General features: G+C 64.7%; 57 protein-coding genes (1 of these 57 running past the window's edge). 17 read left to right on the top strand and 40 right to left on the bottom strand.

Features of this window, described 5'->3' with window-relative positions; translation table 11 throughout:
- The 19 genes from fliF to motA form a co-directional block, all read right to left on the bottom strand.
- Positions 1–1,155 carry the 5' portion of a flagellar basal-body MS-ring/collar protein FliF gene (gene fliF, locus NLM27_RS00285; RefSeq protein WP_254141431.1) on the bottom strand. Its footprint begins 471 nt before the window's first position, so the window shows 1,155 of its 1,626 coding nt (coding positions 1–1,155); the start codon lies at positions 1,153–1,155; its stop codon lies off the left edge, out of view.
- A gap of 297 nt (positions 1,156–1,452) precedes the next feature.
- Positions 1,453–2,364 (bottom strand): flagellin, encoded by a 912-nt coding sequence (locus NLM27_RS00280; protein WP_254141430.1) that lies wholly within the window; start codon positions 2,362–2,364, stop codon positions 1,453–1,455.
- A gap of 270 nt (positions 2,365–2,634) precedes the next feature.
- Complete coding sequence (locus NLM27_RS00275) at positions 2,635–3,540, bottom strand: flagellin (RefSeq protein WP_254141429.1); 906 nt, start codon at positions 3,538–3,540, stop codon at positions 2,635–2,637.
- Positions 3,541–3,770: 230 nt separating this feature from the next.
- Positions 3,771–4,511: a flagellar type III secretion system pore protein FliP gene (gene fliP / locus NLM27_RS00270; protein ID WP_254141428.1), complete on the bottom strand. Its 741-nt coding sequence runs from the start codon at positions 4,509–4,511 to the stop codon at positions 3,771–3,773.
- Positions 4,508–4,951, bottom strand: coding sequence for a flagellar basal body-associated FliL family protein (locus NLM27_RS00265; RefSeq protein ID WP_254141427.1), 444 nt, complete (start codon positions 4,949–4,951; stop codon positions 4,508–4,510). The genes fliP and NLM27_RS00265 overlap by 4 nt, the downstream gene beginning before the upstream one ends.
- Positions 4,952–4,993: 42 nt before the next feature.
- Positions 4,994–5,689 (bottom strand): flagellar basal body L-ring protein FlgH, encoded by a 696-nt coding sequence (gene flgH, locus NLM27_RS00260; protein ID WP_254141426.1) that lies wholly within the window; start codon positions 5,687–5,689, stop codon positions 4,994–4,996.
- Positions 5,690–6,442 (bottom strand): MotE family protein, encoded by a 753-nt coding sequence (locus tag NLM27_RS00255; protein ID WP_254141425.1) that lies wholly within the window; start codon positions 6,440–6,442, stop codon positions 5,690–5,692.
- 67 nt (positions 6,443–6,509) lie between these two features.
- Positions 6,510–7,640: a flagellar basal body P-ring protein FlgI gene (gene flgI / locus NLM27_RS00250; RefSeq protein WP_254141424.1), complete on the bottom strand. Its 1,131-nt coding sequence runs from the start codon at positions 7,638–7,640 to the stop codon at positions 6,510–6,512.
- The gene (gene flgA, locus NLM27_RS00245; RefSeq protein WP_254141423.1) at positions 7,637–8,113 is read right to left on the bottom strand and encodes a flagellar basal body P-ring formation chaperone FlgA; all 477 of its coding nucleotides are present in this window, start codon (positions 8,111–8,113) and stop codon (positions 7,637–7,639) included. Before flgA ends, flgI begins: the two co-directional genes overlap by 4 nt.
- 13 nt (positions 8,114–8,126) lie before the next feature.
- Positions 8,127–8,915 carry a flagellar basal-body rod protein FlgG gene (gene flgG, locus NLM27_RS00240; RefSeq protein ID WP_254141422.1) on the bottom strand — a complete coding sequence of 263 codons (789 nt, stop codon included), beginning with the start codon at positions 8,913–8,915 and terminating at the stop codon, positions 8,127–8,129.
- Positions 8,916–8,933: 18 nt separating this feature from the next.
- Positions 8,934–9,263, bottom strand: coding sequence for a flagellar hook-basal body complex protein FliE (locus NLM27_RS00235; protein WP_254141421.1), 330 nt, complete (start codon positions 9,261–9,263; stop codon positions 8,934–8,936).
- Between the two features lie 2 nt (positions 9,264–9,265).
- Positions 9,266–9,682: a flagellar basal body rod protein FlgC gene (flgC, locus tag NLM27_RS00230; protein WP_060735083.1), complete on the bottom strand. Its 417-nt coding sequence runs from the start codon at positions 9,680–9,682 to the stop codon at positions 9,266–9,268.
- Between the two features lie 11 nt (positions 9,683–9,693).
- Positions 9,694–10,074 carry a flagellar basal body rod protein FlgB gene (flgB, locus tag NLM27_RS00225; RefSeq protein ID WP_254141420.1) on the bottom strand — a complete coding sequence of 127 codons (381 nt, stop codon included), beginning with the start codon at positions 10,072–10,074 and terminating at the stop codon, positions 9,694–9,696.
- An 85-nt stretch (positions 10,075–10,159) separates the two neighbouring features.
- Positions 10,160–11,245 carry a flagellar biosynthesis protein FlhB gene (gene flhB / locus NLM27_RS00220; protein WP_254141419.1) on the bottom strand — a complete coding sequence of 362 codons (1,086 nt, stop codon included), beginning with the start codon at positions 11,243–11,245 and terminating at the stop codon, positions 10,160–10,162.
- A 13-nt stretch (positions 11,246–11,258) separates the two neighbouring features.
- The gene (locus NLM27_RS00215; protein ID WP_254141418.1) at positions 11,259–12,299 is read right to left on the bottom strand and encodes a flagellar motor switch protein FliG; all 1,041 of its coding nucleotides are present in this window, start codon (positions 12,297–12,299) and stop codon (positions 11,259–11,261) included.
- A gap of 2 nt (positions 12,300–12,301) precedes the next feature.
- Positions 12,302–12,691: a flagellar motor switch protein FliN gene (gene fliN, locus NLM27_RS00210; protein WP_145635994.1), complete on the bottom strand. Its 390-nt coding sequence runs from the start codon at positions 12,689–12,691 to the stop codon at positions 12,302–12,304.
- Positions 12,692–12,768: 77 nt separating this feature from the next.
- Positions 12,769–13,083, bottom strand: a complete 315-nt coding sequence (locus tag NLM27_RS00205; RefSeq protein ID WP_254141417.1) for a hypothetical protein — start codon at positions 13,081–13,083, stop codon at positions 12,769–12,771.
- Entirely contained in the window at positions 13,064–14,005 is a 942-nt protein-coding gene (locus NLM27_RS00200; RefSeq protein ID WP_254141416.1) for a flagellar motor switch protein FliM, read from the bottom strand. Before NLM27_RS00200 ends, NLM27_RS00205 begins: the two co-directional genes overlap by 20 nt.
- On the bottom strand, positions 14,002–14,898 hold the full coding sequence (gene motA / locus NLM27_RS00195; RefSeq protein WP_254141415.1) for a flagellar motor stator protein MotA: 897 nt from the start codon (positions 14,896–14,898) through the stop codon (positions 14,002–14,004). Before motA ends, NLM27_RS00200 begins: the two co-directional genes overlap by 4 nt.
- A gap of 141 nt (positions 14,899–15,039) precedes the next feature.
- Here motA and NLM27_RS00190 point away from each other — a divergent pair, with 141 nt between their 5' ends.
- The 6 genes from NLM27_RS00190 to NLM27_RS00165 all read left to right on the top strand — a co-directional run bounded on the left by NLM27_RS00190 (position 15,040) and on the right by NLM27_RS00165 (position 23,085).
- On the top strand, positions 15,040–15,828 hold the full coding sequence (locus tag NLM27_RS00190) for a DUF1217 domain-containing protein (RefSeq protein ID WP_254141414.1): 789 nt from the start codon (positions 15,040–15,042) through the stop codon (positions 15,826–15,828).
- 3 nt (positions 15,829–15,831) lie between these two features.
- Positions 15,832–16,560: a flagellar basal-body rod protein FlgF gene (gene flgF / locus NLM27_RS00185; RefSeq protein WP_254141413.1), complete on the top strand. Its 729-nt coding sequence runs from the start codon at positions 15,832–15,834 to the stop codon at positions 16,558–16,560.
- A gap of 36 nt (positions 16,561–16,596) precedes the next feature.
- Positions 16,597–17,922: a flagellar protein export ATPase FliI gene (gene fliI, locus NLM27_RS00180; protein ID WP_254141412.1), complete on the top strand. Its 1,326-nt coding sequence runs from the start codon at positions 16,597–16,599 to the stop codon at positions 17,920–17,922.
- A gap of 743 nt (positions 17,923–18,665) precedes the next feature.
- On the top strand, positions 18,666–19,301 hold the full coding sequence (locus tag NLM27_RS00175; RefSeq protein WP_254141411.1) for a MarR family winged helix-turn-helix transcriptional regulator: 636 nt from the start codon (positions 18,666–18,668) through the stop codon (positions 19,299–19,301).
- 892 nt (positions 19,302–20,193) lie between these two features.
- The gene (locus tag NLM27_RS00170) at positions 20,194–21,258 is read left to right on the top strand and encodes a 2-dehydropantoate 2-reductase N-terminal domain-containing protein (protein WP_254141410.1); all 1,065 of its coding nucleotides are present in this window, start codon (positions 20,194–20,196) and stop codon (positions 21,256–21,258) included.
- A gap of 312 nt (positions 21,259–21,570) precedes the next feature.
- A complete protein-coding gene (locus tag NLM27_RS00165) occupies positions 21,571–23,085 on the top strand; it encodes an ATP-binding protein (RefSeq protein WP_254141409.1) in 1,515 nt (504 codons plus the stop codon).
- A 22-nt stretch (positions 23,086–23,107) separates the two neighbouring features.
- Here the strand turns inward: NLM27_RS00165 and NLM27_RS00160 are convergent, their stop codons facing one another.
- The 9 genes from NLM27_RS00160 to NLM27_RS00120 all read right to left on the bottom strand — a co-directional run bounded on the left by NLM27_RS00160 (position 23,108) and on the right by NLM27_RS00120 (position 32,426).
- Positions 23,108–24,181 carry a HoxN/HupN/NixA family nickel/cobalt transporter gene (locus NLM27_RS00160; RefSeq protein ID WP_254141408.1) on the bottom strand — a complete coding sequence of 358 codons (1,074 nt, stop codon included), beginning with the start codon at positions 24,179–24,181 and terminating at the stop codon, positions 23,108–23,110.
- Positions 24,182–24,552: 371 nt separating this feature from the next.
- The gene (locus NLM27_RS00155) at positions 24,553–25,293 is read right to left on the bottom strand and encodes an ABC transporter ATP-binding protein (RefSeq protein WP_254141407.1); all 741 of its coding nucleotides are present in this window, start codon (positions 25,291–25,293) and stop codon (positions 24,553–24,555) included.
- On the bottom strand, positions 25,290–26,132 hold the full coding sequence (locus tag NLM27_RS00150) for an ABC transporter ATP-binding protein (protein ID WP_254141406.1): 843 nt from the start codon (positions 26,130–26,132) through the stop codon (positions 25,290–25,292). The genes NLM27_RS00155 and NLM27_RS00150 overlap by 4 nt, the downstream gene beginning before the upstream one ends.
- The gene (locus NLM27_RS00145; protein WP_254141405.1) at positions 26,132–27,955 is read right to left on the bottom strand and encodes an ABC transporter permease; all 1,824 of its coding nucleotides are present in this window, start codon (positions 27,953–27,955) and stop codon (positions 26,132–26,134) included. Before NLM27_RS00145 ends, NLM27_RS00150 begins: the two co-directional genes overlap by 1 nt.
- 56 nt (positions 27,956–28,011) lie before the next feature.
- On the bottom strand, positions 28,012–29,169 hold the full coding sequence (locus NLM27_RS00140) for an ABC transporter substrate-binding protein (RefSeq protein ID WP_254141404.1): 1,158 nt from the start codon (positions 29,167–29,169) through the stop codon (positions 28,012–28,014).
- A gap of 70 nt (positions 29,170–29,239) precedes the next feature.
- Positions 29,240–29,818 carry an alkylhydroperoxidase domain protein gene (locus NLM27_RS00135; RefSeq protein WP_254141403.1) on the bottom strand — a complete coding sequence of 193 codons (579 nt, stop codon included), beginning with the start codon at positions 29,816–29,818 and terminating at the stop codon, positions 29,240–29,242.
- Between the two features lie 14 nt (positions 29,819–29,832).
- On the bottom strand, positions 29,833–30,432 hold the full coding sequence (locus tag NLM27_RS00130) for a CMD domain protein (RefSeq protein ID WP_254148716.1): 600 nt from the start codon (positions 30,430–30,432) through the stop codon (positions 29,833–29,835).
- Positions 30,433–30,469: 37 nt separating this feature from the next.
- Positions 30,470–31,504, bottom strand: coding sequence for a putative FMN-dependent luciferase-like monooxygenase (locus NLM27_RS00125; RefSeq protein ID WP_254141402.1), 1,035 nt, complete (start codon positions 31,502–31,504; stop codon positions 30,470–30,472).
- 139 nt (positions 31,505–31,643) lie between these two features.
- Positions 31,644–32,426, bottom strand: coding sequence for a MetQ/NlpA family ABC transporter substrate-binding protein (locus NLM27_RS00120; RefSeq protein WP_254141401.1), 783 nt, complete (start codon positions 32,424–32,426; stop codon positions 31,644–31,646).
- 64 nt (positions 32,427–32,490) lie between these two features.
- Here NLM27_RS00120 and NLM27_RS00115 point away from each other — a divergent pair, with 64 nt between their 5' ends.
- Positions 32,491–32,685, top strand: coding sequence for a hypothetical protein (locus NLM27_RS00115; RefSeq protein ID WP_254141400.1), 195 nt, complete (start codon positions 32,491–32,493; stop codon positions 32,683–32,685).
- Positions 32,686–32,871: 186 nt separating this feature from the next.
- On the opposite strand, the gene NLM27_RS00110 is transcribed toward NLM27_RS00115, so the two are convergent.
- Positions 32,872–33,429 carry a hypothetical protein gene (locus NLM27_RS00110; RefSeq protein WP_254141399.1) on the bottom strand — a complete coding sequence of 186 codons (558 nt, stop codon included), beginning with the start codon at positions 33,427–33,429 and terminating at the stop codon, positions 32,872–32,874.
- A gap of 302 nt (positions 33,430–33,731) precedes the next feature.
- On the opposite strand from NLM27_RS00110, the gene NLM27_RS00105 reads away from it, so the two are divergent.
- The gene (locus tag NLM27_RS00105) at positions 33,732–35,519 is read left to right on the top strand and encodes a peptide ABC transporter substrate-binding protein (RefSeq protein WP_254141398.1); all 1,788 of its coding nucleotides are present in this window, start codon (positions 33,732–33,734) and stop codon (positions 35,517–35,519) included.
- A 145-nt stretch (positions 35,520–35,664) separates the two neighbouring features.
- Here the strand turns inward: NLM27_RS00105 and NLM27_RS00100 are convergent, their stop codons facing one another.
- From NLM27_RS00100 to NLM27_RS00090, 3 genes are all read right to left on the bottom strand, one after another.
- Positions 35,665–35,922, bottom strand: a complete 258-nt coding sequence (locus tag NLM27_RS00100; RefSeq protein ID WP_254141397.1) for a hypothetical protein — start codon at positions 35,920–35,922, stop codon at positions 35,665–35,667.
- Between the two features lie 102 nt (positions 35,923–36,024).
- Positions 36,025–36,234, bottom strand: coding sequence for a hypothetical protein (locus NLM27_RS00095; protein ID WP_254141396.1), 210 nt, complete (start codon positions 36,232–36,234; stop codon positions 36,025–36,027).
- A complete protein-coding gene (locus NLM27_RS00090; protein WP_254141395.1) occupies positions 36,231–37,073 on the bottom strand; it encodes an AraC family transcriptional regulator in 843 nt (280 codons plus the stop codon). Before NLM27_RS00090 ends, NLM27_RS00095 begins: the two co-directional genes overlap by 4 nt.
- A gap of 430 nt (positions 37,074–37,503) precedes the next feature.
- Between NLM27_RS00090 and NLM27_RS00085 the strand changes: the two genes are divergently transcribed.
- The 7 genes from NLM27_RS00085 to NLM27_RS00055 all read left to right on the top strand — a co-directional run bounded on the left by NLM27_RS00085 (position 37,504) and on the right by NLM27_RS00055 (position 45,398).
- Positions 37,504–39,414, top strand: coding sequence for an ATP-binding protein (locus NLM27_RS00085; RefSeq protein ID WP_254141394.1), 1,911 nt, complete (start codon positions 37,504–37,506; stop codon positions 39,412–39,414).
- Complete coding sequence (locus NLM27_RS00080) at positions 39,411–40,082, top strand: response regulator transcription factor (RefSeq protein WP_254141393.1); 672 nt, start codon at positions 39,411–39,413, stop codon at positions 40,080–40,082. The genes NLM27_RS00085 and NLM27_RS00080 overlap by 4 nt, the downstream gene beginning before the upstream one ends.
- 100 nt (positions 40,083–40,182) lie before the next feature.
- Positions 40,183–40,563 carry a response regulator transcription factor gene (locus tag NLM27_RS00075; RefSeq protein ID WP_254141392.1) on the top strand — a complete coding sequence of 127 codons (381 nt, stop codon included), beginning with the start codon at positions 40,183–40,185 and terminating at the stop codon, positions 40,561–40,563.
- Between the two features lie 160 nt (positions 40,564–40,723).
- On the top strand, positions 40,724–42,625 hold the full coding sequence (locus NLM27_RS00070; protein ID WP_254141391.1) for an FUSC family protein: 1,902 nt from the start codon (positions 40,724–40,726) through the stop codon (positions 42,623–42,625).
- Positions 42,622–42,825, top strand: a complete 204-nt coding sequence (locus NLM27_RS00065; protein ID WP_254141390.1) for a DUF1656 domain-containing protein — start codon at positions 42,622–42,624, stop codon at positions 42,823–42,825. Before NLM27_RS00070 ends, NLM27_RS00065 begins: the two co-directional genes overlap by 4 nt.
- 191 nt (positions 42,826–43,016) lie before the next feature.
- Entirely contained in the window at positions 43,017–44,105 is a 1,089-nt protein-coding gene (locus NLM27_RS00060) for a biotin/lipoyl-binding protein (protein ID WP_375142308.1), read from the top strand.
- Between the two features lie 279 nt (positions 44,106–44,384).
- Positions 44,385–45,398: a helix-turn-helix domain-containing protein gene (locus tag NLM27_RS00055; protein WP_254141388.1), complete on the top strand. Its 1,014-nt coding sequence runs from the start codon at positions 44,385–44,387 to the stop codon at positions 45,396–45,398.
- 216 nt (positions 45,399–45,614) lie between these two features.
- On the opposite strand, the gene NLM27_RS00050 is transcribed toward NLM27_RS00055, so the two are convergent.
- The 8 genes from NLM27_RS00050 to NLM27_RS00015 form a co-directional block, all read right to left on the bottom strand.
- The gene (locus NLM27_RS00050) at positions 45,615–46,553 is read right to left on the bottom strand and encodes a malonate decarboxylase subunit epsilon (protein ID WP_254141387.1); all 939 of its coding nucleotides are present in this window, start codon (positions 46,551–46,553) and stop codon (positions 45,615–45,617) included.
- A gap of 199 nt (positions 46,554–46,752) precedes the next feature.
- The gene (mdcB, locus tag NLM27_RS00045; protein WP_254141386.1) at positions 46,753–47,634 is read right to left on the bottom strand and encodes a triphosphoribosyl-dephospho-CoA synthase MdcB; all 882 of its coding nucleotides are present in this window, start codon (positions 47,632–47,634) and stop codon (positions 46,753–46,755) included.
- Positions 47,631–48,311 carry a malonate decarboxylase holo-[acyl-carrier-protein] synthase gene (gene mdcG, locus NLM27_RS00040; protein ID WP_254141385.1) on the bottom strand — a complete coding sequence of 227 codons (681 nt, stop codon included), beginning with the start codon at positions 48,309–48,311 and terminating at the stop codon, positions 47,631–47,633. Before mdcG ends, mdcB begins: the two co-directional genes overlap by 4 nt.
- Positions 48,286–49,008, bottom strand: coding sequence for a biotin-independent malonate decarboxylase subunit gamma (gene mdcE / locus NLM27_RS00035; RefSeq protein WP_254141384.1), 723 nt, complete (start codon positions 49,006–49,008; stop codon positions 48,286–48,288). The genes mdcG and mdcE overlap by 26 nt, the downstream gene beginning before the upstream one ends.
- A complete protein-coding gene (locus tag NLM27_RS00030; RefSeq protein ID WP_254141383.1) occupies positions 48,995–49,933 on the bottom strand; it encodes a biotin-independent malonate decarboxylase subunit beta in 939 nt (312 codons plus the stop codon). Before NLM27_RS00030 ends, mdcE begins: the two co-directional genes overlap by 14 nt.
- Positions 49,930–50,247 carry a malonate decarboxylase acyl carrier protein gene (mdcC, locus tag NLM27_RS00025; protein ID WP_254141382.1) on the bottom strand — a complete coding sequence of 106 codons (318 nt, stop codon included), beginning with the start codon at positions 50,245–50,247 and terminating at the stop codon, positions 49,930–49,932. Before mdcC ends, NLM27_RS00030 begins: the two co-directional genes overlap by 4 nt.
- Before the next feature lie 9 nt (positions 50,248–50,256).
- Positions 50,257–51,903, bottom strand: a complete 1,647-nt coding sequence (gene mdcA, locus NLM27_RS00020) for a malonate decarboxylase subunit alpha (RefSeq protein WP_254148715.1) — start codon at positions 51,901–51,903, stop codon at positions 50,257–50,259.
- A gap of 170 nt (positions 51,904–52,073) precedes the next feature.
- Entirely contained in the window at positions 52,074–52,859 is a 786-nt protein-coding gene (locus NLM27_RS00015; protein ID WP_254141381.1) for an alpha/beta hydrolase, read from the bottom strand.
- 182 nt (positions 52,860–53,041) lie between these two features.
- On the opposite strand from NLM27_RS00015, the gene NLM27_RS00010 reads away from it, so the two are divergent.
- Together NLM27_RS00010 and NLM27_RS00005 are read left to right on the top strand one after the other, a co-directional pair.
- The gene (locus NLM27_RS00010; RefSeq protein ID WP_254141380.1) at positions 53,042–53,383 is read left to right on the top strand and encodes a hypothetical protein; all 342 of its coding nucleotides are present in this window, start codon (positions 53,042–53,044) and stop codon (positions 53,381–53,383) included.
- 398 nt (positions 53,384–53,781) lie between these two features.
- Positions 53,782–55,755, top strand: coding sequence for an ATP-binding protein (locus tag NLM27_RS00005; protein WP_254141379.1), 1,974 nt, complete (start codon positions 53,782–53,784; stop codon positions 55,753–55,755).
- The last annotated feature ends 140 nt before the right edge of the window (positions 55,756–55,895 follow it).

The raw sequence follows: 55,895 nt of genomic DNA, 5'->3' as shown, positions 1-55,895 counted from the left end.
GAGCTTGCTGTCGAGGATGGCCTGGTTGCTCTTGTCACCGAGATCGGCGACGAGACGCGCGCGGTTGACGAGGACGGCGATGAACAGCTTCTTGACCGAATAGCCGTCGCTCACCGTCGTCGTGGTCTTGGACGACACCTCGAAATTGGTGACGTCCTCGCGGCGGGTCTTGTCCTCGCTGGAATTCTTGCTGCCGCCGGCATTCACCTGCTGGTCGGGAAGGTTCTGCTGGACCGTGGTCGGCGTCGAACGGTCCGCGTTCTGCGAGGACTCTTTCTCGCGCACGTTCCGCACCGAACGCTCGGCGCGGCTCTCGGGATCGTAGACGGTCTCATTGATCTGCCGCTTGTCGGTGGAGAGCTGCGGCGCGACGCTCACCTCGAAATTGTCGAGGCCCAGATACGGCGTCAGCGCCTTGCGGATGTTCTCCTGCACCATGCCGCCGACCGTCTTCTGGAGGCTGGCCATCTTGGTCGGCGCAGCGCTCGCCTCGTCTTCCTCGGCGAGCAGCATCGAGCCGTCGGCATCCAGCACCGTCACCTTGTCGCGGCTCATGCCGGGAATGGCGGCGGCGACGAGATGGCGGATCGACTGCGCCGTGCGCGCCTCGATCGCGCCGTCGGTGCGCAGCACGACGGATGCCGAAGGTGGCTGCTGCGTCGCGCGGAACGAGCCGCGCACCGGCAGCACGATATGCACCCGCGCCGCCTTGACGCCCTTCATCAGCTGAACCGTGCGCGCGATCTCGCCCTCGAGCGCGCGCAGCTTGGTGACTTCCTGCATGAACGAGGTCAGGCCGAGCGAGCCGATCTTGTCGAACAGCTCGTAGCCGGAATTGGCGCTGGTCGGCAGCCCCTTCTCGGCGAGCAGCATCCGCGCCTGCATGGTCTGGCTCGGGCGCACCGAGACCGCATCACCGGCAGCGTTGATATCGAAGGTGATGTTCTGCTCGCGCAACGCCGCACCGATGCGCGTCACGTCTTCGCGAGTAAGGCCGGTATAGAGGGTTTCGAACTCGGGCCGGCTCAGATAATAAGCACCGCCGACGACGGTGACGAGAACGGCAAAGCCGATCAGTCCCAAGGCCATCAGGCGTCGCGGCCCGAGCTCGAGCAGATTGTTGAGCAGTTGCTGTATCTGCGCGCGACTGAGCATATGACCTCGTAGCAATGCGAACGTATAGGACACTCCGCTGCCAACCTTGTCTGAAGGTTGCGCGAGGACGCGAGCGCGCCAGTTCGCGGACGAGGCGTTGCAATTTTGCAAGAATTTCAATGACGCAATCGACGTCGGCAACAGACGGCCGGACACATACGGCTCGCGAGGCCGCGACACATCGATGAAGTCTGACGTCGAGAAATCAAAATCCGGGCAGGCCTGATGCCCTCATATCCGACGTTCACGACGGTGACCGTGCTTCCAAGGGAGCACGGTCGTTTTCGAAGGCGACGTTTAGCTGCGGAACAGCGACAGGATGCTCTGGCTGTTCTGGTTGGCGATCGAGAGCGCCTGAACGCCGAGCTGCTGCTGGGTCTGGAGCGCCTGAAGGCGGGTCGATTCCGCGTTCATGTCGGCGTCGACGAGCTGGCCGATACCGCGATCCACCGAGTCCATCAGCGACTTCACGAATTCCGTGTTGTTCGAGATGCGGTTCTTGATGGCGCCGAGGTTCGCGGCGGACTGGCTGACCGTGTTGATCGCGGCAGTGACCTGCGCGATGTAGCCATCGAGCGTGGTCTGGTCGGCCGCCGAGTCGGTCAGCGCACCGATGCTGATGGTGTCGACCGACGCACTGCCGCTCACCGTGTCCAGGATGCCGCCCGTGGTCGCGGTGTAGAGCGAGTAGTTGGCGACCGTCACCGTGATGGTGTTGATCGTCGGCGTGCCGCCGACGCGCGAGAACGACGACACCAGGTTGACCGTCGCCGGGGTGGTGGCGTTGGTGCTCAGCCAGTTGACGCCGTTGAACGTCGCCGCGTTGGCCACGTTCTTCATGTCCTGCTGGATCTGGGTGATTTCGGCCTGGATCTTGGTGCGGTCGATGCCGGCGGTCTTGGCTTCGACCAGCAGCGCCTGGAGCTTGGTGAGGCCGGAGTTGCTGTCACCGATGACCTTGTTCAACGCGGTATACTCGGTGTCGACCGTCGCAGCCGACAGACCGAGCGAGTCGGACACGGCAGAGAGCGCGGCGTTGTCGGCACGCATCGAAGTTGCGATCGACCAATAGGCCGAGTTGTCCGAAGCGGTCGCGACACGCTGGCCGGTCGAAATCCGGTTTTCGGTGGTCTGCAGGCTGGCGCTGACATTCCGAAGGGTCTGGAGCGCAGTCATTGCAGCGGAGTTGGTAAGCAGGCTGGAAGCCATCTTTGATGTCCCTTTGAAGATTGAATTGAGTTTGGGGACATACCGGGCTTGCACCGGTACGACAGGGCGGCATCATGCCTTTGGGCTGCGAAAATTCGCGTGAGCCCAATCCGTCGTAGCGGCGAGACTAGCCAGCGAAGCTTGTGTGGGGCTTGTGGCGCTGTGATCCGACTGCACCAGCGCAGCGGAAATCATTGACGCGCGACAACGCGTCAAACGAAAGGGCCGCGCTTCGCGAGAAGCGCGGCCCAGCCGGGACTGTCTTGCGACTTAGCGGAACAGCGACAGGATGCTCTGGCTGTTGTTGTTGGCGATCGAGAGCGCCTGAACGCCGAGCTGCTGCTGCACCTGGAGGGCCGCCAGGCGGGTGGATTCCTGGTTCATGTCGGCGTCGACGAGCTGGCCGATACCGCGATCGACCGAGTCCATCAGCGACTTCACGAACTCCGAGTTGTTCGAGATGCGGTTCTTGATGGCGCCGAGGTTGGCGGCACCCGAGGAGACCGTGCCGATTGCCGCGGTGACCTGCGCGATGTAGCCGTCGAGTGTGGTCTGGTCGGCCGCCGAGTCGGTCAGCGCACCGATGTTGATGGTGTCGACCGACGCGCTGCCGCTCACCGTGTCCAGGATGCCGCCCGTGGTCGCGGTGTAGAGCGAATAGTTGGCGACGGTGACGGTGATCGAGCCGGTGGTCGGCGTGGCGCCGACGCGCGAGAACGACGACACGAGATTGACCGTCGCCGGCGTGGTGGCGGTCGTGCTCAGCCAGTTGACGCCGTTGAACGTCGCCGCGCTGGCTACGTTCTTCATGTCCTGCTGGATCTGGGTGATTTCCGACTGGATCTTGCTGCGGTCGATACCGGCGGTCTTGGCTTCGACCAGCAGCGACTGGAGCTTGGTCAGGCCGGAGCTGCTGTCGCCGAGCACCTTGTTCAGCGCGGTATACTCCGTGTCGACCGTCGCGGCCGACAGACCGAGCGAGTCGGAGACGGCGGAGAGCGCGGCGTTGTCGGCGCGCATCGAGGTCGCGATCGACCAATAGGCGGCGTTGTCGGAGGCGGTGGCCACGCGCTGGCCGGTCGAGATCCGGGTCTGCGTGGTGGAGAGTTGCGAGCTGACAGACCGCAGGGTCTGGAGCGCGGTCATGGCGGACGAGTTCGTGAGCAGGCTTGACATTGCGAATGTCCCTTTATGTACGCGTTACATTTTCATCAGGGGACATACCGGGCTTGCACCGGTACGGAGGGGCGGCATCATGCCTTTGGACTGATGTGGGTGAGGTCCAACCCGCCGTGACGCCTTGCTACCACGCCGAATCTTGCCGCCGGATTAAAATCGCCTTGAATATCATCGCTGTAGCGGGGGACTCGCAGTTACCATCCGCTAACCATGATCGCCGCTCTGCTTCACGAGAACGAGCGCACCAGTCCGGACGCCAACAGATTCCAGCCGTCGATCAGCACGAAGAACAGCATCTTGAACGGCAGTGCGAGGATGGTCGGCGGCATCATCATCATGCCCATCGACATGGTCAGCGTCGCCACGATCATGTCGATCACGAGGAACGGCAGGATGACGAGGAATCCGATCTCGAACGAGCGCCTGAGCTCGGAGATCATGAAGGCCGGGATGATGACGCGCATGTCGATCCGCTTGTCGTCGAACTTCCTGCGAAAGCTTTCCGCGGCGAGCGCCTCGAAGGTCTGGAGATCCTTGTCGCGGACATGGGCCAGCATGAACTCGCGGAACGGATCGGTGATCTTCAGATAGGCCTCTTCCTCCGAGATCTCGTTCTTCATCAGCGGCTGGACGCCGGTCTCCCAGGCGCGGTCGAATGTCGGCGCCATCACGTAGAACGTCATGAACAGCGCGAGGCTGATCAGCACCAGGTTGGCCGGCGTGGTCTGGAGCCCGAGGCCGGCGCGCAGGAACGACAGCGCGACCGCGAATCGCGTGAAGCTCGTCACCATGATGAGCAATCCCGGCGCCACCGACAGCACCGTGATCAGCGCCATCAGCTGGATGATGCGGCCGCTGGTCGAGCCGTTGCCGGGCGGCAGCAGCGAGTTGAGGTCCGGAATCTGGGCCAGCGCCACCTCGGGCAGCACGACCAGCATCAACGCTAGCAGCAGGACTCTCACTCTCACTGGATCACCAACGTCTCAATGATCAATTCGCGGACCTTGCCCGAGGACCGGATATTGGCGCGCTCGGTGAGGTCGTCGCGCAGATGCTGGAGCCCGCGCGATCCCTCGAATTGCGCAACCGATGCGGACCGCAAGTAAGTGACAATGTCCTCGCTGATGTGGGCGGCCAGGATGCCGGCATCGTCGTCACTCATGCTGTCGGTCACCATGGAGGCTTCGACGCGGGCCCAATTGTTGGCCGGTGCGGCGAGATTGGTCACGATCGGGGACAATTTTCGAAGCCGCGCGCTGCCGGCGTAGCTCGAGGCGAGGGGCGGCGGCGGCGCGCTCTTCTTCGCATCGGCGACGCGCTCGGCAGCCGCGAACAGATGCAGGCCGGCCAGCGCGCCCGCACCGATCGCGACGAGGGTCAGCACGACAATGGCCGCAATCAGGCGCATCACGTCCCCTGCCCTCGCGACGCGGCCCGGCCGGCGCGGATCTCAGAATGGTGCCACGGCGTCATAGATCCGATGTCCCCATCCAGGCTGCTGCACGTCGGACAGATTTCCGCGACCGCCATAGGACACACGCGCCTCGGCGATCTTGTCGTAGGAGATCGTGTTGGCCCGCGAGATGTCGCGCGGACGCACGATGCCGCCGACGTTGAGCACGCGCATCTCCGTGTTGACGCGAAACTCCTGCGAGCCGCTGATCATCATATTGCCGTTCGGCAGCACGTCGGTGACGATGGCCGCGATGGACAGCTTGATGTCCTCGGTGCGATCGATCTGACCGTTGCCCTTGATCTGGGTGTTGGTGCTGAGGTTGGCGTTAGCCGAGCCCTTGTCGTTCCATCCGGCCACGTCCATCAGCCAGTCGAGCCCGAACTTGATCTGCGAATCGCGTGAGCGGTCGGTCTTGTTGTCGAGCTTGGCCTTGTCCTGCATCGAGATGATCACCGTTACGACATCGCCGGTGCGCCGGGCGCGGGGATCGCGGTAGAGATCGGTGCCGTCGTCCCAGGTCGAGCGATAGCTGACGGGCGTGCGCATGCGCGGCGTCACCGGGATCGGATCGGCCTGCGTCCGCAGGCCGCTCCCGACCGGCGACAGGCGCGGGCCGGTCAGGACCTCGGCCGGATCATTGACGCATCCGGCCAGCGACAATAGCGACACGATGAGGATCAGATTCTTCATCTATTTGGTCTTTCCGTCGTCCACGCGACGCATTCCGCCGAGCAGGTCGGCAAGGTGCGCCGCGCGCGCCGTATCCATCTCGTTGAAGATCGCACTCGAGTTCCGCGGGCTGAGCTTGGCGAGCACGGCGGCGGCAGTCTCGTCGGCCATGCCGGCAATCTGGGTCGCCGCAGCCTCCGGCTTCATGCGCGAATAGATCTCGACGACGCTGGCTTCGGCCTTCTTCAGGAAGTCGTCGCGCAGGGCCATCCACTTCTCGTATTCGGCGCGCTTAGCCTCCACCTCGGCGATCCGCTCGCGGAGCAGGTTCTCGGCCTTCTCCAGTTCCTTGAGCTGCCAGGCCAGCCTCGCATCGACGGCGGGGTCGGCCACGTTGCTACAGAACAGCGCGACCTCGTTGTCCGCAGGCGCGACAGCCTGCGGCAGTGCGGGCTTCGGTGGCGCCGTGACGCTGCCGGGCTTGGCCGCACGTACAGGCGCTGGCGCCGGTGCCGGCGTCTCGGAAGCGGGCACAGCGCCGGTGATCGCGGGTCCTGAATCTTCGGCCGCCCACGCCGTGGCACGGATGGAGGTGCTGTCACCAGGGATCGGCGTGGCCGGCTTCTGCGGTCCGGGCCCGCGGGCACGCGCGAAGGACAGCAGGTTGAGCGGCCTCGACGGCTTCGCCTCGTCCAGCGCCAGCACGGGCGAAGCGCCCGCAAGCGTCCACACCGCGACGAGGAGGAGTTTGGCTTTGTGATCCAGCTTCAGCATCGGCCCGCGTGCGATTCTCGGTCGAGACCAGAGCATTGAGCGACCAAGCTTGCACGACGCTTATGCATCATTGCACGATGACATCGGCCTGGAGCGCGCCGGCCGTCTTGATCGCCTGGAGAATGGCGATGATGCCTGATGGTTTCAGGCCGATCTGGTTCAGCCCGCGCACCAGGCGCTGGAGATCGACGCCGCTGAGGATCGCCACCTGCGAGCCGGCCTCGTTGGCCTCGACTACGGTCTGCGGAACAACAACCGTCTGTCCTCGCGAGAACGGCGCCGGTTGCGAGACCACAGGCATCTCCGTGACGCGAACCGTCAGATTGCCGTGCGTCACGGCAACGGTCGATATCCGCACGTCGCGTCCGATCACCACCGTGCCCGTGCGCTCGTTGATCACGACCCGGGCGGGCGTGTCGGGCTCGACCGTCAGCTCGCCGATTTCCGCCAGGAAACGAACCGGGCCGATATGGCGCGGCTTCGACAGCACGATGGTGCGGTAGTCGCGCTCGAAGGCGATCTGCGCGCGATAGCGGCCGCCGGCGTAGCGGTTGATGGCGTCGAGGATGCGCGTTGCGGTGACGAAGTCCGGATTCCTCAGCTCCAGGACCAGGAACTCCATCTCATGGAGGCTTCCCTGCACCTCGCGCTCGACCAACGCCCCATTCGGAATACGCCCTGCCGTCGGCGTGCCCTGGCTGAGGTTCTGCGCCTGACCTCCGACGCTGTAGCCTGCAACCGTGATCGCGCCCTGCGCAACCGCATAGACCGCACCATCCGCCGCGCGCAGCGACGTCATCACCAGCGTGCCGCCGAGCAGCGAGGTCGCATCGCCGAGCGACGACACGGTCACGTCCATCCGCTCGCCGGCGCCGATCGAGGGCGGCAGGTCCGCGGTCACCATCACGGCCGCGACATTGCGCGTGCGCAGCGTCGTCGGACGTGCGGGATTGTTGGTGCTGGTGGCCTCGTTCCTGACATTGATGCCCATGTTCTCGAGCATCGATTGCAGGGACTGCTCCGTGAACGGAGCATTGCGAAGCGTGTCGCCGGTGCCGTTCAGGCCGATGACGAGACCATAGCCGACGATCTGGTTCTCGCGCAGTCCCTTGATGTCCGCGATGTCCTTGATGCGGACGGCGGCCTGGGCGCTGGCGGCGACAACGAGGAGGACGAGCGCAAGCAGGACTCTGGTCATGACCCGTCCACGACCTTGACCGTGCCGTCCGGCTGGACCACGCCCCTGATGATCACGCCGGTATCGGTGTTGCGCACCGGGATGAGTGCGCCGGCCGAGCCCGACTGCATCGCCGAGCCGTAGGTGACGATGGACAGGCCGCTGTCTTCCACCACGACCTTGACCATGGCGCCACGGGCGACGGTCCAGGGATCCTCAACCGAATTGGTCGGGATCGGCTGGCCCGGCAGCAGCGTGCGCCGTGCCATGCGGCCGACCAGGACCTGGCGTCCTTCGATGAACATGGCAACGCCGAGCACGTTCGGCGCGAAGGCGCGTTCCGTGATCATGTCGTCCCGGATCAGCTCGCCGGCGCGGATCGAGACGGCCGGCACGGGAAGCCGCTTCTCCTCGGCCGCAGCGAAGCGCGCCGAGGCGAGAACCAGCAGCACGGCGGCCAATCCGCGCACCATCAAGCCCACCCTGTTCAACATCGAGACACCGGAACTAGCGCATGCCCTTCGAGACGGTCTGGGCCATTTCATCCGAGGCCTGGATGACCTTGGCATTCATTTCGTAGGCGCGCTGGGCCGAGATCAACTCGGTGATTTCCTTGACCGGATCGACGTTCGAGGCTTCGAGGTATTGCTGGTTGATCTTGCCGTAGCCGGAATCGCCCGGCAGCCCGACGACAGGCGTGCCGGACGCCGTGGTCTCACGGTAGAGATTGCTACCGAGCGGCTCGAGGCCGGCTTCGTTGGCGAAGTTGGCGAGGTTGAGCTGACCGATCTGCCGTGGGTTGATTTCCGTGTCCAGCTTGGCAAACACCTGCCCGGTCTGGTTGACCGTGACCTGGACCGTTCCCTGCGGCACCGTGATGGCGGGATCCAGCAGATAGCCGTCGATGGTGACGAGCTGGCCGTTGGCATTGGTGTTGAACGAACCCGCACGGGTGTATTGCACCTCGTTGTTCGGGCCGAGCACCTGAAACCAGCCGCGGCCGTTGATGGCGAGGTCGTAAGGGTTGCCGGTCTGCGTGAGCGCGCCCTGAATGTGCAGCTTGCGGATCGCCGCCGACTTGACGCCGAGGCCGAGATTGGCCCCTTCCGGGATTGGCGACGAGCCGTTGACGTTGGCAACGCCCTGCATCCGATCCATCTGGTAGAACAGATCGGTGAATTCCGCGCGCGCCCGCTTGTAGGACGTCGAGTTGATGTTGGCGATGTTGTTGGCGATGACCTCGATGTTGGTCTGCTGGGCGTTCATGCCCGTGGCCGCAATGGCGAGCGATTTCACGATCGTCACTCCTTCAGATCAAATCGACATCCGAACGACTTCTTGGTAGGCCTGAACGACCTTGTCGCGAACCGCGACCGCGGTCTGCAGGGCCTGCTCGGCCGACATCAGCGCCTCCACGACGCGCCGCGTCGATTCCTTGCCCTGCATCGCCGAGATCGACGCCGCTTCTCCCGCCTTCAGCGTGCCGATTGCGTCCGTCGTTACCTGTTTCATCACCGATTCGAAGCCGACCTCGTCGCCGGTCTGGATCGCAGCCGTCGCCGCCGGCGCGATCGCCTGCGTCTCTGTCGCGCGGCTTGCCGCCTGGCCGGCGGAGACCGCCGTGGATGAAATTGCCTCAAGCATTGTCAGCTCCTCAAGAGGTCGATGGTCATGCCCAGCATCGACCTCACCTGCTTCACGACCTGGAGATTGGCCTCATAGGACCGGTTGACCTCGCGCATGTCGGCCATCTCGATCATCATGTTGACGTTCGGCAGCTTGACGTAGCCGGCCTTGTCGGCGGCGGGATGCCCCGGATCGTACTCGACGCGGTACGGCGTGGTGTCGACCCCGATCTCCTTGACCTTTGCAAGCTGCGCGCCCGAGGCACGGTCCATGGCGGCATCGAAGGTGATGGTCTTGCGTTGATACGGATCGGCCCCGGCGGTGCGCCCGGTCGACGTGGCGTTGGCGAGGTTCTCCGAGACGATGCGCATGCGCGTCGATTGCGCTTCGAGCCCGGAGCTCGCGACCGTCAATGACGACTGTAAAGAGTCCAGCATATCAATTCACCTCAGGTCTTTGCGCTCGACAGGACCATGCGGTGAAACGAGCGCACGATCGCCGAGTTCATCGAATAGTCGCGATTGACGTCGCTGCCCTTGATCATCTCCTGCTCGAGACTGACGGAGTTTCCGGAGTGAACCACCTCCCAGCTGTCCTTCTTGTCGGTCTTCCGCGTGTCGGTCTCGGCTGCAGACAACTGCATGTGCGAGGGCGACGTCGTTGCGAGCCTGACCGGCATGCCATCGAGCACCTTGTTGAAGGGTTCGACATCGCGCGCCTTGAAGCCAGGGGTGTTGGCGTTGGCGACGTTGGTGGCGATGGTCGACTGGCGGAGCTCGAGGTACCGCGCCTGCGATGATGCCAGTTCGAAGAGATACAGCGGTCCCACGACAGCCCCATTATGATCCGTTGGAGGTAAGCTTAGGGCCGCAAGCTTTCGTCAGGCTGATGCATCCGACACCGTCCTCGGAACTCTACTGGACCTTTTCGGGCCGTGCCGCCTGCTTGGACTGCAGGAAGTAGATGATCTCGGCGACAGGGCGGAAGAATTCCGCCGGAATCACCTGATCGACCTGAACCGCCTCGTAGAGTGCGCGCGCCAGCGCCTTGTTCTCGATGACGGGAATCCGGTTCTGCTCGGCGACTTCGCGGATCTTCAGCGCGATCACGTCCATGCCCTTGGCGACCACGAGCGGCGCGGCATTCTCCTCGCGCCTGTAGCGCAGCGCGATCGCGAAATGCGTAGGGTTCGCGATCACCAGCGTTGCCCGCGCGGCGGAGGCGATCATGCGTTGGCGAGAGCGGTCGCGCGCCAGCGAGCGCAGGCGCGCCTTGATCAGAGGATCGCCTTCCGCCTGCTTATGCTCGTCCTTGATCTCCTGCTTGGTCATGCGCAGCTCGCGCCGCCAGTGGAAGCGCGACCAGGCGAGATCGATCGCGACCAGGACGATGGTCGCGATGCAGATCGCCGAGACGATGCGCATCGCGATGTTGAGGATCATCTCCGGCAGGGCCACCGGGTCGGTGTACATCGCCTCGAATGCCTTCGCTTCCGACGATCGCAGCACGAAAGCGACGACGACGGTCACCGAGACGAGCTTGAACAGCGACTTGGCGAACTCGACCAGTCCCTGCGTTCCGAACAGCCGGCTCCAACCGCTGACCGGGGAGATGCGCGACAGGTCCGGCCTGATACGCTCCAGCACTAGGCGCGGTGCATTTTGCAGCAACGAAGCCGCAAGGCCAAATACCATCATGATGACGACCAGCGGCACCAGAAAACGCAGCGCCTGGAGCCCCACCACGGTGAGCAGATTCTGCGCATCCGCCGCGGTGCTGAGGGGGAAGCCGTCAGGATCGTCGAGAAAGCTTTTTAGCGTCGGCGTCAATTGCTGCACGCCCTGGCCGATCAGGAAAGCCTGGATCACCATCAGCGCCGCCATCGAGGCGAAGATGGAGGCCTCCCGAGAGACCGGGATTTTGCCCTGTTCGAGCGCATCACGGACTTTCTTCTCAGTCGGCTCTTCTGTTTTGCTCTCCTGATCGGATGTTTCTGCCATGCCCGTTCAGCGGTCAGCGGAAGACCAGCTCATCCTCCTGCTCGGGGTTGAGCTCGATTTCGCCCTTCTCCGCGAGTTCGAGTGCAAGGTCGGTGATCACGCGCCGCGCCTCCAGCACGTCGCGCTGGTTCGACGGCTCGCCGATGGCGAGCTCGTGCTCGACGACGCGGCGAACGCGCGAGGCGACCGAGGACAGGATCAGCTCGCGGAAGTTCTTGTCGGTCCCCTTCAGCGCGACGACGATGCGATCGGTCGGCACCTGGTCGAAGATCATGGTGCGCGCCTTCGGCGTCAGGTTGATGACGTCGTCGAAGGTGAACAGCAGCTCCTTCAGCACTTCGGCGGACTTCGGCCGCTTCTCCGACAGGCTCTTCAGCATGTCCTCGATGTGACCGCGCTCCATCTTGTTGATGATGTCGGCGACGCGGGCGTAGGTGTCGGCGCCGAGATTGCGGGCGAAGTTCAGCGTCAGGTCCTCGTGCATCGTCTTCTCGATGATGCGCATGGCATCGTCGACGATCGGCTTGAGGCTCAGCACGCGCCGCATCAGCTCGTTGCGCAGGCTCGATGGCAGCTGGCTCATGACCTTGGCGGCGCAGGCCGGCTTCACCTTGGACAGGATCAGCGCCGCGGTTTGCGGATGCTCCTTGGAAAGGTAGCTCGCCAGCGAGTTTTCGGACACCGACGACACACGATCCCAAACGGACCTGCTCGAATTGCCGAGCAGGTCCGACATGATCTGTGAGACCTGGTCGGCCGGCAGCACGTCGCCGAGCACGGCTTCCAGACCGCCGAGCGTGCCGAGGATGTTGGCGCCCATCGAGAACTGCTGGGCGAACTCCTCGACGATCCCCTCCAGCTCCTGCGCCGTGATCGGCCGCAGCTCGGCCGCGGCCTTGGTGACGATACGGATCTCCTGCGGCTCGAACTGTGCAAGCACGCTCGCGGCCGCCTGCCGGCCCATGGCCAGGAGGAGCGCCGCGACCTTCTCCGTTCCGCCCAGCGTGGCGACGCCTCGCTGCTTGATGGGAGCGATGCCGACCTGTGCCGCCATGGTCAGGTGTCACCCTGCCCCAGCGGACCGACGATTTCCGTCAGCGACACGCCGAAGCGGGAATTGTCCTCTTCGACCACGACCACCTCGCCGCGGGCGACGATGCGGCCGTTTACGACGACGTCGACCGGTTCGCCGACCCGGTGATCGAGCGGCACCACGGCGCCGCGCCCGAGCTTCATCAGGTTCGCCACCGGAATGGTCGCCGATCCCAGCACCACCTGCATAGTGACGGGAATGCGCAGGATGGCATCGACATTGGCGAACTTGCCGGTCTCCTCCGCCGTGCGCGCGGCGATCTCCGCCAGGCGCTCCAGTGGAGACGTGTCGGCATGGCCCTCGTCGGATGCCGATGCTCGCGTGGCAGACTCATAGTCGAAGGATTGCGCCATTTGGTATCGCCTTTTTGGTATTTCCGCTCCCGGAGCGCCGCGGCGTTCCGATCGTATCGTCTTCGCCGGCTTCGGCTTCAATGCTTGTTCACTTCGGCGCCGCCGGCGGTCGCGACGGACGCGAGCCCGGCCCTCGCGTCGAGCGCGGCGATCGCCTCGTGGGCCTGATCGATCTTCGTGCCCAGCAGGTTGGCAAGCCGTCCGAGATTTGCGGTGGAATCGTGCGCCGCATTGATGACCGTGTCGAAGGCCCCCGCCGTCTCGTGGACGATGGTCGAGAATTCACCCTGGTAACTGCGCAACCGCGCCAGCTCACGGTGCATCCGGGTCACCCGCATGCTGGTGAAGGCGAGCGCAATCAGCAGCACGGCATCAACGAGATAGGATATCATCGACGAACTCCCGTTTCTGATCGACGGGATCTGCCACCTGCATGGCGTAATAGCCATCAAGCTGGCCGATCTGGCACCAGAACAGCACCTGGTTGTTGCTTTCGAGCCGGGCGAGCGTGCGCGGCGTGGCTTCGAGCTCGAGCACCTGTCCGACCTGGAACTTCACGACATCGCCGAGGGATATCGTCTTCTCGTCGAGCACCGCGCTCAGCGTCACCTCGGTACGGTGGACTTCACTCTCCATCTGCTCGCGCCAGCGCGGATCGGCCGCGCGGCCGTCGCTGACGACGACGTGTGCGAGCTTCTGCCTGAGCGGGTTGAGCGCGGAGTGCGGAATGATCAGGAACATCTGGCCGCCGCGATAGAGCGCCTGCAGCATGATGTTCGCGCAGATCGACATGTTGCCGCTCCGCCCGATCGCCAGCGAGGCCATGGCGGTCTCGACCCGCTCCACGCGGAAGGTGACGTTGGAGGTTCCTGCAAAGGCGGATTGCAGCGCCTTGGCGAACCGCTCGAACAACGCCTGCACCAGGCGGATCTCGATGTTCGAGAACGCGCGCTCGACGTCGAGCGGCGGTTCGGCGCCGTCGGACCCGAACATCGCCTCGACCATGGTGAACACGAAATCGCGGTCGAGCATGATGATGATGCGGGAGTCCCACTGCTCGGCATAGAGCACCGCCGCGACTGCGTTGGCCTCGTAGTCCTTGATGATGTCACCGACGCGGTCGTTGGTGATGCCGTTGACCGAGAAATAGCACGGCGTTCCGGCCATCGGCTGCAGGCTGTCGGTACACGATGCCGCCATGCGATCGAAGATCACATTGAGCATCGGCATGCGTTCGATCGATATGCCGGCGGCGTCCAGCAGGTAGTTCGGCAGCTGCTTGCGCTGATCGACCTCGACGTCTTCCATCATCATGCGCGGGCAGCCTTCGGTTCAGCCTCGGTCGGGACGGCCTTGGGACCTGCAATCGTCTCGTTCTCGACGACGTCGATCGACGGCCGCTCGGTGCTCGCGATCATCTTGCGGCCGTGCTCGACGGCGATCTGCGGCATGGCGCCGTTCATGAACGCCAGCAGCGTCTGCTTGACGATGATGTAGGGCCGGCACTTCTTCTCGCGCGTCATCTTGATCTTCAGCGCGAACGGCGAAATGATGCCGTAGGACAGGAAGATGCCGGCGAAGGTACCGACGAGGGCCGCGCCGATGAAGCCGCCCAGCAGCTTCGGCGACTGGTCGAGCGCCCCCATGGCCTTGATGACGCCGAGCACCGCGGCGACGATCCCGAGCGCCGGCAGCGCCTCGGACACCACCACCAACGCATGGTAGGGCGTCAGCTTGCTCTTCACGATGGTGTGGATCTCCTCGTCCATCAGCGCCTCGATCTCGTGCGTGCGCGCATTGCCCATGATGATGAGACGGACATAGTCGCAGATGAACTGGAGCAGCGCGGGATCGGAGAGCACGCTCGGGAACGCCTTGAAGATCTCCGAGGAGGAGGGATCGTCGATATGCGCCTCGACCTCGTTGCGGCCCTTGCCCCGCAACTCGCGCATCAGGGCATGAAGCGCCCCGAGCAGATCGAGATAATAGCGCTCGCTTGGCACCGCTCCGGTGATGGCTTGCATGCAGGCGACCCCGGTGTCCACCACCGTCTTCCACGGATTGGCCACGATGAAGGTGCCGACCGCGGTGCCCAGGATGATCACGAACTCCCACGGCTGCATGAGCACGGCCAGATGCCCGCCCATTGCGGCAAATCCGCCGAGCAGCGCCGCCACCGTGATGAAAATCCCCACGAAACTGCCCAACGCGCCGCTCCATCACCGATCCACCGGGAATATCTAGTCGGCGAGCCTTGCGCGAAGCTGGCTTCGGGACCGCCAGCCCCGCGCAAGCAATTCGCGGCAGCTTGAGACGATGTCGCAAGAGCGGCCAGAGGGACGCGTGTCATGCTATCCACCATCGCGGACTACACCAGACTGACCAAGGACATGGGCAAGTCGCTGACGCAGGTCGCGACGCAGCCGGACGTCAGCCGCGAGACGGATTATTTCCTCAGCCATATCGGCAATGTGAAGACCATCGACGACTTCCTGAAGGACTATCGCCTCTACTCCTACGCGATGAAGGCCTATGGCCTCAGCGACATGACTTATGCCAAGGCGTTCATGCGCAAGGTGCTGACCGAAGGCGTCGCCAACAAGGATACCTTCGCCAACAAGCTCACCGACGTCCGCTACCGTGAATTCGCCAGCGCCTTCAACTTCGCCGCCCTCGGCAGCAACGCGACCCAGACCACCCAGGCCACGACCGGCACGGCGACCCAGTATGTCACGCAGACGATGGAGCAGAAGGCCGGCGACCAGAACGAGGGCCTGCGGCTGGCGCTCTATTTCACCCGCAAGGCCTCCACCGTCACCACCGCCTACCAGATCCTCGCCGACAAGGCGCTGACGCAGGTCGTTCAGACCGCGCTCGGCCTGCCGTCGACGATCAGCTCGGCCGACATCGACGCCCAGGCCAAGATGATCTCGAGCAAGATCAAGCTCACCGATTTCCAGGACCCGGCCAAGGTCACCAAGTTCGTGCAGCGCTTCGCCGCGATGTGGGATGCAACCCAGGCCCAGAGCGACAACTCGACCAACCCCGCGCTGGTCCTGATCGGCGGCGCGTCGTCGATGGCCAGCATGGATATCGACATGCTCTCGAAACTTCAGTCCATCCGCTTCGGAAAGTAGCTCATGCAATCCGCTCTCTATGTGGGATTGTCGGCGCAGGTCGCCCTCGAAAAGCGCCTCCAGACGATCGCCAACAACGTCGCCAACGTCAACACGGCGGCGTTCCGGACCGACGTCGTGAAGTTCGAGACCGTGCTGTCCAAGGCGGGCGCGAACCCGGTCGCCTTCTCCTCGCCCGGCGACAACATCATCTCCCGCGAGATGGGCAACATCACCGAGAGCGGCAACCCGCTCGACGTCGCCGTGGTCGGTCAGGGCTGGATCGCCTTCGCCGGTCCGAACGGTACGGTCTATACGCGGGACGGCCGCCTCCAGATCGCCCCCAACGGCGACCTTCAGACCGTGTCCGGCTTCCCCGTGATCGATTCCGGCGGCGCGCAGATCACGCTCGACCCGAACGGCGGACCGATCTCGATCGCGCGCAGCGGCGCAATCACCCAGGACAACAACGAGATCGGCACCATCGGCCTGTTCAACATTCCCACGGATGCAAATCTCGAGCGCTACGGCAATTCCGGCGTCACGCCCGACCGGCCCGCGACCGCAATCGCCGACTTCTCCCGCGACGGCTTCAAGCAGGGCTATGTCGAGGGCTCCGGCGCCAATCCGATGATGGAATTGACGAAGCTGATCGCGGCCTCGCGCGCCTTCGACGGCACCAATTCGATGATCGAAGGCACCGAGAGTTCGCTCCAGAATGCAATCCGGACGCTGGGCGAACCCGACAAATAGGCTGCGCCTCGCGCGCAATGAGGTTGGACGGTTTCCTTGAACGCTCTTCGGCAACTCGAGTGGGCGCTGCTGGAGCTTCAGCAGAGCACTCCCCTGGCAAGCGTCAGCGGCGCGATCTCGGAGATCGCGCCGACGCATTTCCGCGTCTCCGGCCTGTCGCGCTTCGTCAGGCTTGGCGAACTCATCGGCGTCAATTCGGCCGGCAAGCCGCAGATCGGCGAGGTGGTGCGGATCGACAGCGAGGGTATCATCGCCAAGCCGTTCGACCGCCAGTTCGCGGGCGGACTGGGCTCGGTCGCATACCGGATGCCGCCGCTGTCCTTTGCGCCCGATCCGAACTGGAAGGGCCGCGTCATCAATGCGCTCGGCGTGCCGCTGGACGGACAGGGTCCGCTCACGCCGGGATCGCGCGCCGTCTCGGCGGAAGCCGAGGCGCCTTCGGCCATGAAGCGCGCACGTGTGCACAAGCCGCTGCGCACCGGCGTGCGCGTCATCGACCTGTTCGCGCCGATCTGCGCCGGCCAGCGCGTCGGCATCTTTGCCGGCTCGGGCGTCGGCAAATCGACGTTGCTTGCGATGCTCGCCCGCAGCCAGGGTTTTGACACCGTGGTGTTGGCGCTCGTCGGCGAGCGCGGCCGCGAGGTGCGCGAGTTCATCGAGGACGTGCTGGGCACCGACCGTCATCGCGCCGTCACAATCGTATCCACGGGTGACGAAAGCCCGATGATGCGGCGGCTGGCGCCGAAGACGGCGATGGCGGTGGCCGAATATTTTCGCGACCGGGGCGAATCGGTGCTGCTCATGGTCGATTCGATCACCCGTTTCGCCCACGCCGCCCGCGAGGTTGCACTCGCCGCCGGCGAGCCCGCGGTCGCGCGCGGCTACGCGCCGACGGTCTTCACCGATCTGCCGCGGCTGCTGGAGCGCGCCGGCCCCGGCGAGGAGGGATCCGGCACGATCACCGGAATTTTCTCCGTGCTGGTCGACGGCGACGATCACAACGAGCCGATCGCCGATACCATCCGCAGCACATTGGATGGGCACATCGTGCTCTCCCGGCACATCGCCGACCAGGCGCGCTATCCGGCCGTCGACGTTCTGGCCTCGGTCTCCCGCCTCGCCCACAACGTCTGGGACCCCGAAGAGCGCGAACTGGTGAGCAAGCTGCGCGCGATGATCGCGAAATACGAAGACACGCGCGACCTTCGCCTGATGGGCGGATATCAGTCGGGGCGTGATTCGGGCCTCGATCAGGCGGTCGACATGGTCCCGCGGATCTACAGCGCGATGCGGCAGGACGCTTCGGCTCCGCAGAGCGCCGATCCGTTCCGCGAACTCCGGGACATGCTCAAAGGCGACTAGCGGCTCGCGAAGCCTGGTTGCGCGATGCGATCGCGCATTGCCCATGGTTTTCGACAGACGATTGCGCATGCCGCCACGCTTCCAGCGCATGCACGCAGATGGGCCGTCCCCGATTCCCTTATCAAGGCAGCCACCGTACGGGGGAGAGGGATCGGGCCGCGCGACCGATCGGGCGATTCCGAGCCTGAAGCCACGACAACCGCCACGTGCAATTCCTACGAGTTCCCCGGAACGATTCCCCGACGGATCGTACAAGTTGTGGATGACATGGCGATACACATCGTCGTCATGCACAAGCTTCGATCAGCTTGCATCAACAACAGACAATGACGTGCCGTGCAATCAAACCGTCGCATAGTTGCGTGCATGTTGCTCGCCGCACGGCGTATTGCGTTCACCGTCATGTGTTCGGAAGAGCGAGATTGTCTTGAACGTTACATTCGCCTGCAACGACATCCGGTCTTCTAGAGTGTCTTGACTTGATTTTGTTGAGAAGCTCATTAATCGTTTCGGTGGAATATAAGAAACGTCTTGCACGTGACTTGAACTTTAGGGGCTTCGGTTGAACTACTCCGATCCATCGTCTGCTGGCGACGGCAACTCGGGCTCCCGTGCGACGACGCCGAGCGCCGGCAGCGCCTCGGACACCTCCAGCCGTGTGACGTCTCACGACGGATTCGCGAGCCGGGACGCAAAGCGGCTTCGAGACGCCGCAGACGAAGTTCCGGGGACGAGGTAAATCCATGCCATTGGCACGAGAAGCCGTCGAGCTGCTGGTTCAGGCGGCGAGGGCCTGGTATTTCGAAGGCAATCAGCATGGACTGCGCGATCGCGAATGGATGGCGCTGCGCTTTCTCGGCCGCGCCAACCGATTTTCGCGCACACCATCCGCGCTTGCCGGCTTCATCGGTGCCACCAGGGCGACGGCATCGCAGATCGTGAAGACACTCGAGAGCAAGTCCTTCCTGGTGCGAAAGCCGTCGCACGAGGACAAGCGTTCCGTCGTGCTCCACGTCACCGCGCAGGGCGAGAAATGCCTGAGCCAGCACGACCCGATCAATCACGTGATGAATGCGGTCACGGCGCTCGGAACGGAGGAGTGCATCAGGCTGCGCGACTCGCTGCGGGAGGTCCTCAATCATCTCGACGCGGCCCATCAGCGACTGGATGCCAGCGTCTGCCGGGACTGCATGTTTCTCGCCGAACGCGGCCCGGGCACCGGCAAGGGACGCGCAACGGCCGAGTTCATGTGCCGGCTGTATCGCGCGCCGGTCTCGCTCGAGGAGACGGAGCTGCTCTGCACGAGTTTCGAGCGCACTCGCGATCGCCCGAAAATCGAGGAACATCTCGATCGCGCGCGCGTGGCGAGCCAGGGGTGAGTCGCAGGCAGCTTCTGAAGAAGCTCTGCGCGCCACTGTCTCCACACCGTCATTGCGAGCGCAGCGAAGCAATCCAGAATCCCTCCTCGGTAGGACTCTGGATTGCTTCGTCGCAAGGGCTCCTCGCAATGACGGAGTAAGGGGCATGGGCTTCATTCTCCAAATCCCAATGTCATTCCCCGCCTTGTGCGCAATTGCGCGCTGGAGCGGGGAATCCAGTACGCCGCGGCGTCTCGATGCAATCACTGCTGTCTCGGAGTACTGGATCGCCCGGGAGCCGAGTTCCTTCTGGCCTCCCTCACCCTCACGGAATTCACCGGCACCGCGCCGGTTGACGCCACTGCCGCATCAGCAAGAGCTTGACCGTAGCAACGACGGCCAGGACCACACGGTTTTGCCGTACGCACGGTCCGCCATTTCGCCGCAGTTTTCCCGGCCCTGTCGACGGAGCCGGAAACTTACAGACGAGACGAACCTGACAGCGCCGCTCGTCCACGCGATGCCCAGGGATCACGGAGAGCAATCCGCCCTGCCCTTAGCCTGTCGCGCACGACGCTGCTGCGTCCACCGCAAGCCCGGTCCTGCGATCACCACGACAATGACCGCCCCTCAAGGGTGAGCCGGGATGGACAACACATACGATATTTCCGAATTTCTGGAAAGAAGAATATTTCTGCACGATGAGATTGACAGAGCGGCGACACAGGCCGGACGCGTCGTCCGGGCGAGCGGTCCCTGATCGCTCCACCCAGGTGACGGAATATCTCGCCCGGCTCCTTGTATGCATTATCCCAGTTGCCATCCCCCGGCACTTCGCTTTACATGCCATCAACTCGCCCGCGGACAGTGTCCGGGCCAAAAAAATCCTCACCATTTCTCACAGGGACGAAGCATGGCGCGCAACATATTGATTCTTGGAGCTTCTTACGGCTCCCTGCTCGGCACGAAGCTGCTGATGGCGGGCCATAACGTGACCCTGGTCTGCCGCGCCAAGACCGCCGAGCTGATCAACCGCGACGGTACCGAAGTGCGCATCAAGTTGCGTGACGAGGCCGTCCACCGCGCCATCTTCTCGCGCCACCTGCCCGGCAAGCTCGACGCCGTGACGCCGGGTGATGTCGACGTCTCCCGTTACGACCTGGTCGGCCTTGCGATGCAGGAGCCGCAATACACCAACCACACCGTCCGCGTTCTCATGGTCAAGATCGCCGCGGCGAAGCTGCCGTGCCTGTCGATCATGAACATGCCGCCGCTGCCTTATCTGAAGCGGATTCCGGCGCTTTCAGGCATGGATCTCGAGGAAGCCTACACCAATGCGCAGGTGTGGGAGCGGTTCGAGCCGGGGCTGGTGACGCTCTGCTCGCCCGATCCGCAAGCCTTCCGTCCGCCGGAAGAAGCCGCCAACGTGCTTCATGTCGGCCTGCCCACCAACTTCAAGGCGTCGGTCTTCGCCGACGAGAAGCACAACAAGGTGCTGCGCGAGCTCGAAGCCGACATCGACGCGGTGACGCTCGACGGCCTCGACGTGCCGGTGAAGCTGAAAGTGTTCTCGTCGCTGTTCGTGCCGCTGGCGAAATGGTCGATGCTGCTCACCGGCAACTACCGCTGCATCACGCCGCACGAGCCGCAATCCATCCGCGACGCCGTGCATGGCGATCTCAAGCGCTCACAGACGATCTACGACCATGTCGATGCGATCGCCCGCCGCCTCGGCGCCGATCCGCAGGACCAGGTGCCGTTCGCGAAATATGCCAAGGCCGCGGAAAGCCTGCTCAAGCCGTCATCGGCGGCGCGCGCGGTTGCGAGCGGTGCGCCCTTCATCGAGCGTGTCGACCTCCTGGTGAAGCTGATCTCGCACCAGCTCGGCGTGCCCAACGCCGAAATCGACCGCACGGTCGACACCGTGGACCAGAAGCTGAACGAGAAGATCGTGCAGGGCGGATCGGGCGCGCAGTAGCGCGCCGCTTCCAGCGGCATCGGCTCCAGAACGATTGAATCCAGATCAGGCCGGTCATGGCGACCGGTCTGGCCGCAGCTGCACGAGCGAATTGCCGAGATCGAGTGCATCAGGCGGGAACTCGGGTCCTGCGCCATCCCCGAGAACGCGGCGACGATCCACAACTCCCTGTCGGCCCGCGCTTCTACGGATGTCGCATCGCGCCTGAACTCCGCCGTGGGCAACACCGCCTGATTCGCGCTGGGACGCTCGACGCGCCCCGACCAGGTTGGTAAGCCCCTGTCCGCGAATGGAAGGGCTTGAGTCGGAGACATGACGGTTGCGATCGAGATGGGGCAGACCACGGCAGGCGCCGTGGCGGCCATGGACCTCGAGGAACTGCTGGCGACCCGCCTCCTGGTGCAGGGCAATTCGGGCTCCGGCAAGTCGCATCTGCTCAGGCGGCTGCTGGAACAGAGCGCGCCCTGGGTGCAGCAGACCATCATCGATCCTGAAGGCGATTTCGTCACGCTCGCCGAGCGCTTCGGCCATCTGGTGATCGAGGGCGAGGATCACACCGAGCGCGGCCTTCAGGTCGCCGGCGAGCGCGCGCGGCTGCATCGCGTCTCCACGGTGCTCAATCTCGAAGGCCTCGACGCCGAGAACCAGATGCGACGCGCCGCGGCCTTCCTCGGCGGCCTGTTCGACGTCGATCGCGACCATTGGTACCCGATGCTGGTGGTCGTCGACGAGGCGCAGCTGTTCGCGCCGGCGGTGGCGGGCGAAGTCTCGGACGAAGCGCGAAAACTTTCGCTCGGCGCGATGACCAATCTGATGTGCCGCGGCCGCAAGCGTGGCCTCGCCGGCATCATCGCGACCCAGCGGCTGGCGAAGCTCGCCAAGAACGTCGCGGCGGAAGCTTCCAACTTCCTGATGGGCCGGACCTTCCTCGACATCGACATGGCGCGCGCCGCCGATCTGCTCGGCATGGAGCGGCGGCAGGCCGAAGCCTTTCGCGATCTCGAGCGCGGACAATTCATGGCGCTGGGACCCGCGCTGTCGCGCCGTCCGCTGCGCTTGAACATCGGACCGACCGACACGAGCCCGCGCAATTCCACGCCGCGGCTGATGCCGCTTCCGGAAGCGACGCTGGAGGATGCGCGCGCCGTGATCCTGGCCGCGCCGCCGCCCGATGCCAGCCGGCCGCAGCGCCGGCCGGCGCCGGATCTGCTTGAGCAGCTCCGCGCGGCGAAGGCGGCCGCTACGCCGGAGATCCGGCCTGAAGTGGTCGAGGTGCCGGTCAGTGCCGAGGAGCTCGCGGAGCGGCGCGAGCGCGTCGATCGCACCCTTCGTGCCGTGCTCGCCGAGCCCGATGCCGGCTTTCGCGCCATCGGCGTGCTCTACCAGGAATTCGTGGTCCGCTGCCGCATCGAGGGGCTCGGCGCGGCGGTGCCCGATCTCAATGAATTCCGCCGCATGTTGACTCATGCGCGTGCCGGGGTCGGCACGGAGCTTGCCGAAGACGACGCCTGGCAGGACGTGTCGCTGCGCGCCTCGATCCTGCCCGACGACATGCAGGGCGTGTTCATGATGATCGCGCGCGCCGCCAAGGAAGGCTGGCCGTGTCCCGGCGACGCTGCAATCGCGCGCGCCTATGGCTCACATTCGCTGCGCCGCGCGCAGCGGCTGCTCAGCTATATGGAAGAGCAGGGCCTGATCGTCGTCCAGCTCGACGGCGGCGGCCGCCGCATCGTGACGCTGGTGGAGCTCGCTTGGGCCACCGCGCCGGGCGATCCCAATGGCGACGATGTGCCGGCGGAGCCCGCACAGAGCGCTGCGGCGCTCTGATCCGACGGACCAGGCCCGCTGCTCACACCGCCTCGGTGGCATCGCCTACGAGCGCATCCGGCGCGCGCGGCCGCTCATGTGCGAACATGCGACGATAGAGCAGGACGGAGACGAGCCAGGCCGCGGCGAACAGCGCGATCACGACGAAGCCGACATTCGCCAGTGACTCGTTGAGGCCGTCGACCACCGCCCACACGCCGCCGGAGAGGCCGAGACGGTCGGCGATTAGCCCGAGCGCCTCGATGCCGCCGATGAACAGCGCAACCGCGACCGAAGCGCCCGTGATCGTGAGGTTGTACCAGAGCTTTCGCAGGGGATCGACGAAGGCCCAGCGATAGGCGCTAACCATCAGCGCGGAGTCGGCGGTATCGACCAGCGCCATGCCCGAAGCGAACAGCACCGGGAAGACCAGGACATCGGCGAGCGAGGCGCCGCGCGCGGCCTCGCTGGCGGAGATGCTGAGCAGGCCGATCTCGGTCGCGGTGTCGAAGCCAAGGCCGAACAGGAAGCCGAGCGGATACATGTGCCACGGCTTCGTCACCAGGCGGAACATCGGGCCAAGCAGCCGCGCCAGGACGCCGCGATTGGCGAGGAGCGCATCGAGGCCTGCGGCGTCGTGAATGCCTTGCTCGCGCGCCATGCGGAACGTCCGCCACAGGCCGGCGAAGATGGCGAGATTGATGGCCGCGATCACCAGCAGGAACAGCGCCGAGACCGACGTGCCGATCAGCCCGCCGATCTCCTTGAGCAGGCTGTCGCCGCCAAAACTGACGACACCGAGCGCGAGCAGCATGGTCGCAACCACGACCACGGTGGAATGACCGAGCGCGAAATAGAGCCCAACGCTGCGCGGCGCACCGCCCGCCTGCATCAGCTTGCGCACGACATTGTCGATGGCCGCGATGTGATCGGCATCGACGGCGTGGCGGAGGCCAAACACCCAGGCGAGCAGCGCGGTCGCCATCACCGTCGGCCGGTCGCCGAACGCCGCGAAGGCCCAGGCCCATGCGGCGATGTTGGCGACGATGAGCCCGCCGAACAGCAGCACCACGCCGGGCTCGACCGCCCGCAAAGACAACTTCGTCACGACAACCATTCCGTCCCGCTGCGTGCGCCGTCGCGCCACCGGTATGATATTTTCACAAGATGATCACACTAGCCAGCCCAATCCGGCAAGGCGGCTTTGCAGCAGTGCCTGTGGCCATCCTTCGAGACGCCCGCTTTGCGGGCTCCTCAGGATGAGGTCTCGTGTCGCGGCTGTGCTCGTCGAAATTGCTGCCGCGCATTCCGTCCTCATCCTGAGGGCCCGCCGGAGGCGGGCGTCTCGAAGGATGCGCCACGGACAATCTTCGCACCACGTTCTCTGTCAGGCCGGAAAGACGTGGATGGCCGGTCATAGGCGAGCGGACGCGACGCCGTCCTTCGGACGGCCATGCCCGGCCATGACGATATGGGAACAGCGGCGCGTCAAGCCGCCTCGGAACCGCCGAGATAGGCGTCGCGGACGCGGGGATCGTCCTTCAGGGTCCGCGCCGGGCCTGACAGCACGATCTTGCCGGTCTGGAGCACATAGGCTTCATGCGCGATCTCGAGCGCGAGGCTGGCATTCTGCTCGACCATGAACACCGAGACGCCGTCCTGGTTGATGGTGCGGATCAGTTCGAGCACGCGGTCGACATAGAGCGGCGACAGGCCCATGGTCGGCTCGTCCATCACGATCATGCGGGGCCGGCTCATCAGTGCGCGCGCCATCGCCACCATCTGCTGCTCGCCGCCTGAGAGCGAGCCGGCGCGCTGCGACAGCCGCTGGCCGAGTCTTGGGAACAGCGAGAGCATCTTATCGAGATCCTGCGCCACCGCCTCGCGATCGTTGCGCACGAAGGCGCCCATCAGGATGTTCTCGCGGACGCTCATGTCCGCGAACAGCCGCCGCGCCTCCGGCACCGAGGCGATGCCGCGGCGAACGATCTGCGGCGTGGAAAGGCCGATCAACGAGGCGCCATCGAACGTCACCTCGCCCGAGCGCGGTTTCACGAGGCCAAGGATGATCTTCATGGTCGTCGACTTGCCGCTGGCATTGCCGCCGAGCAGGCAGACGATGTGACCGCGCGCGACCGATATCGACAGGTCGAAATGCACCTGGGCCTGGCCATAGAAGGTGTTGACGCCCGAAAGCGCGAGCAGCGGTTCGCCAGAAGCGTTCGTCATGCCGCACTCTCCTGCTCCGTCGTCAGGCCGTGGCCGAGATAGGCCTCGATCACCTTGGGATCGCTCCGCACCTGTTCGCCCGGCCCTTCCGCGATCTTCTTGCCCTCGTCCATGACGACGACGCGGTCCGAGAGGCGCATCACCATCTCAAGCTTGTGCTCGATCAGGAGGATGGTCAGCCCTTCCGCCTTCAGCTCGGCGATGAGGGCCTGCATCTCTGCGGTCTCGGTCGGATTCATGCCGGCTGTCGGCTCGTCGAGCAGAAGCAGGCGCGGCCTCAAGGCGAGCGCACGCGCGATCTCGATGCGGCGGCGGTTGGCATAGGAGAGGCTATAGGCCGGCTGGTCGATCCGCGGCAGCAGCCGTTCGCCGAAGCGGGCGAGGATGGCCTTTACCTCCGCGCGCAGCCGCTCCTCCTCCGCCTTGACGCTAGCCGGTCGCAACAGCGCCAGTCCCAGCTCCAGCAGCGGGCCGATCACCGGCACGGCCGGCCTCACGGCGCGTAAGCGCGTGTGCGCGCCGATCAGCACGTTGTCCATGACGCTGAGATTGCCGAAGACGCGGCCGAGCTGAAACGTGCGCGCGATGCCCTCGGCCGCGAGCCGTTCCGGGGACAGCCCCGTGATGTCCTGCCCCTCAAAGCTGACAGCACCGGCGTCGGGCCGGTCGAGACCGGTCACGAGATTGAACAGCGTCGTCTTGCCGGCGCCGTTCGGACCGATGATGCTGATCAGCTCGCCCTTGGCGAGATCGAGATCGATGGCATCGACGGCGGTGAGGCCGCCGAACCGGCGCGTCAGCCCGCGCAGGGACAACATGGAGATGTGCTGCTCCGCCATCACATCGTCCCCAGCAGGCCTTGCGGCCTGAACCGCACGAGCAGCAGCAGCACGATGCCGTAGATCAGGATGCGGTACTCCGCCGCGATCCGGAAAACTTCCGGCAGTCCAACCAGTGCGACCGCGCCGACGATGGCGCCGACGACATTGCCAAGGCCGCCGAGGATCACGACCGTCAGCGCCAGGATCGATTGCTGCGTGTTGAAGGTCTCGTGGTTGATGTAGGAATAGAGATGCGCGGCAATGCCGCCGCTGACGCCGGCGGCAAACCCGCCGAAGATGAAGGCGAGCGACTTGTAGCGGTTGAGGCTGACGCCATAGGCGCGCGCGGCGATGTCGTCGTCGCGGATGGCGCGAAAGCTCCGGCCGAGATGCGAAGTGAGCAGCCGCCCCTGCAGCAGCGCCAGCACGACCATCACGGCAAAGCTGAACCAGTAGATCGAATTCGGGCTGATCAAATCATAGCCGAACAGCGACAGCGGCGGGATGCCGGAGATGCCGATGGGGCCGCGCGTGACGCTTTCCCAGTTCAAAATCACCAGCGACACGATCTCGCCGATCGCGAGCGTCGCGATCGAGACATAGTGCCCCCGCAGGCGGAACGACGGCGAGATCAACAGCGTGCCGAGCGCGGCGCTCATCAGGCCACCGCCGATGATGGCGAGGCCGACCGGGACGTTGAGCGTCAGCGACAGCAGCGCTGACGTATAGGCGCCGATCGCGAGCAATGCCGCGTGTCCGAGTGAGACCTGGCCGACTGTGCCCGCCACCAGCGTGAGGCTCAGCGCAAGCATGCCGAGCAGCCAGGCATTGATCAGGGTCTGGAGCACGTAGAAGGACACCGGGAAGAACGGCAAAATCGCGAAGATGCCGGCCGCGACCAGCAAGGCCCAGCGCGGAATACGCACCGGACGGCTCGGCGCAATAAAAGTGCCGGTGAGCGGCTCGGGCGGCGCCTGCCGTGCGCTGGCGAACAGGCCATTCGGCCGCAGCACGAGCACGACGACCAGCAGCAGGAAGGCGAACAGATTGCGATAGCTGGTGCCGAATACCGCGACGCCGTAGCTCTCGACCAGTCCCAGCAACAGACTACCGATGACGGCACCAGGCACGTTGCCGGCGCCACCGACGACTTCCGCGACGACGCCCTTGAGCGTCGCCTGCAGGCTCATCGCGGTGTCGATCTGGTTGTAGTACATGCCGACCAGCAAACCAGAGACGCCGCCGAGCGCGGCGGCAATGCCGAACACGGCTTGATTGACGCGGTTGACATCGACGCCCATCTGCATGGCGGCGTCGCGGTCCTGCGCCGTGGCGCGCACCGCCCAGCCAAGCTTGGTGTAACGCAGGAACACGAACAGCAGCAGCGCGCTGGTGAGGCCGACACCGGCGATGAGCAAGTCAAGAGGCCCGATCGTGCCGCCACCGACCTGAAAGCGCACATCCGGCAGCTGGCTCGGCAGCGCGCGCGGATTGGGCGAGAAGGTCAGCATCACCAGCTGATCGAGCACGAAGCTGATACCGATGGTCGCGAGCAGCGGCGCGATGCGCACCGAGTTCTGGAGCGGACGCAGGCCGAAACGCTCGATGATGAGCCCGACGATGGCTGCAGCGACTGCGACCACGATGATGGTGAGCGGCAGCGGTGTATGCAGCTGCACCACTGCGACCCAGCCGATATAGGCGCCGACCAGATAAATCGAGCCTTGCGCGAAGTTGATCAGCCGGCTGACGCCGAAGATCAGCGCAAGCCCGACCGCAACGAGGGCGTAGACATTGCCGACGATCAGCCCGTTGATCGTGTAGTCGAGCCAGGAAGACACGCTGATGTCACCGTGTAGAGAGGAATGCGGCCGGAGCCCCCGCTCCGGCCATCAGATCAGGTCGGCTTGCCGTCCCAGAGCGCGAACTGGCCCTTGCGCACGACGAGCTCGGCATTCATGGCGCCCTTGACGCGGCGGGTCGCGACGTCGAACGTCGCCGCGCCGAAGATCACGCTGGGGACGTCCTTGACCTTGGTGAAGGCGTCACGGATCGCCTTGCGGTCGGCGCCCCCGATCCTCACCACGGCAGCCGCCATGTTCATCGCGTCATAGGCGTAGGCATTGAAGGCGTCGGGCTCGAGCCCGTTGTACTTCTTCTTGAAGCCGGCAATAAACTTCTGCACCTCTGGCCGCGGGTCTTCCGGGAAGTAGCGCGTGCCGACATGGACGTCTTCGACCGCGTCACCGCCAAGCTCCAGAAACTTCGGCGAATAGACCGAGCTTGCCGCACAGATCACTTGCTTGAGGCCGACCTGACGGGCCTGGCGCGCGATCAGCGCGCCGTCGGAGTAATAGGAGATCAGGATCAGGCCGTCCGGATTGGCGTCGCGGACGCGCACCAGCGTGGAGCGGAAGTCGCGCTCCTCCGCGATGTAGCCTTCGGTGATCGCGATCTCCGCGCCATATTCCTTCGCCGCGTTGACGAAATAGTCGCGGCTGGTACGGCCCCAGTCGGTGTTGAGGTGCAGCACCGCGAGCTTCTTCAGGCCGAGGCGCCTCACGGCATAGGATGCCAGCAGCGGCTGCTCGTCGGCCTGGCTGACCGACGTGCTCCACATGAAGTCGCCGCCCTTGGTGAAATCGGGGTGCGAATTGGTGAAGCCGAACTGCACGAGGCCGCCGCGCTGATAGATCGGCGAGGCCGCCATCGAGGCGGGACTCGAGAAATCGCCGAGCTCCATGACGATGCGGGGATCGGAGACGAATTTCTGGGCGATCGCCACCGACTGGCGCGGATCGCTCTGACTGTCCTCGAATTGGTAGGCGAGCTTGCGGCCGTTGATGCCGCCGGCGGCCTGGATCTCGTCGAGTGCGAGATCGAAACCCTGCTTCCATTGTGTGCCATATTGCGCATTCGGTCCCGTGAGGGGACCGCTGACGCCGAGCAGGATCGGCTCAGAGGATTGCGCAAACGCAGCTCGCGAGATGGCGGCTCCCGCCATCATGGCGGCAAGCGAGCCCTTGACCAGGGACCGACGATCAATGTTGCTCATGCATGGCTCCATCCACTCAGGTGTTACGAACAAGCGACAATTTCTGTGCCGGTGACGCGGCTGACGCGGCCTATTTCGAAGGCTCGCCGAGCGACAGCATCAGCCGGTTCGCCCAGTTGAAGAACGACGCACCGTTGATGACATCGACGATCTCGGCATCATCGAGGCCGGCGCGGCGCAGCTCGGCGATATTGTCGGGACCAAACGCGATTGGCGTTGTCGCCAACGCCACCGAGGCCTTGACCACGGCGTTCCAGCGCGCGCCGAGATCGGCACCGACGCCCTCGTCGAGCAGGCGCTGCACGTCGTCGCGGCGCTTGGAATAGGTGCTGGCGAAGCGCGCATGCACGGAGGCGCAATAGATGCAGCCGTTGTAGCGCGAGGTCGCAGCCGCCGCGAGCTCGCGCTCGGCGCGAGGCAGGCCGTCGGCGACATTGTAGAAGATGTCCTTGTCGGTCTTGGTGCGGGCTTCCAGCACTTCGGGATCGCGCACCAGGAGGCGGAAATACTCCGACTTGGCGCGGGCGCGATCGACCAGGCCGGCGAAGTGCCGTTCGGTCAGCTCGGTCTCGGGCAGCGGATCGATCCACGATACCCAGCCGAGCTCGTCCTGGGTGAATACGGCGGGAGGATTGACGGTAGGGCTCATGTTGCCGGCTCCTCTTATGCGTTCGCTGCGGCGAGCGTGCGCAAACCGCTGACGACGCGCAGCTGGAACGACAGAAACGCAACGAGCTGGGAGAAGGTGACGATGCCGGTGCTCGACCAGCCGGCGGCCTGCAGCGCCTTCATGTCCGCGGAGGCGGCGTCGCGCGGACGGAACACCAGCAGATGCGCGTGCTCGAATGCCGCAACGAGCCGGGCGCCGAGCTCGGGCTTACGTTCCGCGCTGACGCGATAGATCAAACCGGCCTTGTTCTCGATCGACAATGGGCCGGCCGGAAAGGCGCCGTAGGGGCCTGAGGTCTGGCCGCGCTCAATCTCAACCTGGATCGCCTCGACGAGCGCCGCTCCATCCGCATTCGCGGCAAGCTTCTCGCGATAGAAGGCGGCAACGGGAGACTCGCCATGGAGCCCGGTCACGAAGGCCGCGACCGCGGCACGCTCGGCCAGCGGAAAATCGCCCGCGTCGACCGGCTCGAACAGGAAGAGATAGCTCTTCTGCGCATTCTCGCGCGCCTGAAGACGGCGGGCACGGATGGCATCCAGGGCCGATCCAGGTTCGATCCCGGCGAGCGTATCGATAATATCTTGCATTCCCATCATTCAGCCTCGTGCAATGCGATCCCATTCATTCCAGCTAACCCGCCAACGCCACACCTGGCGCCACCCGGGTCCAGCCAAGCGCCGGTGCGACCTTGTCGGCGACCAGCTCGATCGAACGCAGGATATGGGGGTGCGGCGCGTCGACCGAATGCGCCTGGAAGACGAGATCGGTCACCCGCTCCAACGTGGCATCGGTACGCAGCGAGGCGATAACGCCGTCGGCCGCGCCGACATGGGTATCGAATGCCGTGATCATTTCCTCCAGCGTCTCGCCCGGCCTGGCGTGGCCACCCTTGAGGAATTGCGGCAACGCACGACGCAGCCCGATATCGGCGAGGCGCATCGCTTCGGCATGGTCGTCGGCGACGAAGACGCTGCGCGAGGCCATGATACGAGGCTCGCATCCCGGCGGCAGCGCTGCGAGATAGGCGTCGATGATCGGGTTCTGGATTTCGGCGAGCGTCGCGCGCGGCGCCTCCTTGGTCCGCGGCTGCGTGCGCGACAGCAGCAGGCCATCGCCGGCCTTGCCGGCCCGGGCGCCGCCCGCGACCGAGAACGTCGCCTGCCAGATGCGCTTGTCCAATTCCGGCCGTTGCGGATAGAGCGTGTCGCCGCCATCGAGCGGCTTGCCGACCAGCGCCGTGCGCACGATCTCCAGGTTGCGGGCAAAGATCTCGTTGCGCTGGGCGCTGTCCAGGCCGAAGGCGGCGAAGGCCGACGGGTTGCCGCCGGTGCCGACGCCGAGTTCGAAGCGACCATTGCAGAGGAGGTCGAGCACCGCGGCGTCCTCAGCCACCCGCACCGCATTCTCCAGCGGCAGCGTGACGATGCCGGTGCCGAGGCGGATGCGCGAGGTTTGGGCTGCGACGTAACCGAGGAAGGCGAAGGGTGACGGCAGGCCGCCTTCGCGCTCGTGGAAATGATGCTGTGCGATCCAGGCGGAATCGAGCCCGGATTTCTCCGCGCGCACGATCTGCTCGGCCGCGAAGCGATATCGCTCGGCCGGCGGAGCTTCGTCGAGCAGCCGCGTGAAGAACCCCAGTCGTTTCAGGTTTGCAAAGCGTTTCATACGACCCCTGTCGGCGAGGATGGCCACGGCCCGATGATGTCGGTTGCCGCAGCTCCAGACAAGCGGGCATTGCGCAAGGCTCATACGCAAGCTGCCCGCCGGGACCGCCCCAGCGCTGCAGCCTGGCTGGGCAGACTGCCTACCAGCTCGGCAGCACCGCGCCCTTGAACTTGGTCAGGACGAACTCCTTGACCTCCGGCGTGTGGTAGCTGTCCACGAGGGTCTTGACCCAGGGCTTGTCCTTGTCGGCGGTGCGCACGGCGATCAGGTTGACGTACGGGCCTTTCGGGTCCTCGCGCAGGATCGGATCCTTGACGGGATCGAGGCCGGCCTGCGTTGCATAATTGGTGTTGATCGCGGCGGCGTCGACGTCGTCGAGCGCGCGCGGCGCCTGCGCCGCATCGACCTCGATGAATTTCAGCTTCTTGGGATTCTCGGTAATATCGAGCACCGTCGGCTTGGAGCCGGTGCCATCCTTCAGCTTGATCACGCCCTTGTCGCGCAGCAGCAGCAGCACGCGGCCGCCATTGGTCGGATCGTTCGGGATCGAGACCTTGCCGCCCTCGGGAATGTCGGCGAAAGCCTTGTGCTTCTTCGAATACACCCCGATCGGGAAGTTCACGGTGAGCGCGACGGCCTCGATCTTGTAGCCGCGGTCGGCCTTCTGATTGTCGAGATAAGGCTGGTTCTGGAACGAATTGGCCTGGATCTCGCCGGCATCGAGCGCGGCGTTCGGCACGACATAGTCGGAGAATTCGATCAGCTGGATATCGAGCCCTTGCTTGGCCGCGATCGGCTTCACGGCCTCGAAGATCTGCGCGTGCGGTCCCGGCGTCACGCCGATCTTGATGGTCTCGGCGCTCGCGGCGGCCGGCCAGGCGGCGAGCACGGCCGAGAGGATCAGGGGGAGGCGAAACGACATCTTGGTCTCCGTAGGTCTGCGACAATGACTGGAACCGTATTCGCTTCTCCGCGAGGCGAAATCAATGAAATGGAAATCCATATTGGCCGGCCGCGGCGGGCGCACTTTCTCCATTCGGCATCAAACAGGAAACGAATTCACAGGTGGCGACGGTGCCTTTCGCCAGCGCGATGATCCGTTCGCCTCTCGGGCTTTCATCTGTGGCGTTTTCCCGACGACGGCAATGATTCTGTCGCCGGAGCAACACTCCGAAACTTGATGGATTTGCGCCTGGCGGGTTAGCGTCCCGGCGCGGCCTTAGAACTTCCCCAAGTTCGCTTAGCTCGCACTGGATCGCCGCCTGGGTATCTCAGGCGGCGGTCCAGTTAGCGCTTCGCTGCATCCGGGGCACGAGAGCGCAATGGGGCGCGCGCCTCTTCGGATCCATCATTCTTCAGTCGCCGTGTCAGATCACGGATACGTCTTGGCTGGTCCGGCCCGATAGCGTCGCTTGCCGCGCGGCGTAGGCTGACGCGGCGGTCGATGCCGGTGAATAATGCGCGAGGGATTCAGCGAGTTCCTCGGCCACCTCGGTGAGTTCCTTCATGACGGCGGCGCTGTCCGTTGCCTGACCGCCGGAGGAATGACGGACCTCGAACGAGATTCCATTGGGAAGATCGACGTGGATCTTGTCGACCCCGACCGTATCAGGCGCGTCGCCATTCTCCGCGCGATCGACGCCGGACGGTGGATGTCCCGACGTGTCTTGGCTCGCCATCCTCTGCACGAATTCCTCGATGGACTTGAGCATGCCACTGTCCAGGCCGCCACTACCGAAGTGGACGATGCCGATCGACATGCCATTCGGCAGATCGACTTTGACCTCGTCATACGGCGCGCCGTCATTCATCAGGGATGCGAACGCCGAGCTGCCGGTTTGCGAGCCCGCCGATTTCGCCTGGCCGGCGGACGAAGGCGAACTCGCCGCGCTTCCCCCGATGCTGCTCATGCCGTTGACGCTCATACAAGCACTCCATTGCAAACGCACGTTGTGCGTGCAATGCGCATGCCAGCCGACGGGGTCATTGCCATCAAGGACTTACTGCGAATTCCCGATGACTGCCGTGTCGCACCGGCAAATGTGTCCCGGCAGAAGCTGCCCACCTTGACCGCGGCGACGACGGCCCCGATCGCACGCCTTGGCCGCACGCGCCTCGCCATTTCGTCGCACGGCTTTGCTGCCTTGTGTCCATTGCCGCCTCGTCCGAGATGAAACATGATGGCGTACGAATGATGACGACGTTTCTTTGAGCTGGAGGTCAACCGATGAACGAGAACGAAATCCGTGGCTTGATCGCGGAGGTGAAGCAAGGCACGCTGTCGCGGCGCTCGTTCATCCAGAAAGTTGCGGCAATCGGGATCGCAGCGCCGATCGCAAGCCAGATCCTGGTCTGGAACGACGTCGCGATGGCGGACGCCACGCTGCAATACAAGCCCACCAAAGCCGGCGGCGGCGGCCCGCTCAAGATCCTGCTCTGGCAGGCCCCGACCCTGCTCAATCCGCATTTCGCGATCGGCACCAAGGACCAGATCGCCTCGCGCGTCTTCTTCGAGCCGCTCGCAGGCTGGGACAAGGACGGCAATCTCATCCCGTGCCTCGCCGCCGAGGTTCCGACCAAGGCGAACGGCGGCCTTGCCGCGGACGGCATGAGCGTGATCTGGAAGCTCAAGCAGGGCGTCAAGTGGCATGACGGCAAGCCCTTCACCGCCGACGACGTCGTCTTCACCTGGCAATACGCGGCGGATCTGGCCACGGCCGCGTACAGCACGGGATCCTACAAGGACATCAAGGTCGAGAAGATCGACGACCATACGGTCAAGGTGTACTTCAAGGCTCCGACGCCGTTCTGGGCCGACCCTTTCGTCGGCTCGGTCGGCCAGATCCTGCCAAAGCATCATTTCGGCGACTATGTCGGCGCCAAGTCGCGCGAAGCGCCGGCCAATCTGAAGCCGGTCGGCACCGGCCCGTACAAGTTCGTCGAGTTCAAGCCGGGCGACCTGATCCGCGCCGAACGCAATCCCGACTATCACGTCAAGAACCAGCCGCATTTCGACGCGCTCGAAGTCAAGGGTGGCGGCGACGCGGTCTCCGCGGCACGCGCTGTGCTCCAGACCGGCGAATACGACTATGCCTGGAACCTGCTGGTGGAGGAGGAAGTCCTCAAGCGCATGGAGGCCAGCGGGAAAGGCAAGGTCGACGTCACGCCCTCCGGCAACGTCGAGTTCATCATCCTCAACACCACTGACCCATGGACAGAGGTCGACGGCGAGCGCTCCAACGCCAAGACCAAGCACCCGACATTGTCCGATCCAGCCGTTCGCCGGGCGATCAACCTTTTGATCGATCGCGAGTCGATCCAGAAATTCATCTACGGTCGCGGCGGCATCGCGACCGGGAGTTTCGTGAACCAGCCTCCGCAGTTCAAGTCGGGCAAGCTCAAATATGCCTTCGACGTCGATCAGGCGAACAAGATCCTCGACGAGGCCGGCTGGAAGAAGGGTGCGGACGGCATCCGCGAGAAGGACGGCAAAAAGCTCAAATACGTCTTCCAGACCTCGACCAACGCCCCGCGCCAGAAGACGCAGGCCATCATCAAGCAGGCCTGCCAGAAGGCCGGCATCGAGATCGAGCTCAAATCGGTCACCGCATCGGTGTTCTTCTCGTCGGACGTCGGTAACCCCGACACCTACTCGAAATTCTATGCCGACATGGAGATGTACAACACGACGCAGCCGCAGCCCGATCCGGAGCGGTTCTTGAACCAGTGCGTCTCCTGGGAGATCGCGACCAAGGACAACAAATGGCTGGGCCGCAACATCTCGCGCTATTCCGATCCCGAGGCCGACAAGGCCTACAAGACCGCGCAGAACGAGCTCGATCCCGTCAAGCGCGCCGCGCTGCTGATCAAGGTGGACGAGATCTTCTGCGAGGCCAGCGTGTTCCTGCCGCTGCTCTCGCGCAACATCGTCGGCGCCGGCGTCAACAGCCTCATGGTCGACATCTCGGGCTGGGACGTCACGACCTGGAATCTGGCGAGCTGGTATCGTAGTTGACGCCGCAGGCGCGGGAGAACCGCGTCGAGACGGATTGCAACCTAGAGGTCCGGACGTGGCGCTGGGGACAGCGCCATGACGAGAGGATCGTGGCCGGGAGACGGATCATCCGATCGATGCCATAGCGCTCCGCAGGCACTCGGCATCAATGCACAGGCGAACCCGCACGATCTCTGTTCTTGCCTTCGGCGACCTCACGCTCGCACTCGGAGGCCGGACCTGTCATGCTCTTCACACACCGGGCCAGCGTCCGAAAGCCACACATTTGATGTCCTTCATCAAGAAGGCAGAAGCGATCGACATATGATTCCGGAGGTTCGAGCGTCCCCTCGGAAACTCCGATGATCGCCACGAGCGCACCACCGAGCATCAGCATCGAAATAACACGTCTGCGCCTCGACATCTCGGGTCTCCTGGTTTCGTCGTCCAGAACGGCATCGCTCGGTCGCCCAGCGCGGCTGTTGCTTCTCGTAAGCCGTTTGCTCGATGACCGATCTCATGCGCGCTATCGCGCGACGACCGCGACGATGGTTCTACAGAAGGTGAAGATGAAGCGGCCATAGAGTGCGCCGAACCCCAGCCCTGACGATGCCAGGCGATAGGAATTGCCGACGGCACGGGCAATCTCGAGCCAGCCCGTGACCTCATTGTGGGTAGCCGCCAGGTGAATGCCAGCCAGCGGCAGCATCAGGACCTGAAGGCCAACCTCGTTCATGACAGCGCGGCTCCGGCACGCGGCAAGGGCATGAATTGCGCGAGATGGGCGCTCCGCCATTGATAGGGCGTATCCCCGACGAACCGCTTGAACACCGTCGTGAAATGCGCCTGGGTCTGAAAGCCGACCGTCAGCGCGGTATCGACCAAGGAGACGTCGGCTCGCCTCAGCAGCTCCTGGGCGCGCTCGATCCGGCGCTTCAAGAGATATTCGTGAGGCCGCATCCCCACGGCCGCCCGGAACTGGGCGGCAAAGTGCATCCGGCTGAGCCCTGCAACGGCGGCGAGCTGCTCCAGGGTGATCTTCGCGCCCAGATTATCGTCGACATATTGCTGGACACGCTTGAGGCGCCATTTCTGCAAGGACCGCACGGTGCGGCACGTACGGCCTTCACGATCTTCGACATCAGGCTCGGCCTCGCTGCGTGGGAGCTGCCCGCTCGCGCGGCGGGTCAGGATGGCGAGACGCAACGCGTCGGCGAGAATGGCCGAATGGGGGTGGTGCATGGCTTCGGTGGCCGCAAGCGCATCCGAAAGTCGCCGCATCACGGGGTCCGTGAGCTCCCCTGCACCGCATTTGCGATCGGCCTCCAAGGACGCGCGCGCGAGACGCTTGGCGGAGACCCTGAAGCCGGACTCGCGAGCGGACCTCTGCATATCCGGCGCAGGCGCCTCGATGGCCAGGGCGACATCGAGATGAACCAGAGACAGCGTCGTCCCCTCCGCGCCGTGGTCGGAATATCCCGAGAGTTCGCGCCTGCGGCGATCGAGTTCCGGGACATCGATCGAGCCGATGGCATGATCGTTGGTGGTGAGCGGCTGTGACAGCTGTAGCGACATCGTCGAAGCTCCTTGTCCCGTTTCGATCGGGCGAAGCCTGGCCGGCTTGTCCGAACGTCATGGCAGCAGGGTAATTCGACGGGCCGCGCGCTCCATTCTACGCGCGGGTGGGACCGATAGGTTCTCGGGTTGATCGCATCATACCTAGGTATGATCGCGGCCCGGGAGCGACGGCTGGACATCTTCCCCGCATTGACGAACGGACCGGATGCGCTGTTCGATGCACCTGCGGTAAGTTGACGCGGCATCGATCGGCAATGTCGCGGAGAATCAGTGTTTTGAGAGGGATTGCCCGCCTCATCGGCCACTCCGCCTTCGGCGGTCAAGCGGTCTTCCAAGAGAGCACGAAAATCACGCGGCCGGATGTTGTCGGCGCGATCAAATCGCGGCATCAACGCCGCTGAAATGAAGCGAACGACGACCAGCGACGATGACGACTCCTGATCGGACCACGGGTTCGTCCATGGGCCGCGCCGGCCTGCGGCTCTGGTCCGCCGTCCTCGCCATCGCGGTGTTCCTGGTTGATGTCCTGACGCCGCTCGAGGGGGCGGTCGCCGTTCTCTATGTCGTTGCGATCCTGCTCGCGGCGAGGACGAACCGGCGCAACGACATCATCGTCGCCGCGACCGGCTGCGCCGTCCTGACGATCACGGCTTATCTGATCTCGCACGATCTCCAGCCCATCGGCTCCCCGGCCCTTCGTGCTCTGGTGAGCCTCGCGGCCATCGCCATCACCACGCTGCTTGCGCTCCAGAATCATGCCGCAACCGATCGCCTGGCGGCGCAGGCGCGCCTGCTCAACCTCTCCCATGACATGATCTTCGTCCGTGATCGTGCCGGCGTGATCAACTTCTGGAACAAGGCCGCAGAGCAAACCTATGGCTGGACAGCCGACGAGGCGCTCGGGCGGTCCGCCGACGAACTGCTGCAAACCACCTATCCCGACCAGCGCGAGGCGATCGAGGCCGCTTTGCTCGAAACCGGTCGGTGGGAAGGCAGAGTGGAGCAACGTACCAAGGCCGGCGTCACACTCGCGGTCGAGGCCCGCTGGGCCTTGCAGCGCGACCATCTCGGCAAGCCGGTCGGGGTGCTTGAAACGCTCACCGACGTCACGGATCGCGTGGCGGCGCACAGCGCGCTGGTGCAGAGCGAACAGCGATACCGCCGGATGTTCGACGCAAGCCGGGTCGGCGTGGTGGAGGAGGACTGGAGCGATGTGCGAGCCGCACTGAAGGCGCTGGAGCTGGGTGGAGCCGGCTTGCGCGACCATCTGGCGCGACATCCCGACGTCGTCCGCTGCGCCCGCCGGCTCGCCAGAATTACCGACGTCAATCCGGCCATGCAAAAGATGGCGGGAGCAGACGGCTATTCGGTCTTCATCGCGAACGTGGACAGGCTCCTCGGCGAGAACGACCGCAGCTTTCTCGGCGCATTGCTGGCATTCGCGGAAGGAGAGCCCTTCTACGAAGGGGAAACCGAGATCGTCAGGCTCGACGGACGCAAGGTTCCGGTGCTGTTCACGATCACCTTTCCGACCGAGCCGGATGGAGACCGCAACGTGCTCGCCTTCGTCGTCGACGTCACCGAGCGCAGGCAGGCCCAGGATGCGCTGCTCGCGGCGCAGGCGGACCTTGCGCATGCGGCGCGTGTCGCCACCCTCGGCGAGCTCAGTGCCTCCATTGCCCACGAGGTGAATCAGCCGCTGGCAGCGATCGTCACCAGCGGCGAAGCCGGCTTGCGGTGGCTGCGGCGCGACGTGCCCGACCTGAAGGAGGTCGGAACCACGATCGGTCACGTTGTCGCTCAGGGACGGCGAGCCAGCGAGATCGTGACCCGGATCCGGAATTTCCTGAAGAAGGCACCGCCCCAGCAGGATGTGCTGCAAGTCAGCGAGATCATCGAGGAAGCGACCTCCCTGGTCGCGCGCGAGTTCGCGAAGGACGACGTCGTCCTCGCCATCGAGACGGAACCTGGCTTGCCGGCGATCCGCGGCGACCGGATCCAGCTTCAGCAGGTCCTCGTCAATCTGCTGGTCAATGCCGGCCAGGCCATGTCGGGCGAATCCGGTTCCCGCATCGTCACGCTGCGCGCCGGCACCGTCGATGGCGAGAACCTCGCCATCACGGTGCAGGACAGCGGCCCCGGTATCCGTCCTGACGACCTGCCGCGTCTGTTCGATCCATTCTTCACGACGAAGCACGGAGGGATGGGCATGGGACTTGCGATCTGCCGAACGACCGTGGAAGCTCACGGCGGCCAGTTGTCGGCAGAGAGCATCCCCGGCTCGGGAGCGACATTCCGCCTGATACTGCCATTCAGCCAACAACACACCTCGCCATGACACGACCAAGCCAAGCCCATCCGCCGGGCCGCCCCTCCAGTTCAGTGGTCATCATCGTCGATGACGACGCAGGCATTCGCGCCTCGCTCGACAGCCTGTTCCGGTCCGTTGGTCTCGAGACGCGCCTCTTCGCCTCGCCGGCCGAACTGCTCGGCGCCACGCTGCCTGACGGCCCCGGCTGCATCGTGCTGGACGTGAGGCTTCCGGGTGTGAGCGGGCTCGACCTACAGGGCCAATTGACCCGGCAAGGCATCAAATATCCCATCGTCTTCATGACCGGCCATGGCGACATTCCAATGTCGGTGCGCGCCATGAAGGCCGGTGCGGTCGATTTCCTCTCCAAGCCGTTTCGCGACCAGGACATGCTCGATGCCGTGACGGCGGCGCTCGAGCGCGATGCGCAACATCGTGCCGAGGCCGCGACGAAGGAGGATATCCAAGCCCAGTACGAGACCTTGACCGCGCGCGAGCGCGAGGTGATGGGCCATGTCACCGCCGGGCTGATGAACAAGCAGGTCGCAGGCCTGATCGGGCTGAGCGAGATCACGGTCAAGATCCACCGCGGAAACGTCATGCGCAAGATGGGGGTTCGGTCGCTGGCCGACCTCGTTCGCAAGGCCGAGGCGCTCGGGGTTTCCCAGACCCGCAAGGCTACGGATCAAACCTGAGTATAATTTCGTCGGGACTACCCGGCGGGGCATAAGGTGCCATCAGCCGCGCAACGGGAGATATCCTCCTTGTGGAGCACCGCGGCCAGGATGTGTCTCAATGGCCAGGACCCCGGTGATTGCGATCGTTGACGACGACGAAGGCGTTCGCACGTCGCTCGCAAGCCTGGTGCGTTCGCTCGGCTATGAGGCTCACGCCTACGAGTCCGGGGTCGATTTCCTGCGACAACCGCCGGGAAACGACCCGGAATGCATGATCGCCGACGTCCAGATGCCGGTCATTACCGGCGACGAGCTGCAGGCGCAGCTGGTTGCCTCCGGCCGCCGTTTCCCGATCATCTTCATGACCGCGTTTCCGAGCGAAACTGTGCGGCAGCGCGTGATGGCGGCTGGCGCGCACTGCTATCTCGGCAAGCCCTCGAGCGGCGACGAGATCATCCGCTGCCTCGAAGAGGCGCTGGCGGGCCACGCACCGCAATAACTTCTCCCTTCATGAACGTGCCGGCCGTCTTCGGATGCCTGACGTGCATTTCGGCAATCAGGTTGATGGCCCGGAAATACCGGCTGGCAGCGCAAATCACATAGTCGCGTGAAGTCACGACATGGGCGGTGCCACTTGCGCCGCCGAAGGACGCTGCGCGATGCAAGTGAACTCCACTGGCGCCGCCGCCGAGGCGCGCCCACTGGTCTTCGCCGGCTTCCCGGCGAGTTCCTGGGTTTTCGCGCTGCGCGTATGGCTGGCGGCCCTCATTGCGCTCTATGTGAGCTTTTGGCTCGAGCTCGAATCGCCATCGACGGCGGCCCTGACGGTTGCAGTCCTGGCACTGCCCACACGCGGCCAAGGCATGGAAAAGGCCGGCTACCGGCTGCTCGCGACCGCAATCGGCGTGACGGCATCGATCGCGATCGCCGGCATGTTTTCCCAGACCGGCGGTCTGCTGCTCGCGGCATTCGGCATCTGGGTCGGACTCTGCGTCTATATGGCGGGCATGCTGGATGGGAACCGCGCCTATGCGGCGGCTCTCTGCTGCATCACCGTTGCCCTGATCGCCATCGAGCAGATCGACAGCCCGCTGCAGGTGTTTTCCACCGGCGTCGCGCGCGGCGCCGCCATCGGCATTGGCGTCCTTGCGGTGGCTCTGGTCAACGAGGTGCTGGCCGCACCGGACTATCATCCGGTGCTCGCAAGCCGCCTCGAGGCGCTGCATCGCCGCGTCATGGATCTTGCACGAGGCGCCATCCGCGGCGAAGCTGCATCCACGCAGGACACGGCGAACCTGCTGCATGACATCGTGGCGCTGCGTCCGGAGATCGTGAGCCTCACCGCGGAATCGAGCGTCGGCACGGCGAGAACGGCGGCCGCGCGTTCCGCCATGGTGGACCTCGTGAGCGAGCTGGCGCTCGCACGCGCATTCGCGGCGCTGCCGGCCGAATCGACAACAGTGCCGGACGATCCCGATCATGGTGGCTTCGGCCTGCTGACGATTGCCCGGACTCACCTGCGCAGCGAGATCGCGCACAGGAATGCCGACGTGCGGCGCAGCCTCGAGGCCATGCGGGCCGGAACGCAGCCGTTGCGGCAGTGGCGCGCTCCGCTGTACCGGTCGCGTCGCATCGCCGCCGAAGGCGCGGTCAGGGCCGCGATCCACTTCATGCTCGTTGCAATCATCTTCGTGATGGCGGGTTGGCCGACCACGGAGCTATGTCTCGCGCTCGCCGCGGTCATCATCGGCTTGAGCTCGACGGCTCCGGATCCACGCGGCTTCACGATGCGGGCGGTCTTTGCCACGCTGCTGGCCTGTCCGCTGGCCGGGCTCTTGAAGTACCTGGTCTTCAACGGCGTATCCGAGTTTCAGCTACTGGCGATCGGCCTCGCGCCCGCCGTGATCGGCACGGCGCTCCTGATGAGTTTGCCGAGTCCTGCACTGTCGTCGTTCGGCCGGCTCGTGCTCGTTTTCACGCTCGCCGTGCTCGCGCCGAGCAACCCGCAGAGCTACGATCCCGAGGTGTTTCTGGTGGCGTGCCTGTTTGTTCAGCTTTCCGCGGTGCTGGTGTTTGCGGCGCAGCTCGTGCTGCCGTCCCTGTCGAGCGATCGGCAGATCAGCTTGCTGCTGGGCACGGCGCATCGCGAGCTGAACCACCTGGTCTCAGGACAAGCTCGGCATCTTGCGCCCGAGGAAGCCGCGTTTCGCGATGCCGCGCGCATCGGGCAGGTCGTGACGGCCAGCGGCGGCTCGCCGACCAACCAGCAGGTCGTCGCAGAGGCCATGCGCAACTTCGACCAGGCAGCAGCCCTGCGAAGGTGCCGCGCCGAGCTGGACCGGCTGGCGACAGGGCCGCTCGCCGACGCGGCACGCGCCGCCGGAGCCGCCCTCGTCTCTCGGAATAGCCCCACCATCCTGTCTGCTGCCGAGGCGTTGCGCCAAGCAGCATCGCAACGCCGCCTCTCCGTCGAGCCGATCCTTGCCACGCTGGTTTCTACCAGCGTCTCCTTCGGAGCGCAGCCGGCTCTCGCCGGGCCCAATACGGAGAAGCAGCCATGACGAACACGTATCGTGAACTGGTCGTCGGCGGCGTCCTCATCACTCCCATCGTATCCTATGCGATCGCGGCGCTGGTGGCATTCCTGTTGCTTCGCCCAGTGCTGCGGTTTGTTGGATTTGCCAGGATTTTCAGCAACCCGTCGCTGGCCGAGCTCAGCCTCTACGTGGCGATGTTCGGGTTGCTCGCCTTGTTGTTCTAGTGAGAAGAGCCATGGGTATTGCCCTGCCCCAAGATTCAGCATCAGTCGACGAGGACGCGACGGCGACCAACGCGCGAGCAGGCGCCGACCATTCCGACCTTGAAGAGCCCATGGCGCGCAACACCGGCGATGAAGCGTCCCGGCAGGCCACGTCATCCACGACAGCACGGCGCAGGACGATCGGACGGTCGATGGCCGGGGCCGGCAAGCAACTTGCGACCCTCGGCATCGCGCTGGTCGCCGTCTTGATCGCAATCGCGACGTGGGAGCATTACGTGACCGCGCCCTGGACGCGCAATGGCAGCGTTCGCGTGCAGGTCGCCAATGTCGCGCCGCAGATCCCGGGCAAGATCGTGGAGCTGCGGGTGGCCGACAACCAGTTCGTCCACAAGGGCGACGTTCTCTACGTCATCGATCCCTTCGACTTCGATGTAGCCGTCCGCATCGGCAAAGCGCTGGTCGACCAGCGGGCGGCGGATCTGGAAGTGAAGCAGGCCGAGTTCGACCGGCGTCAGCACCTGTCGAATCTCGCCACGACGCCGGAGGAGCAGCAGATCTTTGCCGGCAATGCGGCGCAGGCCAAAGCTGCCTTCGAGGCGGCGGCGCACCAGCTCGCACAGGCGGAGCTGAACCTGAAGCGGACCAAGGTGGTCAGCCCCGTCGACGGTTACGTCACCAACCTGCTCCTGCGCGTGGGCGACTATGCCACAACCGGCGTGAGCAACATCTCCGTCATCGATTCCAACAGCTTCTGGATCGATGGTTATTTCGAAGAGACCAAGATGGCGCGCGTCTGCGTCGGCGATCGCGCGGAGGCGCAGCTGGTCGGCTATTCCAGGCCCATCCTCGGACACGTGAAGACCGTCACGCGCGGCGTCAGCGTATCGAACGCCGCAGCGGGCACACAAGGCCTGCCCAATGTCGATCCGATCTACACCTGGGTGCGGCTTGCCCAGCGCGTTCCGGTTCGCGTCGCCATCGACACGGTGCCGCCGGATGTACCGCTCGTCTCAGGCATGACGGCCACGGTGACGATCCGGCAGCCCGATGCGGACGATCGGCAAACCTGGTCGGAACGGCTCCGCGCGGCCCTCGTCGACCCCATCTTCGATGCGTTCGGCGCTGGAGATCCGCCCCGCCCAGATTGCCTCCGGTCCACATCCCGACAGCCTCCCGAGATCAGCGCGCTTCCCTACGCGCGGGTGCCCGCGATTCCGTCGGCAGAGAAGATCGCACCTGGCCTCACGCCCGGCATCGATACCTCGCCTCGCCTGCCCTGAACCGGCGGGCTTGCCGATCGGATGTGGCGTGCGCGGTATCGCGATCCTCATCACGGCCGCGCGGGGTCATGAAAATCGGAACTCAAGCGCAGCCCCTTGATTTTACTTCCCTATTCGACAATTTGCGACCTCCGGCCGCACCTGCCGCATTCGCAAAATCTAACACGATTTAAGCAACTCTAACGGGCCTTGCGACAGCATCGGACCTATCGTTCGAGCATGGACCAATGACATCCGGCTGCCGTCTCGGCGCCAGCTGGATCAAGGACGGGACGAACGATGTTCACCGATATGCAAGCGGCGAGCGCCCGGTTGACGTATCAACCCAGCCCTCGCGAACCGGATTTTCCTCAGGGGTCACGCGCATTCTCCCTTGAGCGAAGATGGCGCCAGCCCGAGCAACGCACGGGCCATGCGCGCCAGGACATCATGATCTCGCGTTGGACCTACCCGCAGGCGGGCGTCAGGCGGGAGGAAGCGACGACGCCTCCCGACCGATACTTCTTCGCCATCGCCCTGAAGACGACCCGTCTCAAGCTGACCAGAGGTGCTCAAACCATATTCGATGGCATCATGCCGGCGGGCACGCTCTATGTCGGCGCGCCGTCGAAGCAGCTCTGCGCACAGTTTCATGCGCCATGCGACTTCCTGCACTTCCACGTCCCCGCCAATTGCCTTCCGTCTCCGGAACCGGGAAGAGATCCGGTCACGCCCGATGGCCTGAACGATCTCGTTCTGCTGCGCGACCCGTTCGCCGGGCAACTCGCAAAGGCGCTGACCGAACACGGCCATCTGGTCGACCAGGAATTCGTGCGCTGCATCGCTCAGACTCTGGCGATGCATGTGGCCCGGCGCGAACTGCCGCGCACGAAGGTCAACGCCCTACCGAAATGGCGTCTCCGCCGCATCGAGGAATATGTCAGGACACATTTCGACCACGGCATCAGCCTGTCGGATCTTGCCGGCGTCGCCGGATTATCGCGGATGCACTTTGCGGCGCAGTTCCGGGCCGCGACCGGATACCGGCCGCGCGAATACCTGCTGCATCAGCGCATCGAGCATGCAAAATCCCTGCTGTTGAATTCCGAGACACCCTTGGCCGAGGTGGCGCTGGCGGTCGGCTTTTGCACGCAGGCGCATTTCTCCACCGTCTTCAAGCGGATTACGGGCGACACCCCGGCACGCTGGCGATGCGCCAGCCGGAACGCGCTGGTCTCGCCCGGGCCGGCTGCGGACGATCCGGCTTCGGGGCGCAGCGCCGTGTCTCGTGTCCTGCCGGCGGACCTTTCGTGAATCATGCGAAATGAGAAACAGCATGGTTACTTGAAATACTTCTCCCGTCCGATCGGCGATGATGCAGATGTTAGTGACTGAGACCCCAAGTCACGGCTCGCGCCTCTCCTCCCAGGCCTACGAGCATGAGGGCCGTCCTTTTCCCCCCAAAGGACGGCCCCTTTTTTTCGGGCGCATCGCGCGCCGCTCGAAGCCGGAAGGAAGCAGCTGAAGCGCCTATTCGCCGAGATGGCGCGCAAGCCACGTGCGCACGCCCTCAAGACTCCTGAAATCATCCAGCGAACGTGCCGGAAGATCGGGCCAGATGCCCGCAACCATCCTGCTCAACGCATGTCCCGGTCCAAGTTCGAGAAACGGCGTGGCGCCCGCCTCCAGACAGGCTTGCAGGCAGCTTTCCCACTGTACGGTTTGCGATGCCTGCGCGGCGAGCTTGTCGAGCCCCGCCTCGGCGGAGACGATGGGAGCGCCGTCGATGCCGCTCAGGACGCGCGCGCCGCCGGCCGGCGGGAACGCCACGGATGCCGACCGCAGGATCTCGCGAAACACGGCCGAGGCTTCGGCGAGCCGTGGGGTGTGGGAGGCAACCTCGACAGGCAGATCGACGATCCTTGCTGCATGCATCGCCTTCGCATCCAAGGCAATCGCGTTCAATGCCTCCCGGCGACCACCGATCACAAAGGCATCGCCGGGATTGACGATGGCGATCGCCGCACCGTAGCGCTCACAAAGCCGGTCGGCGTCGTCGCGCGAAAGGCCGCGCACGAAGACCAGTCCATCGCCGACGCGTGTGACCGCATCCATGGCTTCTGCCCGGCGCGCGACGATGTCGAGCGTCACCGCCGGTTCGAACAAGCCGCCCACGCCCCAGGCTGCGACCTCGCCGACGCTGTAGCCGGCGACGATGACGCCATTCGGAACGGCATCGCCGAGTGCCGCCGCGGCGGCCAGCGCCTGCAAGGTGCACATGATCTGGCCAGGACGGTTGTGATGTAGAGCTTCGTCGGTTTCGCTGTGCACGAGGTCACGCGGATCCCTGCCTCCCAGCAATGTCGCCGCCCGTCCGAACAAGTGCGCAGCTTCCGGCGCATCACGCGTGAGGGCGAACATCTCCCGATGCTGCCTGCCTTGTCCTGGGCACAGGAGCGCGAGCGTCATTGTGCTGCCTAGTGCGGAAAGAGCACGGCGATCGCGATCGCCAGGATTACGATGCTAAATCCGGTTGCTCGCAACGAGGGCCTGTACCGACACATCGGGCCGCGACGTCTCAAACAACCCGCGCGCGGCAAAATACCAGGCCGGCCGCATAGAGCACCAACATCGTTGCGCCGAGCACCCATCAGGATTGCATTGGACATCATCGGTCCGGCGCGTCATGGGCGTCGACGAAGAGCGACATGGCAAGAAGGTCGGCCGATCCACCCGGACTGAGACGACGAGCGACGAAGTCTTGATGGATCGACCGCGCGCGTGCACGCCAGCCCTCTGTTCGCACGCCGCCGGCGTCGATGAACTGGCGCGCCGCGCGATGCGCAAAGCGAAGCCCGTCGAGCCCACCGCGATGCAGCAGGTTGGTGTCTTCCACGGACGCAATCAGGGCAAAGCACGCCTCGACCCGAGCTGCTTCCGCATCCGCTGACGCGGCGGATATCGTCCGCCGCAAGGCGGGCAAGCCGATCCGGTAGATGCTGGGAAATCCGTTCGCCGCCTCGAGACGGGCGCCGCCCGCACGAAAGCGGCGCCGCACCGCGCTGCCATGGCTGTGCAGCAGCAGCGGACCGTCGAGGATGCCGGTGCCCCAGAGGCTCGCTACGACGTCGCCGAGCGGCAGCGCCGGATCGACCAGCCCGCCGGCCTTCGCACCGGCCGCCGCGCACAACAGGCCGAGCCCGAAGATCGCGCCACGATGGGTGTTGACGCCCGAGGTCGCTGCAAACATGGCGCGCTCGGCTTCGAGGCCGATGATCCGCAGCCGTCCCATGCCGCAACCGCGCGCGCCCGCATCGGCAAGGCATTGAAGATAAGGCTTGATCGCCGCGGCGCTGCGGCGAAACGTATCGGCATCCATGTCGTCGTGGCTGCCATTGTCGATGTGGCTCACGAGCCCCGGCTTCGGCCAGGTTTCCAGCTCCATGACGAGACAATCGGCGGCAAGATCGCCGATTGCGGTGACATCGGACGCAATTCGCGCCCGGCGTGGAGCGAGCGGTTCAGCGCCTCGCAAAGCTGCGGTGATCATGATCCCGTCGCTCCCGAAATGAACCGGTCCCTGTCCAGAAGGGTCACGCCCGCGATGCTCTTGACCAGAAGCTCGCTCGCACCTGCACTGAATTCGCGCCAGTTTACCGCGGCGCCATCGGCGCGCATCAGCTCGCCATCGAGCCGCATCGGTGCTTCGATCTCGATCGCAGCCAGATCGGCGACGAGACGATCCAGATCGGTTTCGGGGCGCGTCTCGAACAGGAGGTCGATATCCGAGCTCGCGGTTACGTAGCCGAGCCCGGTCATCTTCTCCCATGCAAGGCTGCCAAACACGCGCGCGTGCGCCGAATGGCGAAGCGCGAGCTCATCGAGCCGATCGAGCGTCGGCCGCCAGCACGGCGGTGCGGACGCACGCGCTTCCTTCAGCGACGGGGGCCTCGCAACTGCGACGATGTCATCGAAGCCGGCGAGAAAGGAAAGCCGCTTCTTGCCGGCAGAGGGGGGCAACGGCAGGCCCAGTGCGAGACCGTCTGTCTCGGATGGCAGCGCGCGACGCCTGATCGTCGGCCATCCCAGTTCCGCCCAGTACAGGACAAGGGGATCGCAGGCGAGATCGCCGTGCGTGGCGAGCATCGCGCGCCATCCTTCAGGGCTGACAAAGACGAGGTCGTGACGGCCGGCCGGCCGCTCAGCGGATTTGCAGGGCGAGGTCACGAACGCGCTCCGCAATATCGGCGGCCTTCGGCCGGCCATTCCGCGCCTTGCCGAGCGCGTCGCGCCGATCATGCACGGCCGGCATGGCCGCGAGCAGCGCCTCCAACTGGCCGGCGAGTGGGGCGGTGTCGCTCCAGATCATGTGAACGGCGCCCATCTGTTCGAGATTGGACAGACCCGGGGCAAAGACCGGGGTCGATTTCGCCTTCTGCTCGAGGGCCTCCATCGACAGCTTGGTCACCCTCGCCATCGACGGCAGGTCCATCACCGCGGGGGCGGCGCCGGGCAATCCGACCAGCACGCGGGTCGCAAGGCCCGTCGCAAGCAGGGCTCCCGCCGCCGAATGGCCGTAGAGAAGGCCGATGGTCGGGCGGCCGTTCATATCCGCATGGATCAGCACCTTCGCCAGATGCGCCAAGAATTCGTTGAGCCCGAGCAACTCGTCACGCTTGCTCATACGCTGGCTGTCGCTGTCGACCAGCACCAGGATCGGTCCCGTTTCCCGATCGATCGACTCAAGGACATGTCCGGACAGCCTGATCGCCTCGTCGACGCCGAGCGCGGTCCGATCCGCAACGCCAATGACGAGCATCCTGCCGCCGGACCGCAGCGTCGCCGAGCCGGCAATGACGCCGCCATCGTTCCTGACCTCATGGCCGTCGGGAAACAGCGAGGCGAGAATGTCATCGAGCGTCATGGCTGTTCCTCCCGATCCTGTTGACGAGCGCAATGAACTGGTCGGCCGGCAATTCCGGCACCGTGTCCGCATGCGCAATACCTTCGGCGGTCCAGATGTCGATCGCGTCTTCGCAAGCACCGAAGCGGCGCAGCCTGTCAGTCAGACGCGCCTGCTCGGCCTTCAGCCGATCGAGATCGAAGGCGCCGATCGAGCCGATCAGCTCGAGCGCGGCCTCGCGAAAATCCTGCACCGTGTCGTCGACGAAGACGTCGGCCGCACCGAGCAGCCGCCGGTGCTTGCCGCCCATCGTGCGCCAGACCAGCGCCCGGTCGCGCGCGTCGAATTCCTCGACGCCGCGATTGGTCTCGATCACCTCAGGGCCCGAGACCGCGATGCGCCCCGGCTCCGACACGGCGAGCGCGGAGCAGCAGCCCGCAATCAGGCCACCGCCGCCATAGCAGCCGGAGCGCCCACCGATCAGGCCGATGACTTTCACGCCGCCGCTTCGCGCCTCCATCACTGCTCGCATGATCTCGGCGATGGCGAGCTCGCCTGCATTGGCTTCCTGCAGCCGGACGCCGCCAGTGTCGAACAGGATCAGGACGGGGATCGTGCCGATCTCACGCGCAGCGCGGAGCAACCCCGTCAGCTTGGCGCCGTGCACCTCGCCGAAGGCACCGCCCATGAAGCGCCCTTCCTGCGCGGCGACAAACACCGGCGCGCCATCGAGACGGCCATGACCAACGACGATGCCGTCGTCGAACTGCTCGGGCAGATCGAATATCTTCAGATGTGGACTGACCTCGCGCTGTTCCGGCCCGATGAACTCGGCGAAGCTGCCGGCATCCAGCAGCAGCTCGAGCCGCCTGCGCGCCGACGCCTCGTTGAAGCTGGTGCTGCGGGCCCGTTCGGCGGGGGCGATGTCCTTGAGCGGGGCGGTCATTGGCCGTTCTCCGCGATCGAGCGCACCGCCTGCGCCAGCCGAAGCGACACCGTGTCGGGACGCGCGCCGCCATCATTGATGGAGAACTTCAGTCCGCCCGGTGAAAAGCGCTCGACGAAGTCATCGACCACGGCGTTCCAGACCTCGCCAAAACCCACCGCCGCGGTCCTGATCTCGACCGCGCATTGCGCATCCGGCAATACGCGCTCCACCAGAACTTCCAGATTGCCCGAGGCAACCACGCCGACGATCGCGCTCCGCCTGGTGCCATCCGCGCGTGCGCGAACCCGGTGTTGAAAGCTGAGATCTTCCATGATCCGTCCTCACCAGTTCCTGAATTTCGACGGCGGCGCGTAGAGCCCGCCCGACCAGCGTACGAGATCCTTGATCGAGCGTGCCGCCAGCAGGCTGCGATCGGCGTCGAGCGGATTGATGCCGAGATCTTCGGGCCGTCGGATCACGCCACGCTCGCGCAGGCGCGCGACCATGGCGCGATCTCGCCTTCGGCCGACGTCGGTGTAGCCGGCGACCCCGCGGATCGCCTGCTCGCGCTCCTGCGCGGTGCGGCAGAGCAGGAGGTTGGCCACGCCTTCCTCTGTCACGATATGCGTGACGTCGTCGCCATAGATCATGACGGGCGCGAGCTCGAGCTTCAGCTTCTCCGCGAGCTCGATCGCATCGAGTTTCTCGACGAACAGCGGCACGTTCTTGTCGCCAAAGGTCTCACCGATCTGCACCACCAGCTTGCGGCCGCGGCGCATCAGGGCCGAGCCGTCGGGATCGGCCTCCGCGCCGGCCTTCAGCCAGGGCGCGCTCGGGTGACGCCGCCCGCGCGCATCCGCACCCATGTTCGGGGCCCCGCCGAACCCGGCGATGCGCGAGGTGGTGACGGTCGACGAGTTTCCCTCGAGATCGAGCTGTAGGGTCGAGCCGATAAACATGTCGCAGGCATAGAGCCCGGCGGTCTGGCAGAAAGCGCGGTTGGAGCGCAGTGAACCATCAGGACCGGTGAAGTAGACGTCGGATCGGGCGCGGATGTAGTCATCCATGCCGACCTCCGAGCCGAACGAGTGAATCTGCCGGACCCAGCCTGACTCGATCGCAGGAATGAGCGCGGGATGCGGGTTCAGTGCGAAATGGGTCGCGATCCTGCCCTTGAGCCCGAGCCGCTCGCCGAAAGTCGGCAGCAGGAGTTCGATCGCGGCCGTGCTGAAGCCGATGCCGTGATTGAGCCGCTGCACGCCATAGGGCGCATAGACACCCTTGATGGCGAGCATCGCGGTCAGGATCTGTCCCTCGGTGATCGCGGCCGGATCACGCGTGAACAGCGGCTCGACAAAGAACGGCCTGTCCGACTTGACGATGAAATGGACGCGGTCCGCGGGGATGTCGACCCGGGGAACCTGCTCGACGATCTCGTTGACCTGGGCGATCACGACACCGTCCTTGAACGCCGTCGCCTCCACCACGGTCGGCGTATCCTCGGTGTTCGGACCGGTGTAGAGGTTTCCGTCGCGATCGGCGCTGACGGCGGCGATCAGCGCGACGTGCGGCGTCAGGTCGATGAAATAGCGGGCGAACAGCTCGAGATAGGTGTGAACCGCGCCCAGCTCGATCTTGCCACCGAACAGCATGCGCGCGATGCGGGCCGATTGCGGCCCGGAATAGGCATAGTCGAGCTTCTTCGCGACCCCGCGGTCGAACAGGTCCAGATGCTCTGGGAGCACGACGCCCGACTGCACCATGTGCAGATCGTTGACCCTAGAGAGATCGACGGCGAGGAGCGCGCGGCTGAGCAGATCGGCCTGCTTCTGGTTGTCGCCTTCCAGGCAGACCCGGTCGCCGGGCCGTATCACGGCCTCCAGCAAACGCGTAGCGTCGCGGGCGTCCACGATCTTGCCACGAGCGAGTCCTGCGCCTGCGGCGATGCGGGCATCACGCGCGGCGCGGTTGTTTTGCCAGCTCGTCATGACCTTGGCTCCTCGGCGCGCCTCACCGTCACGGTCCAGTCCGCGACGGTTGCTGGTCGTCTCGATCAGATTCATGAAACACTCCCGATGCAGTCAGGCCGGCGGGAGTGCTGTCTCTCCCGCCGTCCCTCCTTCCGCCGGCCGTACGTCAGGACCGGCAAAAAGCGTCGTCAGCGGGCGGCCTGTTGATCGATGCTGCGTGCGGCCCGGGTGATGACAGCCGCCACTTCCTTCGGATGCGATTCGTAGACCGAGTGGCTCGCGCCCGGGATCACCGTGGTGTGGCTCTTGGCACGCTCGTAGTACCAGCGTTCCAGGTCAGGATTGATGATCTGATCGCCGCCGGCAACGATGCCCCAGCTCGGCTTGGTCTTCCACGCCGCCGCCGTCAGCGGCGTGCTGAACACCTGTACCGCGGCCGGGACCTGGGAGCGTGCGACGAACTCGGCGCGCTCACGCGGCAGATCGGGCGCGAACAGTTTCGGGAATTGCACAGGATCGAGATAGGTGAACTTGTCGGGCGTGACCTTGATGACGCCTTCGGTCTTTCCAAGCACGCTCGGTGTCTTCTTGCCCAGTGCCGATTCGTCCTCGCCGATGTCGGGCGCGTGCGCGGCGACGTAGACGAGGCCAACGACGCTGGGATGAACGCCCGCCTCGGTGATGATCGAGCCGCCATAGGAGTGGCCGACGAGAAGCGTCGGGCCGTTCTGGAGATCGAGGATCCGTTTCGCTGCCGTGACGTCATCGGCGAACGACGTTTCCGGCTCCTGGACCATGGTGACATGGAAACCTTCCTTGGTCAGGATCTCGTAAACCGGCTTCCAGCCGGATGCATCCACCCAGGCGCCGTGGACCAGGACGATGTTCTTCAGGGGCTCCGCATGCGCCGCGTCGAGGGTCGCGAATAGCGAAACGGCGGCGGCAAAGGCAAGGCAGGCGTTGCGAGATTTCATGTCGGGATCACTCCGGGTTGGAATGGCGCGACACTAGGTCGAGACCCGTCAGGCGTATTTCCGCAAACAACTATCCTTGCCACTTCGCACGCCGGGACACGCTAATCGCGGCAACGGCCACTCGTGCTTTCCCAGAACTCGACTTAGCTATGCGCGCATCCCGCATGCACAGGATCAAATCAATGACCGCCACCGCAAAATGCCAAATTGCGCTCCTCATCCTTCTGTGCGCAGCATCACCGGCCCGTGCAGGCACCTGCGCGGATGAGATCGATCGCACACAAGTGCAGCTGGATCAGGCCATAGAAAAGGACGCCGGCTCGCACGGCTGGAAGCCGGAGAGCCTCAACGCACTGCGCAATTATCAACCGACGCCTCGCTCACTCGCCAAGACCGAGGGTCGCGAGGGCATCGATTTCACGAAGGCGTTGGATTCGCTTGATCGTGCTCGCGCTGCCGATCACATCGGTGACATGACCACGTGCCGCCGGGAACTGGCCCAAGCACGGGCCATTCTGAGGTAGCGAAGGATTGAGCACTGAGGCCCGCGCAGCGAGGGGCGCAGCTCCGGTGCGAATGCTTGACCTGTTCGTGCAGCCCGGGAGCGGGACGTGCGTTCTGGAAATACCCGCGCTCCGGGTGACCTTCGGAATGACGGCGGAGAAGCTGGTGACAGTGACACCCCGACACCAGCGATGGCTTGAGGCTGCGGCGATATGTCCTGAAGCTCACATTGTCACAACGTGCGTTTTGGCAAAAAGCTTGCGAGAAGGGAAAAGACTGATTTTCCGCGGCGCGATAGCAACGTCCATCTCATTCAACGCTCCGAGCGCCCCGGCTCGGGAATTGGTCTCATGCTCGGCGACTATCTCTTGGATTTCTTCGATCTGCCGGCCTGGTCCGACCGACCGCGATTTGCGACATGACGGTGGAGGATCGGAAATTGGCTGCGCCGGCCGAACAGCTCGATGGCTCGGCCGGACGCCGTGGCGTCCTCGGCAATGCCGCGTTTTGGGTGCTGGGAAGCGTCGCATTGAGCGGGTTGTCGATCACCTGCTTCCTGCTTGGGTTCAACTTCGCCACCAGCGCTTTCGCCCTTCTGGTCGCCATTGTCCTGGTGTCGCTGCTCGGCAGCATCGTGTCGTCAGTGATCTTTTCGACCGTCGCGGTCGGCTGGCTGATCTACCTGTTTGTCGCCCCCGTGCATTCCTTTGCGGTGAGCGCGCTACAGGACGTCGCCGCCCTGACCGCCTTTCTCGTCACCTCGCTGGTGATCGTGACCTTGTTGCATCGGCTCGGGCGAGAAGACGCGTTGCGACGACGTCAGGCCGCCTATCTCGCCGAAGCCCAGAAGCTCAGCCATACCGGCAGCTTCGGCTGGAACATTGCTAGCAGGGAGCTGTTCTGGTCCGATGAGACCTTCAGGATCTTCGATCTCGATCCGAAGCTGCCGCCGTCGCTCGAACTCGTCCTGAAGCGCACGCATCCCGACGATCTCAACACCGTCCGTGAAGCCGTCCAGCGCGCCGCGCAGGACAGGGAGGATCTTTCCCTGGAGCACCGGCTTTTGCTGGACGATGGCTCGGTCAGGTACATCCGCGTGATCGCCCACGGAATGGCCAACAAACGCGGGCAGTTCGAGTACGTCGGTGCGGTGATGGACATCACCGGGCAGAAGAAGGCCACGACCGAACTGGAGCGGAGCGAACAGCGTTATCGCCAGCTGTTCAGCCGAATGCCGATCGCGCTCCGGCAGCTCGACGCCAGCAAGCTGGTGGTGCTGTTCGGGAGGTTGCGCGCAGAAGGGGTCGAGGATCTCGGCAGCTATTTCGACAGCCATCCCGATTTCCTCCAGACCTGCATGGAGGCGCTCTCGTTTCAAGAGGCCAACGAACGGGCTATCCAGATGTTCGGCGGCGACTATGCCGGACGTTCCATGGCCGACACCTGGAGGGAGCGGCCGGATACTTTCCGGCGCGCCATGGAATCCCGCTTTCGCGGCGAGGCGAGCTTCGAGGAAGAGACCAGGATGGTGACCTGGGACAACCGTGTCCTCGATGTTCTCTTTACGACGGCGCGCGTCGGTCCGGTCAATGATCTCGAGCTGAGCCTCGTCGGCACGATCGACATTTCCCAACGTGTTCGCGCCCAGGAGAGGCTTCGGCAGGTGCAGGCGGAGTTCGCGCATGCCGCGCGGATCTCGATGCTCGGCGAGCTCACCGCCTCGATCGCCCATGAGGTCAACCAGCCGCTGGCCGCCATCACAACCAATGCCGCAGCCGGCCTGCGCTGGCTGAACAGGCCCAATCCCGACATGGCCGAGGTGCGCAAGGTGATCGAAAATACGGCTACGGATGCCAAACGCGCCGCAAGCATCGTCGCGCGCGTTCACGGGATGGCAACCCGGAAGGGGCCGGAGCGGATCCTGCTGTCGCTCGACGACGTCGTTCGGGAAGCCGTGCTGTTTCTTCGACATGAAATGGAGTCTCGCGACGTCGCGATCCAGCACCGTCCCGATCCGGCAGCGCCATGGGTGCGCGGCGACCGCACCCAGCTCCAGCAGGTGATCGTCAATCTGGCGATCAACGCTGCGCAGGCAATGACCCAGGCGGGCAGCGAAAACCGCAGGATCGTCATCACCACGGTCTCGCCGGATGCGAGCACGCTATGCTGCTCCGTGGAGGACAATGGCCCGGGCATCGACCCCGAACATGTCGGTCGGCTCTTCGAAAGCTTCTTCACGACCAAGGAGAGCGGCCTGGGCATGGGACTGCCGATTTGCCGGTCCATCGTCGAAACGCATGGCGGCCGGATCAATGCCGAGGGCAAGGGCGCTGTTGGAGGCGCGCGGTTCTGGTTTACGCTGCCGATTTCCGGCTCGACGCATTCGACTTGATCCGGCCGGAAAGGCGCGGATCGAAGCCCTTCCGTCTATTGGTCCGTTGCGGCGCCGGAGGTGTCCGAGCGCACCAGACGGATCGGAACACCCTTGAACGACGGCGTGAAGCTGATGGGATCGCGGGCATAGAGCGGGAC

Source organism: Bradyrhizobium sp. CCGB12, assembly GCF_024199845.1.
Classification (GTDB): Bacteria; Pseudomonadota; Alphaproteobacteria; order Rhizobiales; family Xanthobacteraceae; genus Bradyrhizobium.
This window is presented reverse-complemented; position numbering and strand designations above follow the sequence as displayed.

What these genes read in the sequence shown, in the direction of transcription:
- mdcA (WP_254148715.1), bottom strand. Translation starts at nt 51,903, where the DNA reads ATGACGAGCTGGCAAAACAACCGCGCCGCGCGTGATGCCCGCATCGCC.
- NLM27_RS00175 (WP_254141411.1), top strand. Translation starts at nt 18,666, where the DNA reads ATGCCATTGGCACGAGAAGCCGTCGAGCTGCTGGTTCAGGCGGCGAGG.
- NLM27_RS00005 (WP_254141379.1), top strand. Translation starts at nt 53,782, where the DNA reads ATGACGGTGGAGGATCGGAAATTGGCTGCGCCGGCCGAACAGCTCGAT.
- NLM27_RS00275 (WP_254141429.1), bottom strand. Translation starts at nt 3,540, where the DNA reads ATGTCAAGCCTGCTCACGAACTCGTCCGCCATGACCGCGCTCCAGACC.
- NLM27_RS00265 (WP_254141427.1), bottom strand. Translation starts at nt 4,951, where the DNA reads ATGCGCCTGATTGCGGCCATTGTCGTGCTGACCCTCGTCGCGATCGGT.
- NLM27_RS00125 (WP_254141402.1), bottom strand. Translation starts at nt 31,504, where the DNA reads ATGAAACGCTTTGCAAACCTGAAACGACTGGGGTTCTTCACGCGGCTG.
- NLM27_RS00215 (WP_254141418.1), bottom strand. Translation starts at nt 12,299, where the DNA reads ATGGCGGCACAGGTCGGCATCGCTCCCATCAAGCAGCGAGGCGTCGCC.
- NLM27_RS00155 (WP_254141407.1), bottom strand. Translation starts at nt 25,293, where the DNA reads ATGACGAACGCTTCTGGCGAACCGCTGCTCGCGCTTTCGGGCGTCAAC.
- NLM27_RS00190 (WP_254141414.1), top strand. Translation starts at nt 15,040, where the DNA reads ATGCTATCCACCATCGCGGACTACACCAGACTGACCAAGGACATGGGC.
- NLM27_RS00165 (WP_254141409.1), top strand. Translation starts at nt 21,571, where the DNA reads ATGACGGTTGCGATCGAGATGGGGCAGACCACGGCAGGCGCCGTGGCG.
- NLM27_RS00080 (WP_254141393.1), top strand. Translation starts at nt 39,411, where the DNA reads ATGACACGACCAAGCCAAGCCCATCCGCCGGGCCGCCCCTCCAGTTCA.
- NLM27_RS00095 (WP_254141396.1), bottom strand. Translation starts at nt 36,234, where the DNA reads ATGAACGAGGTTGGCCTTCAGGTCCTGATGCTGCCGCTGGCTGGCATT.
- NLM27_RS00140 (WP_254141404.1), bottom strand. Translation starts at nt 29,169, where the DNA reads ATGAGCAACATTGATCGTCGGTCCCTGGTCAAGGGCTCGCTTGCCGCC.
- NLM27_RS00120 (WP_254141401.1), bottom strand. Translation starts at nt 32,426, where the DNA reads ATGTCGTTTCGCCTCCCCCTGATCCTCTCGGCCGTGCTCGCCGCCTGG.
- NLM27_RS00200 (WP_254141416.1), bottom strand. Translation starts at nt 14,005, where the DNA reads ATGATGATGGAAGACGTCGAGGTCGATCAGCGCAAGCAGCTGCCGAAC.
- NLM27_RS00100 (WP_254141397.1), bottom strand. Translation starts at nt 35,922, where the DNA reads ATGTCGAGGCGCAGACGTGTTATTTCGATGCTGATGCTCGGTGGTGCG.
- NLM27_RS00105 (WP_254141398.1), top strand. Translation starts at nt 33,732, where the DNA reads ATGAACGAGAACGAAATCCGTGGCTTGATCGCGGAGGTGAAGCAAGGC.
- NLM27_RS00015 (WP_254141381.1), bottom strand. Translation starts at nt 52,859, where the DNA reads ATGAAATCTCGCAACGCCTGCCTTGCCTTTGCCGCCGCCGTTTCGCTA.
- NLM27_RS00205 (WP_254141417.1), bottom strand. Translation starts at nt 13,083, where the DNA reads ATGATATCCTATCTCGTTGATGCCGTGCTGCTGATTGCGCTCGCCTTC.
- NLM27_RS00280 (WP_254141430.1), bottom strand. Translation starts at nt 2,364, where the DNA reads ATGGCTTCCAGCCTGCTTACCAACTCCGCTGCAATGACTGCGCTCCAG.
- NLM27_RS00255 (WP_254141425.1), bottom strand. Translation starts at nt 6,442, where the DNA reads ATGCTGAAGCTGGATCACAAAGCCAAACTCCTCCTCGTCGCGGTGTGG.
- flgI (WP_254141424.1), bottom strand. Translation starts at nt 7,640, where the DNA reads ATGACCAGAGTCCTGCTTGCGCTCGTCCTCCTCGTTGTCGCCGCCAGC.
- NLM27_RS00235 (WP_254141421.1), bottom strand. Translation starts at nt 9,263, where the DNA reads ATGCTTGAGGCAATTTCATCCACGGCGGTCTCCGCCGGCCAGGCGGCA.
- mdcE (WP_254141384.1), bottom strand. Translation starts at nt 49,008, where the DNA reads ATGACGCTCGATGACATTCTCGCCTCGCTGTTTCCCGACGGCCATGAG.
- flgH (WP_254141426.1), bottom strand. Translation starts at nt 5,689, where the DNA reads ATGAAGAATCTGATCCTCATCGTGTCGCTATTGTCGCTGGCCGGATGC.
- NLM27_RS00170 (WP_254141410.1), top strand. Translation starts at nt 20,194, where the DNA reads ATGGCGCGCAACATATTGATTCTTGGAGCTTCTTACGGCTCCCTGCTC.
- NLM27_RS00085 (WP_254141394.1), top strand. Translation starts at nt 37,504, where the DNA reads ATGACGACTCCTGATCGGACCACGGGTTCGTCCATGGGCCGCGCCGGC.
- NLM27_RS00150 (WP_254141406.1), bottom strand. Translation starts at nt 26,132, where the DNA reads ATGGCGGAGCAGCACATCTCCATGTTGTCCCTGCGCGGGCTGACGCGC.
- NLM27_RS00130 (WP_254148716.1), bottom strand. Translation starts at nt 30,432, where the DNA reads ATGGGAATGCAAGATATTATCGATACGCTCGCCGGGATCGAACCTGGA.
- flgA (WP_254141423.1), bottom strand. Translation starts at nt 8,113, where the DNA reads ATGTTGAACAGGGTGGGCTTGATGGTGCGCGGATTGGCCGCCGTGCTG.
- NLM27_RS00065 (WP_254141390.1), top strand. Translation starts at nt 42,622, where the DNA reads ATGACGAACACGTATCGTGAACTGGTCGTCGGCGGCGTCCTCATCACT.
- NLM27_RS00050 (WP_254141387.1), bottom strand. Translation starts at nt 46,553, where the DNA reads ATGACGCTCGCGCTCCTGTGCCCAGGACAAGGCAGGCAGCATCGGGAG.
- NLM27_RS00060 (WP_375142308.1), top strand. Translation starts at nt 43,017, where the DNA reads ATGGCCGGGGCCGGCAAGCAACTTGCGACCCTCGGCATCGCGCTGGTC.
- mdcC (WP_254141382.1), bottom strand. Translation starts at nt 50,247, where the DNA reads ATGGAAGATCTCAGCTTTCAACACCGGGTTCGCGCACGCGCGGATGGC.
- mdcB (WP_254141386.1), bottom strand. Translation starts at nt 47,634, where the DNA reads ATGATCACCGCAGCTTTGCGAGGCGCTGAACCGCTCGCTCCACGCCGG.
- NLM27_RS00135 (WP_254141403.1), bottom strand. Translation starts at nt 29,818, where the DNA reads ATGAGCCCTACCGTCAATCCTCCCGCCGTATTCACCCAGGACGAGCTC.
- NLM27_RS00075 (WP_254141392.1), top strand. Translation starts at nt 40,183, where the DNA reads ATGGCCAGGACCCCGGTGATTGCGATCGTTGACGACGACGAAGGCGTT.
- NLM27_RS00030 (WP_254141383.1), bottom strand. Translation starts at nt 49,933, where the DNA reads ATGACCGCCCCGCTCAAGGACATCGCCCCCGCCGAACGGGCCCGCAGC.
- flgC (WP_060735083.1), bottom strand. Translation starts at nt 9,682, where the DNA reads ATGCTGGACTCTTTACAGTCGTCATTGACGGTCGCGAGCTCCGGGCTC.
- fliN (WP_145635994.1), bottom strand. Translation starts at nt 12,691, where the DNA reads ATGGCGCAATCCTTCGACTATGAGTCTGCCACGCGAGCATCGGCATCC.
- NLM27_RS00070 (WP_254141391.1), top strand. Translation starts at nt 40,724, where the DNA reads ATGCAAGTGAACTCCACTGGCGCCGCCGCCGAGGCGCGCCCACTGGTC.
- NLM27_RS00115 (WP_254141400.1), top strand. Translation starts at nt 32,491, where the DNA reads ATGAAATGGAAATCCATATTGGCCGGCCGCGGCGGGCGCACTTTCTCC.
- NLM27_RS00160 (WP_254141408.1), bottom strand. Translation starts at nt 24,181, where the DNA reads ATGGTTGTCGTGACGAAGTTGTCTTTGCGGGCGGTCGAGCCCGGCGTG.
- NLM27_RS00110 (WP_254141399.1), bottom strand. Translation starts at nt 33,429, where the DNA reads ATGAGCGTCAACGGCATGAGCAGCATCGGGGGAAGCGCGGCGAGTTCG.
- NLM27_RS00010 (WP_254141380.1), top strand. Translation starts at nt 53,042, where the DNA reads ATGACCGCCACCGCAAAATGCCAAATTGCGCTCCTCATCCTTCTGTGC.
- flgF (WP_254141413.1), top strand. Translation starts at nt 15,832, where the DNA reads ATGCAATCCGCTCTCTATGTGGGATTGTCGGCGCAGGTCGCCCTCGAA.
- NLM27_RS00055 (WP_254141388.1), top strand. Translation starts at nt 44,385, where the DNA reads ATGTTCACCGATATGCAAGCGGCGAGCGCCCGGTTGACGTATCAACCC.
- NLM27_RS00090 (WP_254141395.1), bottom strand. Translation starts at nt 37,073, where the DNA reads ATGTCGCTACAGCTGTCACAGCCGCTCACCACCAACGATCATGCCATC.
- flhB (WP_254141419.1), bottom strand. Translation starts at nt 11,245, where the DNA reads ATGGCAGAAACATCCGATCAGGAGAGCAAAACAGAAGAGCCGACTGAG.